This is a genomic window from Halopseudomonas xiamenensis (assembly GCF_014219065.1).
Classification (GTDB): Bacteria; Pseudomonadota; Gammaproteobacteria; order Pseudomonadales; family Pseudomonadaceae; genus Halopseudomonas; species Halopseudomonas xiamenensis.
Genome location: NZ_JACLGO010000007.1, coordinates 57,672 through 115,342, shown reverse-complemented (window position 1 = coordinate 115,342; position 57,671 = coordinate 57,672). Strand labels below are relative to the sequence as shown.

Below are 57,671 nucleotides of genomic sequence, written 5' to 3'. Positions count from 1 at the left end.
CTGCATTTCACTATCTCCTGATAATTGAATCCGGTGTACACACCGGGATCGGGTTTACAGACACCCCGGCTCCTGCCAGACGCATGGCGTGTGGCAGGGATACCGAAGTACATGGGACTGGAGTCCATGTCAGTTGCCGAATCACAGGACACGTTTCATTTCCGTGTACTGGCCTCGGGTACGAATGATCACGGTCACGTCAGCACTGTCTCGGTTGCGCCAGAACCAGCCGTGGTTACCGTCAAACGCGGCTTCGAGTACACCGTCATCGGCGGGCACTGCACGCCCTTTCTCGTAGCTGATCGACTGCCCGCCGCCATCGCCATGAGTGTCGAAATTCACCACGCCGCCTTCGGCAACCCAACTGAACTGCGCCTGCTCGCCGGTCTTCATGCTGAGTTTCACCTCGGCACCTTGGCCGGGCTGGAGTACGACGCGCATCTCATCGCGCCAGGTGGCATCCTCCACGGGCTGGGCGGGTGATGTGACAGCGACGGTAGCCGGCGCTGTGGCAAATGCCGACTGCTCCGCGGCCAGGGCCGCATCCCTGGCGGCGTCGGCAGCGGCTTCTTCGGCGAGCTGTCCCTTGATCTCTCCCATCTCGGTCAGTCCCAGTACGCGCCCAACACCGGTTGGGTCGATCGCATATTCGGCCGGCAGGACGACCGTTATCAGCAGGACAGTTGCTGCGATCAGTGCGATGATCGTGGAGCGCAGCAATTGGCGGGAACTCGGAAGATCGGCACGGGTAGGCATGGAGTTGTGCATGTGTAAAAACCTCTCTAAGAAAAATCAGGAAACGAAGTAACCAGTCAACTGCATGCCGACCAGAATGAAGCCTGCGGACATCATCACGGCATTCGCCGTGTAGGCATGTCGCCAGAAACTGCTCGTGCGGCGCCAATAGCTCATCGCGATCAGGATCGCGCCCAGAGCAAGGAGCTGGCCGATTTCCACACCGACATTGAAGGCCAACAGGTTAGGTATCAGGCCGTCTGGAGAAATTTCGTATTCGATGATCTTGGTGGACAGGCCAAAACCGTGGAAAAGACCGAAGATAAAGGTGGCTGCCTTGGTGTTTGGCTGGTATCCGAACCAGCGCTGGAAAGCCCCCATGTTGTCGAGTGCCTTGTAGACCACGGACAGGCCAATGACTGCATCAATGAGAAAGCTGTTGATGCCGATGTTGTAGTAGACGCCCAACAACATCGTCGTCGAATGACCGATCGCGAACAGCGTGACGTAGACGGCGATGTGCTTCATCCGATAAAGGAAGAAGATAACGCCCAGCAGGAACAGGATGTGGTCGTAACCCGTCGCCATGTGCTTGGCGCCGAGGTAAGCGAAGGAGATGAGGTGGACACCTGTGATCTCCTGGATATAACCCTTGTCACCCTCGGCAACAGCATGCGCCAACGCCTCGTTGGCGCTCGCAAACAGAAGCAACACCACGGCCGCAAGAAACAGGGCCACGCGGTACCAGGCGGATGGATACCAGCCCGGCACCCTTTCAAAAAGTCTTTCGTGCATGAATGTCATACCTCAATGTTGATTTCCAGATGTTCTCGTGTGTCTCGCATGGCGAACGGGCTCCGGCGGTCGTTCGGGCTGACCGGGCCGGAGCCGGACGCCATCGGCGTCCAGGTCACGCCGGCTTCGCCTCCTCGCGCTCAGCGTTTCGGTGTGTGAGGCGATACAGCGCCGGCAACACCAGCAGCGTCAGCAGTGTCGAGGAGATGATGCCGCCGATGACCACCGTGGCGAGCGGTCGCTGTACTTCCGCGCCTGTTCCGACGTTGATGGCCATGGGTATGAAACCAAGGCTCGCAACCAGGGCGGTCATCAGTACCGGGCGCAGGCGCGTCATGGCCCCGTTGACGATGGCGTCCTGCAACGGCAGCCCGTCGTCGAGCAGCTTGCGGATGAAGCTCACCATCACCAAGCCGTTGAGCACCGCCACGCCCGAGAGGGCGATAAAGCCAACACCCGCCGAGATCGAGAACGGAATATCACGCAGCCACAAGGCGGCCACGCCACCCGTCAGCGCCAGGGGCACGCCGCTGAAGATGATCACCGCATCCCGGCCCGAGCCGAAGGCCATGAACAGCAGACCGAAGATCAGGACCAGCACCACGGGCACCACCACCGACAGGCGTTGACCGGCCGAGATGAGTTGCTCGAAGGTGCCGCCATAATCAACCCAATAGCCCTCCGGCAGCTCGATCTGGCGGTTCACCTGTTCGCGTACGTCCTCCACGAACGAACCCAGATCGCTCCCGCGCACGTTGCTGGTGACGACCACCCGGCGCTTGCCGTTCTCCCGGCTGATCTGGTTGGGGCCGGGTGCCACATCGATCGACGCGAGCTGGCCGAGTGGCACGTAGGCGGCCTGGCCCAAACCCGCAGCGATACCGGCCGGCACCGGAATCGGCAGGGAAGCCAGCGCCTTCGGGTCTTGACGTTGCGCTTCCGGCAGCCGCACTACGATGTCGAAGCGGCGATCACCCTCGAACACCTGGCCGGCGACGGCCCCGCCCAACGCGATCGCCACGGTCTGTTGCACGTCGTCGATCGCCAGGCCGTAGCGGGCGAGCGCCTCCAGGTTCGGCGTGACCGTCATCAGCGGCAGGCCCGTCACCTGTTCGACCGCCACGTCCGCCGCTCCGGGAATGCTCTCGACCAAGGCCTCGATCTGCGCGCCGAGCGCGGCCAGTTGCTCCATGTCGTCGCCGAACACCTTGATCGCCACCTCGGCACGTACGCCGGCGAGCAACTCGTTCATGCGCATCTGCACGGGTTGCAGGAACTCATAGTTACTGCCGGGGATCGCGCTGACCGCTTCTTCCAGTTCAGCGAGCAGTTCCTCTTTCGGCTTGCGCGGATTGGGCCAGTCGCTGCGATCCTTGAGCATGATGAAGGTATCGGCTACCGATGGCGGCATGGGATCGGTGGCAACCTCGGCGGTACCGATTTTGGAGACCACTTCCGCCACCTCGGGAAACATCTTGAGCCGGTCCTCCAGTTGACGTTGCATACCAATCGCCTGGGTCAGGCTGGTGCCGGGGATGCGCAGGGCGTGCAGGGCGATGTCGCCCTCGTCCAGGTTCGGGATGAACTCGGTGCCCATGCGTGTTGCAAGTAATGCCGACAGCACCACCAGCACTGCCGCCGCCGCGACCACTACGACACGCAGCTTGATCACCTGCTTGAGCAATGGCGCGTAGAAGCGGCTGATGCCGCGCATCACTCGGGTTTCCTTCTCGGATACCTTGCCGGTGACGATCATGGCGATGGCCGCCGGCACGAAGGTCAGTGACAGCGCCATCGCGGCGGTCAGCGCCATTACCACGGTCAGGGCCATCGGATGGAACATCTTCCCTTCCACACCGGACAGCGCAAAGATCGGCAGGTAAACGATGGTGATGATGAACATGCCGAACAGGGCGGGCTTGATGACTTCGGCACCGGCCTTGGCCGCCAGATCGAAGCGTTCGTCGCGGGTCAACAGGCGACCGAGCTGATGTTGCCGCTCACCGAAGCGGCGCAGACAGTTCTCCACGATGATCACCGCGCCATCGACGATCAGGCCGAAGTCCAGCGCCCCCAGGCTCATCAGGTTGGCCGAGACCCGGTTCTGCACCATGCCCGTGATCGTCATCAGCATGGCGAGCGGGATCACTGCGGCGGTAATCAGCGCGGCCCGGATGTTGCCCAGCAGCAGGAACAGCACCGCGATCACCAGCAGCGCCCCCTCCATAAGGTTTTTCTGCACAGTGGCAATGGCGCGATCGACCAGATTGGTCCTGTCATAGACCGCGTGCGCACGCACACCTTCCGGCAATGTGGCGTCGATCTCCGCCAGTCGCTCCGCAGCGCGTTGGGCAACGGCACGGCTGTTCTCGCCGATCAGCATGAAAACGGTGCCCAGCACGATTTCTTCGCCGTCCTTGGTCGCCGCGCCGGTCCGCAGGTCGCTGCCCTCGATCACGTCGGCAACATCGCCAATGCGCAACGGCAGGCCGTCGCGCGTCGCCACCACGATCTGGCGCAGCCCCTGGATGTCGGCCACCTGGCCGGGGACGCGGATCAGGTATTGCTCGCCGAAGCGCTCGATGTAGCCGGCGCCGACATTGGCGTTGTTGCGCGCGACTGCATCCAGCAGGTCGCCCATGGTCAGCCCATAAGCCAACAGCCTGACCGGATCGGGTGTGATGTGAAACTGGCGTTCATAACCGCCGATGGTGTTGATCTCGGTGACACCCCGCAGATTCCGGAGCTGCGGGCGCACCACCCAGTCTTGCAGCGTGCGTAATTCGGTCGGCGTCCATGTTTCCTCGTAGCCCGGTTCCGGCTCCAGGGTGTACATGAATATCTCGCCTAGCCCGGTTGCCACCGGACCCAGCGTGGGGTTCAGGCCAACCGGGATCTGTGAGGACGCCTGCTGCAAGCGTTCGGCGACCTGCTGCCGCGCGAAATAGATGTCGGTGCCGTCCTCGAAGACCACGGTCACCTGCGACAGCCCATAGCGGGAAATCGAGCGGGTGTAGTCCAGTCGGGCGAGGCCCGCGAGCGCGGTCTCGATAGGGAAGGTAACGCGCTGCTCGGCCTCCATGGGCGAGTAGCCCGGCGCCTCGGTATTGATCTGCACCTGGACGTTGGTGATGTCCGGTACCGCGTCGATCGGCAGGCGGTTGTAGTTCCAGATGCCCAGCGCTGACAGGGCCAGCACCAGGAGAAGGACGAGCCAGCGATGCGCGATGGACGCGCGAATGATGCGTTCAAGCATATCTGCGTCCTCAGTGGTCGTGGCTGGCGCCGGACTTTTCGATGTCCTGGCGGATCAGAAAACTCTGCTCGGTCACGTAGGGCGTACCGGGTTTGAGCCCACCCAACACTTCGGCGTATTCGCCGTCACGGTCGCCGAGTTCGAGCATGCGAACCTCGTAGGTCTCGCCGACCTGCGCGAACACCACGGTGAAATCGCGGAAACGCTGCAAGCCCGACTCTTTCACCGCCAGCGGCACCTCGCGCGAACCCGCCGTGACCTCGGCCGCCACGGTCATGCCGGGACGCCACCGGCCTTCCGGGTTGGGAATGCTGACGCGGGCAATGACACTCTGGCCGGTGCCGGCCACTGGCAGCAGGCTTCCGATCGTGGCCTCGGTTGTGGCGCCGCCCGTCGCCGAGCGAATGCGCACCGGTTGCCCCGGTTCCAGAAGGTCGGCATCGGTGCCGATGGCACGCAGGTCGATCCACACCTGCGACAAGTCGGCCAGCTCGAACAGCGCGCCGGCTTCGGCCACGTCGCCGACGTTGGTGTTGCGCGCCAGTACCACGCCATCGAAGGGTGCGGTGATGGAATAGGTGCGCAGGCTCTCATTGCCTTCGACGACCGCCAGTGTCTGACCGCGCTGGACACGTTCACCCTGCTGCACGCTCACGGAGCGCACGATGCCGGGGAAGCGCGCCCTGACCACCGCGTGCCGGTTGGCATCCAGCTCAATGGTGCCCATCAGTCGCACGACATCGCGGATGGCGGTCGGCCCGGCCGGCTCGACCCTGATGCCGGCATCCTCGGCAATGGCGGCCGGGATGGTCACGCGCCCCTCGTAGGAATCGTAGGACCAGGTGGAGGTCTTGCCACCCTGCTCGGCAGTCACGGCGACATCGAACGAATGCGGTTCGGTTACTTCGCCGCTACCCGCCAGGTAGTCGTTCTCCGGTGTGAAGGTGAATCGGTTGACCTCACCGTCCAGTCGGGAGAGTTCAACGATCGCGGTGACCTCGTTGGGTGCGACCGGCCTGCCACCCCGATAGGCGTAGAGCCGATAGTGTGGCGGCGCATTGGTCTCGTAGATGGTGACCTCCAGCGCGAAATCGCCGTCACGCAACAGCCGGCCATTGTTCGGCCCGCGCTCATAGTCTTCGTTCGCGGCTATACCCACCGCATCCTGGGCGTGGTCGCCATTGGGGCTGCAAGCGGCCAATAACAGCGGGCAGAGAAGAAACAAGGCAAGCAGACGGTTCATAGGGTCATGTCCTCAACGGTGGCGGTGAGGCGTTCGACCTCGACCAGCAATAGGTGATAACGACTGGACGCTTCGACGGCACGTGCGCGCAGATCGAATAGGGTCTTCTGCGCTTGCGCCAGTGAGATAAAGGAGAAGCGGCCGGCCTCGAAACCGCGGCGGGTGGTCGCCAGCGCGTTTTCAGCCTTGGGGATCATGTTCGTGCGCAACGATTCCAGTTCGTGACGCGCATGCACCAGTTCCTGGTAACGCTCGAACAACGCTTGATGACGCTCGAAGCGCTCGGCGTCGCGACGGGCCTCCAGCGCGGCGAGTTCCGCATTGGCTTGAGCCACCGAGTACCCGGAGCGCGTGCGACTGCCCAGCGGCACCGACACCGACATCACCAGACCATGATCATTGAAAGCCTCCATGCGGCGCACACCCAGGCTGACGTCGATATCGGGCTTGGCACTGGCCTCGGCAATCCGGCTTCGGGCAGCGATAGTGTCGGCCTGCAAGCGTGCAGCCCGCAGTTCGGGCGTCATTGACAGACGGGCTGCCAACGCCTCGAACGGCTCCACTGTTGGCAAGAATTGGAGGTCGCCGACGACCTCACCAAAGTCGGGCATCAGCGCGCCCCAACTTGCTGCCAGCGTCATCTTGGCACTGGCGAGTTCGTGCTCCGCACTCTCGCGATCCAGCTCCGCTTCGGCAAGGGCAATCTCGGCGGCCTGGAGATCCGACTCGGGGTTGCGAGCGGCCGTGACCCAAGCGGCGACTTCGCGGCGGGTATGCTCAGCCTGCTGGATACGTTCTTCGGCGTACTCCAACCGCTGCTGCTTGGCGAGCACTTCGATGAAGCGCGTGGCGGTCAGGCTGGCCAAGTCGATTCGCACCGTATCGGCCCGGTGCTCCTGCTCCCTGACCTCGGCCCGGCCGAGCGTCTGGCGGGCCTCACGCTTGCCGCCGAGTTCGATGACCCGGCCAATGCGCAGTGTGGTTTCGGCCGAATCGACACCGCGCAAACTGCCCGTACCGGCGACGTTTTCAACCTCGCCACCAATGATGTAGGGCGGCGGCAATCCCTCGCGATCCGCACGAGCCTGCACGGCCTGGAGTTGAGCCCTTTCGGCGACGATGGATGGATGGGAGGCCAGCGCGCGCGCGACCGCCTCTTCCAGTCGCAAGGGGTCGGCAGCTTGGGCCACGGATGTGCCGCATATGCCGACGAGCCCCCACACCACTAAACGAAGCACCTTCATGAAAACCCTCGCGACAGTAGCAATAAGTGAACAAATGAATCCGCCTGACGGTGATGCCGTCTTGCTTGCGCAGAAACACCTAAAAACCGATCACCAATCGGTTTTTTGAGCAAAAAAACACCACAAGCAACCATGTGCGCCTACCTTGTCAGCACGGAAATGAGTGATTCGGTCAAGGAGTGCAGCCAGCCTGTCGACAGGCTGCAAAACGCCAGCACACAAAAACCGAGGAACGCCCCCAGGTACGACGCCGATTTGCGCTCAGGCGCCAGCAATGCCTCGACGCGCTCGGGAACGAAATCGGAGAAGAATGCCATCGTCAGCGGCCTGTGCTCCCTGGCATGGTTCCTGAATATCTTCTCCACCGCGACAATGGTTTCCGCCACCACCAGCGGACAGCCCACTGCATTTGCAGCGGCAAAGTCACAACGCTGCTCCAGAGCAAGCTCCAGATTACGCAGCAACCGGCGGCGAGTGCCGGGCAACTGGATGCTCGACAGCACGATGGCAATCAAGCGGTACAGGACATCGCGATGCGCGATGTGCGCCTGCTCGTGCGCCAGCACGACGCGCAACTGCATTGGATCAAGCCGCTGCATCAAGGAGGTCGAAACCAGAATATGACCACGCCCGATACCGCAGGCCAACGCCATGGGTTGATCGGCCTCAAGTACATGCAGTTTGTCCGGGTGTCCAGGGCGCCAGCTCAAGCGCAACATCACGGTCAAGGTCCGTCGAGCACGCCAAAGACTCAGCGCCGCCCGTGTCGCCAGCCAGACTGCATACGCCGCCAACAACGCCAGCGCTCCCCATAACAAGAGGCTTTGCCCACTGTCGCTCGGGTGCCATATGCACAAATGCAAGAGCGAGCCCGAGTGCTGGTAACAAGCCTCGGCCAGTCGATCCGAACCATGGAACACCGATGGCATGGCGACGGTCATGGCCGCATAAGCAATACCCGCCAGCGCAGGGGTCACCAGCATCCACCAGGCTATCCGCGCCCGTTGAGCGGGTGTCTTGCCGGACAGCAACCGGCGCAATGGACGCTCACAAACAGCGATCAGCAGGCTGAGCGTGATCGCCAGGACGAATCCGGCCAGCAGCGCAAATTGAAGTAGCTGCCCATGGCTCATCAATCAATTCTCATCCAGTTCGGCGCGACGCCGCGCAATCATTTCCTCCAGTCGCTTGAGCTGGTCGTCGTCCGCTCGCGCGGCGAGATCGGCGAAGGCTGACAGCACTGCATCCGGCTGAGGGCCTGCGACGCGACGCACCGTGGACTCCACCAATTTATGGATCAACTCCGGGCGAGACAGTTTGGCCGAGTATTCGTAGGCATGACTGATCTTCTCGCGTTGCAGGATGTGTTTGCGAAACAGGCGCTCCAACGCGGACTGCACGGTGTTCAACGCAATCGAGCGCGATCGCCCCACGCGCTCATAGACCGTCTTGGCGTCGGATGCACCGAAGCGCCAGATGTCTTCAAGCACAGCAATTTCCAAGTCGCCCAGTGGCGGCACATCGGGATTAGTCAACTTGTTGAACCCAAACTCTTAACTGGAGCATGAAGTATCTCGCACAAAAAACCGACCGTCAATCGGTTTCTTCGCAACCTAGCCCCCGTGGTGTCGAAGATGGCACCTCAGCCAGGCATCTGCGGTACGCGGTCAAGTGATGGAAGCCCCTCGCTGACGCCCGATTTGCCATGACGCGGCACCGCCTTGCAGGACTGCGGAAACCTGCCGCCCCAACTGCCGCTCGATCACTGGCCGCCACGGCACCAACGAGAAGCCCATGCCATCATCAAGCATCGCGTAGCGCCCGCTGGCGAGCATGACGGAGCGCCGATAGATGCCAGTCACGCGCTGACCGTCGGCCACGGGCCGGTGTTTCAGGCCGGTTTCGGTGGCGATGTCCTTGGCAGCCTGCGTCAGTTCCCGGTTGCGCAGTGTCCTCAGCAGATTGCGCGCCAGAATCACGCGCTGCCCCCGGCGCTCGGCCAGTCCCTGTTCGGCGAGGAAGTCAGCGCGTTGCTGGAGCGCCTGCCGCACGTCGCTGCCAAAGCCCAACTCGCCCAGGCCCTCGCCGCCGCCAATCAACTGCTGGTCCAGCCAGGTGGCGCCGATCACGCGGGCCTGGCGCTCGATGGACAGGTGCGATTTCATCTCCACGGCCACTCCGCCGCCCAGGCGTTGGGTGTCGTGCCGTCGGCCCTGCTCGGGCAGGTCGGTCGGGATTTGCCAGACACCTTCGCCCAGGCGTTCCACGATGCCGGCGCGGCGCAGGGCTTCCAGCCGGCGGACGTGGGCGGCCACCACCTCGGCGGGGTCGCGGCCGGGCACGGCCTGCGCCTTGGCGTGGGCCAGGTGCTGGTCGGTGTGGTACAGGCCATCGACGGCCAGCGCGGCGATGGTCTTGTCCGCCGCTCGCACGCCGGCCGCGCCTTTGACTTCCACCACCGCGCCCCTGGGGTACTGCTCCAGCTCCGTGCGGGGCGGCAGCGCGACGTAGTGCGCCTTGCCGTCGGTGCCATCGACGATCAGGTAGCCCTTGTCGTACAGCTCGTCGGCCAGGCCCTTGGCGGCGACGCGGCCGATAACCGGGCGCGCGCCTTCGTCCGGCTCGAACACCGCCAGCTCGCGCTGCCCGCCGCCCATTGCGCGCTGCATGGTGCGAATGATGTCGCCGCGCTCGCCCATCGCCCGCAGGGTGTCTTCGGCGTTGGGGTGAATGGCCCATACGCCGGGCTCGGGTTCGCGCACCAGCCCCATGCGCTGCAAGTGTTGCAGGCGGCCGATCAGCAGCAGGCGCTGGCGGCGCAGACGGGGCAGCGCTTCCAGTCGCTCGATGCGTATCCGGCCATTCACCGCTTCGCGCTGTAGGGTGCGATCCAGCCCGGTCCAGCGTTCCTGCTCCACCTCGCGGGCCATGCTCTGCTGGATCTCCAGTTCGGTGCGCGGGCCGAGCCATTCAGTGGCCAGCTCGGCGGCGCGGTGGCGCATTCCTTCGGCGATGTAGTCGCGGGCGATGATGAGGTCTTTGCCGGTATCGTCCTTGCCGCGCAGCACGATGTGGGTGTGCGGGTTGTCGGTGTTCCAGTGATCGACGGCGACCCAATCGAGTTGCGTGCCCAGGTCGGCTTCCATGCGCTGCATCAGGTGGCGGCTGTAGGTGCGCAGGTCGTCGAGCTGTTCGGCGTCTTCCGGCGAGACAATGATGCGGAACTGGTGCCGATCTTCGCGGCCGCGCTCCTCGAAAGTCGCCAGGTCGGCGTCGTCGGTCATCGGCCCGTAGGCGCGGCCCCGCCCACCCTGGCGGTCTACGCCTTCGCGTTCGATGTAGCGCAGATGGGTGGTGGTCGAGCGCGGCCCGGCCTTGGCGAGATTCACCAGCCGGGTCTTGATGGTGACGCGCCGCGCATTGGCGCCCAGCGACTGCCCGGCGAAGCGCGCGGCAACGTGCCCGCGCCCCAGCCGGGCACCGGGACGGTGGCCTGCCTTGCCGACCTTGGCGCCGGCCTTGCTGGCCTGCTTGAGCACGCGGTTGACGAACGACTGCGTGCGATCCTTGGACGCGCCGGGGCGGATGCGGAAGCGGTCGGCGTCGTCGCCGCTGCGCCGGCTCATGGGGTGGCCCCGGCGCAGTCCAGCGCGCCAGAGGGCGCGATGCACCCGGTTTCGCCAGTGCCTATACGGCCTTGGCGCTGTTCGCGGCACGGTGCCGCTCCCCGGCGCGTGCCGCGCCCCCCCCCTGTGCAGACTGGCTTTTCGCGCAACGCAGTGCCGCGACCTTTTATCTTGCCTTCCGCCTTTGCCCCTCGCTGTCGCTCCGGGCAGCGGCGGCCCGGCGGCGCTGCTGCACAAGCAGCCAGCGCGCCGGCGAACGCGGCAACGGCCGCAGGCCGGGCACGTTCGAGGCAAGACACCTGCACATGGGGAGACAGCGCGAAGTGCGGCGCTCGATACGCAGGATCGGCGCCCGCACTGCACGCGCAACGACGCGGTGACGGCCAGCAGGACGACACGCCGGATGGCACGCTGAAGCGCAGCGAATCGGCGGCCATCATGGGCGTGTCTCCAGCCGGACAGGATGTGCGACGCCGATCACGGCAGACGCGCTGATTGGGCCGAAATAACGGCTGTCGAAGGACGCGGGATTGGTCGCACTGAGCAGGAACAGTTCGCCAGAACGAAGTTGTCGGCATTGCTGCCAGGATGACAGCGGCCGGCCCCAGCGGTCAGCGGGCAGCACGGCGGCTGAAGGCACGCCGTCGATGCGGACGATGCCGCCAGCGATGCACACCTTCTGCGGCGCAACGGCGCCCACGCGCTTGAGCAGTGGCACGCGCACCGGCAGGTAGCCGCGCTGTGCAGCCAGCGCGGCAACATCTGGCGGCAGCGTGGTCAGCACGATGCTGCCCACGGACAACGGACGTGGCAGCAGGTCAGCGCGGTGGTCAAGGGGTTCCACGCGATACCACCCAACTGCCACGCTGTCGGACGGGTTGTAGATCAGGCGCGGCTGCGGCTGCGCGAGGAATGTCCAGGCCAGCGCAGCGAGGCCGCAGGCGGTCAGCCCCGCCAGCACGAGGTGAGCGCGGCGGCGCGAGCGAGGACGCGACGGGATACCGGCCGCGCCGCTCATGGCGGATGGGTGCGTCATGGCAGCGCCCTCCCGGCCAGCCAGGCGGCGTGCCGCTCGGCGGTGTATTCAGGCAGCGGCAAACGTGCCGCCAGACGGTTGCCCAGCGTGCGCCAGTACGCGGGCGACACGTCGATGGCGGCGATGCCCAGCGCCTCGATGGCGTCGATGCGTTCCAGTACGGCGCGCACTTGGTTTTCGCCTTCAGCGTGCAGCAGCAGGCGCGCGCCCGGCTGCACGCCGGGAATGCGCTGCATGGCGTCCAGTGGCGTGCAGGCTTGCATTACCATGAGCTGCCAGCGGATCGTGCCGTAGTCGTTGGCCTGCCAGCGGATGCGGCAGAACAGGGACGCCGGCAGGAACACCGCGCAGCGCCGCCAGCGGTCGAGCCGGAGCGTACGCGCCGGTTCGCCGAAGCGCAGGTAGAGCTTGAAGCGATGTTCGATGTAGGCCAGTGAAACGTGGGTCAGCGGCACGTTGCCGACCTGGCCAGCCAGCACCGAAAGCGAAGGCGGCGGCGAAGGCGGCGGCGCAGCCGCAGCCGCAGCCGCGTTCTCGGCGGGCGAAGCAGATGCGTTCATGGCAGGTTCTCCGGGAACTCCCGTTCCAGCAGGCCGCGCAGCAGTTCGGCCACCGTCACGCCTTGCGTGAAGGCCGACACCTTGATGCGCGCCCGCATCGCGGGCGTGATGTCGAGGGTCAGGCGCGCGGTGTAGAGGTCGCCCTTGTTGAGCGCGTCGGCATCGCCCTGGCGAATCCACGCCTCGGCGTGCGGATTCGCAGGCGGACGCACCCCAATGCCGACACGCTTGCTGCGAACCTTGCTCATGTCGGCCACCGCAGCAGTTCATCGACCAGTGCGGCGATCTCGCGCGCGGCGGCGCTGTCCGGCGCCGTCTCGCGTGCGAGTCGGCCAGCGGCCACGCTGTCGGCGAACACGATGCGTTGGCGCACCTCGGCGCGCAGTGCCGGCAACGGCTGTTCAGCAAGTGCCTGCCGGGCTTCACGCCCTATGATCGTGGTGCTGACGCGCCGATTGATGACGAAGGCCGCGCGCAGCGCAGGCCGGAAGACGTGCGCTTCGCGGATCAGCGCGACCATTTCGGCGCTGGCCCACAGGTCGTAGGGGCTGGGTTGTATCGGAATCAGCACGCGCTCGGCCGCCAGCAGCGCGGAGCGCGCCAGGGCGGCGATGCGCGGCGGGCCGTCGATGATGACGTGATCGGCCCGTCTGGCGAGTTCCGGCGCTTCCTGGTGCAGCGTTTCGCGGGCGAGCCCCACGGCGCTGAACAGCCGGGGCAAGCCTTGCTGGCTTCTGCGCTGCGTCCAGTCCAGCGATGAACCCTGCGGGTCGGCATCCAGCAGGATGATGTGCTGACCGCGCATCGCCAGTTCGCCGGCGATGTGGGTGGCGAGCGTGGTCTTGCCCACGCCGCCTTTCTGGTTGAGCAAGGCGACGATCATGACGCAGCCCTCCGTGGTGGAAAGCAACGCGATGAACGGCTTGAAAAACGCTTGTGCTGTCGGTGGTCGGTGGTTATCCACCGGCCCAATAACAAGGTTTTATCTTTCGTTAGTAAGGTATTTAAGTTAGATATAAAGTTAAGGGCCGAAAAAAAGCTTGTGGCCATTGAAGTTAGGGGCGATTTGCGCGCCTGATAGCACGATACGGGTGCGCCTGATAGCACGAGTCTTCGCGCGCCCGATAGCACGAGCCCATTCACAGCTTGTCCCGTTTCCATCCCCAGGCTTATCCCCGTGCCGTTTGCGGCACGGGCCGGAACGCGAGGATTTCCGGTGCGCCGGGCCATCGCTCGATGGACAGCTCGTAACCGGGCAGCGACTGCCGCGCCACCAGGACGCGCAGGTCGCGGGCAAAATCGCGCGGCTGCGCCAGGCTGCCGGACTTGCGATACAGGTAGGGAACGTCGAACTGCCAGCCGCCTTCCTGCTTCCCGCCGTGCTTGCGCACCAGCCGGTACAGCCAGCGTTCGATGCCACCGGTCAGGCGGAAATACGCCGGGTCGATGGTCAGTACCAGCGCCGCATCGAGCACACCCGCATAGAACCAGTCCGGCAGGATCAGTTCGATGCCCAGCGGTTTGCCGCTGGCATCGGCCAGTTCCTTCCACTCGTTGATCCAGGAAAAGCGATGCAACCGCCGCCCGGTGGTCTCGCGGATGGAGGTGGCCACGGTGGTCGATTGCAGCCGGTCGAACGCGGCTTTGAGGCGTTGGTAGTCGCGCAGCGACGTACCGCGCCCGATGAAGCGCAGGATCTCGTAAGGCGTAGCCTGCATCCTGCGCGAAGGCTGGATGCCCGCGTCGCGGGCTTCCACGATCTGGCTGGCGGCCCAGATCAGGATATCGGCGTCCCAAATGGTGGCGATGCCGTGTTCCTGGGTACCCTCCACGCGAATGCTGATGTTGCCGCTGCGGAAGTCGATCGGCGCCGTGCGCCGCGATTTCGCCAGCGAGAAGAATGGATAGGCCATCAGGTCCTGGGCGTCGCGCGGCGCCATGTCCTCGCCCGGCAGTGCGCGGAACAGATCGAGCTGCTCCCGCTGCTGCGCTGTCCGCTGCCGGAGCGGCAGCGATGGGCTGGACATGACGATGGCCACCGGCGCGCCGACGATCAGCGGCCATCACGGTAGTCGCCCGCGTGGCGTTCGGCGTACTCGGGATCGGACGTGGCCTCGTAACTGCGCGCATCGGCCCAGGCATCGAGGTCGGCCACCGCGTACATCACGCGGCGGCCGAACTTGCGGAACTTCGGGCCACCGCCGATCACGCGCTGTTTCTCCAGCGTGCGCGGCGACAGGCGCAGGTACTCGGCGGCCTCGTCGTTGGTCAGGTAGCGTTGGGGCTGCGCGGGCGTGGCAGCAGCAGCGGCGGCAGGCCGCAAGGGAGCGGGTCGCATAGGATGAGCCTCCATCGGTTGAAAACGTCCGGTCACACAACGCGACCGGATGGAGGCAGTCTCAAGAAACGCAGGGGGCTTGCTCAGGGACGTTTTGCTGCCAGAGCAGAACGTCCCTGTTCAGCGGGTGGAAGCTGTGCCAGGCGGCGATAGCCGTCACGCATCAGTGCATCACCCCGGCGCACCAGCCGCCGCACGCGGGCGCGCAGGGCGCTGTCGGCGTGCCAGTCATCGGCGACGGCATCGACACCAAACAGCCCTTCAGCCACTTCACGCAAGGACGCGCCCGCCAGGGTCGCGTCGAGCGCCTGCAAAGTGTGCAGTTCCAGCAAGGCCGTCAGGGGTGGTCGTGGCCGTACCGTGGCCGAAGGTGGTTCATCGCCAGCAGCGGTCAGCTTGTCCAATTCGGCCGTCAGCGCCTGATAACGCTCGCAGAGCGTGGTGCAAGCCCGGATGGCATAGGCGTAGGCCAGGCCATCCTTCAGACCGGGAGCGATCACCAGCCGCAAGCAGCAGCCTGGCCACCGTGTAATCAGAACCAAGCGCCTGCCATCGTGGATCAGATGCTTGCGGCCAGGAAGGCGCCAGAACTCGAAGGCGTCGGCATCTGGCGGTGGATCAGCGTCCGGATAGAGCTGAAGTACGGCGTCGTGGTCGGGAAACCAGGCCGGATGCGCCTCGCGCGCATCCAAGGCTGGATCTTCCAGCAAGCGCAGTCCCCAGCGCCCAGCCGCCTCTGGTCGGCGACGCCGGCGCAGCCAGTCGTGGCGGTAATCGGGGTGACGGCGCAGGTATTCCCACGCCAGCGCCGGACCATCCAGGTGTAGGACGTAGAGATAAGCAGCCGTCGGGTACCAGGACTCGGCGCTGCGATCAGTCATGACGCAACCTCCTTTAGCTTGAGGTACGTCGCCACGGCGAAAAATGCGTGCTAAGAAGCCATCATCGCAACATCATGGGTGAGGCAATAGACTGTCATATCAAGACCGATTAGCTCTGATGCGTTGCGAGTTTCGTCCGAATGCGACGGCGGTATGCCCCAAAATGGCGTGCCGCATTGGGCAGCCTGTCAAAAGCTGTGTCGGGCATCATGACTGTTTCGATCAGGCACGCACTGCTTCAGTGCAAGACTGCCGATTGAGACCCGTAGCGTCTTGAATCTGACTGAAAAAGACACAATGCGCAGCCGATGACTATGGTTGTTCAGTCGGTGATCGAACCGTTGTCCTCGGCCAGCCGCAGGTACTCCGACAGTAGCCGCGTCGGCTGGAAGTAGCGATCACGCATCACGGGCTGCCGATGCGGCCCGACGATGGACGCCAGATCGGAGAGTTTCACCGTTCCCAAGGTGGGCATCCCGATCCCCAGGTCGATCAGGCCGTGGGCCGTGTCACCGTCCGCTGGATCGAGCGAGGCCAGCAGCCAGGTGGCGTGTGCGTCCGGGGTGAATAGGCGCACGACGGGCAGCAGATCGGTGGCGTGGCCGGCAGCACGCGCCTCGCCGTTGGCGAGTAGCCGCGCGCGTTGCTCGTCAGTGATGAGCGGGTTCATGGTCACGCTTTCCCTCCGATGCACGGAACCACCGAATCGCATCTGCGCGTCTGAGTACAAGCTCAAAAACGCAAACTCATACATCCGCAGTCACGTAAAGATACGAAGGCGTATTGACGTAAGCCAGCAAAGACACGGATGCGGTTCTGTGGATTTGATACCCGTCGTAGATACGGATTTCCGTAAAGGCACTATTCCAGAGAGCATCGCCAAATGAACACTATAGATTGTAGCTCTATAGGGCGCAATGGGATGTCATCTTGGGTTTTGGGGAAACCACTGGATGACAGCGAAAAACTCATTTGCGGCAGCGTTGAAGACGGTCAGGAAAGCGCGTGGCTTGAGCCAGGAAGCGTTCTCCGACGTGTCGAGCCGCACCTACATGAGTTCGCTGGAGCGCAGCCTGAAAAGCCCGACCTTGAACAAGGTGGCCGAGCTGTGCGAGGTCATGGAGGTTCATCCGCTCACGCTGCTGACGTTGGCGTATGCCGGCGACAGCGAGCGCAAGGCTGACCAGCTACTGGAACAGGTAAAGCGGGAGCTGGAAGAAATTTCTACGGGGGGGGTAGCGTATGAGTGTTTCGCTCCGGGTAGTGGACAAGAAAAAGCTGAATTTAACACCTAGATACTCCCGCCAAATATCCAAGGTACGCCAGTGTCCATGATCTCCTGGCATTGATGTGGCGATCCGTTATCTCGAAGAATCGAGGTAGTCATTTTCAGAACAAATAACTGAGCCTTATCGCCATGCCACGCCTAAATGCCCTTGTTATTGGTAATGCTCTCTACGACTCCGGCGGCAATTTAAAGAACCCAACCAACGACGCCGAAGATATTGCCAAAGTTCTTACCGATGGCGGCTTTAATGTCTTAAAGCTGATTAATGCGACCTTCAAGGAGATGAAAAAGGCGATCAAATCCTTCGAGAAATCTGCCAATGATGGTGGGGCCGTTTCAGTTTTCTTCTTCGCTGGCCACGGAGTCGAGGTAGATGGCGTTAATTATCTGATCGCCAAGGATACCGAAGCCGAAGACAAAACGGATATCGAAACTGGGGCGCTGTCCTTAGATGAAGTAATAAAGCGTATGGAGCCGAAAGATGGCGCCACACGTACCAACATTATCATTCTTGACGCTTGCCGGGATAATCCGTTTGAGCGTAAATGGCGCGGAAAACCTCGCAGCTTGGCGCCGGTCTATGCCCCTCGTGGAACACTCATAGCTTTCGCTACGTCTCCGGGCCAGTTTGCCAGTGATGGCGCTCGCCGTAACGGTCTTTACACAGAGGCACTTCTGAAGCACATTGAGGAGCCAGACCTCCCAGTAGAGGCAATGTTTAAACGTGTGCGGAATACACTGGGAGCCGCTACGAAACAAAAGCAGATTTCCTGGGAACATACATCACTAGCAGGCGAATTCTACTTTCACCTTAGCGCAGCAGCCAGCATAGAAAACTACAGTGTGGCTGCAATCAAAGACAAAACCTTTGTCATTGATGAGAGCAAGCTGTCACACCGAACAATCCAGGCCCTGAAAAGTCATAACTGGTATACCCAAAATCCTGCGTTGGATGCACTAACATCGGAAAAACTTAATGGAGCCAGTGCAGATAGCCTTTTCGTGCTTGGACGCAACATTTTGCAGGCGGCGAATGGCTCCGCAAATTCCGCTATAGACTGGATTCAGAAATTCCACAAGCACACCAATGGCATGAGGCCGGAGAAGCGGAAAGCTATTCTTGATGGAATTCTTTTTGAGATTTTCTTCGACTCAAAAGGTGAGTTTCGTAAACAGCCTAAGATCAACTTCTTTAATGAAGTCTTCGAGCTGGAGCAGTATCCAGATTTCAAAGATAGCTTCGACTTTATTGCTGGAGCGCTAGCCAACCAATCAAACCGTATGTTTGCTATCCCAGGAAAAGGGCAAGCCGTGACCGCAGACGTACAGATTGGGGATAACAAAATAATTGAAGGCGTTTGCATCAGCGGCAAAAACTATCTTGATGACGAAGATGACCCATTTGATGATGGTGATGACAAGAAGGTTCGCTATCAAACTCTTGAGCGCGAGCAATTTGAGGATGAGCTTTCTCAGCAAATGTTAGTGCCGAAACGACTGCTGAAGGTGGTTTACAACACACCAATCAAGTCTGGAGGCAAGGTCAAGCTGCCATATGGAGCTGAAGTATCTCGGCCAAGCTGAAAGTGGGAAGCGCCCCGCCGCGACTGGCGGGGCGCTGTGGGCGGCGTCAAGCCGCTTGTGGCTTGCTGCGCGACCAGATCAGGTCGTGCGTGCCGTCCTCGTTCTCGATCAGCCGGGCATAGACCGTTGCCGGGAACGAAGGATCGTCGAGGGTCACGGACAGGTAGTCCCGCCCGGCCTCGCTGGTCTTCTTCCACGCCGCGCCGATGTCGTGGCCGGCCGCCTGGAGGCGGAAGTCGGGGGCGTTCTCGCTGCTGCCCTTGTCGTTGGGAAGCAGCTTGACCTTGACGTTGAGCGTCAGGGTGCGAAGCGAGCCGGTGAAGCCGTCTTTCTCTGCGGTGAAGGTGCCGATGTTGGCCATGATGTTTGCTCCTTTCGGTTGAACAAGGTTCGCGCCCATCGCGTCCTTGTTGTGATCCGGCCGGCGGGGGACGGGCTGGCTGCACCGCCTGCGGTCGAAACGCAGTGGAGAACCGGGAGGCGAAAAGAATTTGCTGCGCGAGGAAGCCGCGCAGCGGCGGGGAAATTGTTTTCGCTGGACGGTTGCAGCCATAAGCCCGAGGCGCAGCCGCGCCACCGCCAGGATTCACAACAAACCAAGGACGCCTTGGGCCGAACCGCTCCGAAAGGCGCTATGGCCGGCTCGGCATCCCCGCACGAAGGCTGCTCCGGCTCGCCCCCTGACACGGGCCAGGTCAACCACCCGACGACTGGCGGGAACGCCCCAGCCGTACCTTGCGGTGCAGGTCTTGAGGCGTGGTGTGGAAGCTCCATAGCGATGCCGGGCGAGTTGTCCGTGAACCGTCCTTCGTGACGTGATGGGCAAGAACCGCCAGCGTTGAGGACGGCACGCTTCTGCACAACCTGCCGCAGCAAACCGGGGCGTAGCTCCGCGTCCCGCCCTGGTGGTGGGGCGTCGGTTGGGCCGATCCGGCGTAGCCGGTTCGGCTGCATCGAGGGGCACCAAGCATCGCGCGGCGTGGATAGCCCGAGGGCTTTCCCCTGGAGGCAAGCGGAGCGCGCAGCGCCGCAGGCGCGAAGGCGTGAGGGATTGAAGCCGAATGGCCGTGACAGCGAAGTCGGCACGGGGCGCAGCCCGAAAGCCCGGCGGCGCTATGTGCCGACACGCCTTGTTTTGGAAATGCGCCCCTGCCGCAACAGGTCACTACATGAAGAAACTGCCCTGATCCGAATAACCATTCGGCTCAATCGTCAGATCTGCCAGCCGTGACTGCATGACACGCTTGCAGCGGAAGTTCTCGCCACCGTCCTGAATCCACGCACCCAAGCGCCGCTCCAACCAGCAGTGCGCTACCGCGTCCCCATCAGTCAAGCCGCAATACCACTCTGGTTGAACATCAACTTTTCGGGGATTGAGAATGACGCTGATGGAAAGCTCGTCGCCACTGATAGCGTCCACACTGGCAATCGCAGCCATCTCACCATCGACCATGAAGCGGTAGGAGCTGCGTTCGCACTCATGGCTTTCCGGCGCACCGCCAGGCCACCAGTTCTCACCTGGCGAAAGCCCAAACAGGCGCTGTTCAAGACCTGCATTGATCGCAGCCACGAGCAGATTGCGCCATGCGTGCCAACGCACACTGCGCCCTTTCCTGAGCGGAAAGTTCCTGAAAGGGGAATAGGAGTGCTCAAACTCTGGCAGCACCCGCAGATCATCAGGCACCGGGGCATAACCTAGCTGGCGCAGGCGCTGCACCAACTTAGCATTGCTGGGCTTTTGAGCTTCGGCGGTTGCACGTCCCTCAAGCGCAGCTCGCAGCGCCGCATGGGTCTTGAAGCCCAAAGCTGCCGCAACACCTTCACTCAGATGGGAAGAAGAAACACCGCGAACATGCCGTTGGGCACTCTGTTTGAGGGTGCGTACAGCGGACTTGGAAACAAAAAACGTAGATGCAGACATGCCAGATTCCTCTATGCAAGGTCGATGTCTGCCGATTACGCATCAACCGGGAATAGGCACGGTCAACGAAGAAAGCTAGGAGGAAACGTCGTTTAACCCGGCAGCAGGTTCAGCGTGACGCGGCTGTCTGCTCATGATAAGGCATACCTACTGTCACACAAAGAAGATAAATCGGGCAAGCCCTTGGGCTGACAGTCCTGTGGGCAGTCGCTGAGTTCTGAGCCGTTCCCGCACAAGGCCACTTGTGCGTCGCCACGCCGCCGCCTGACCGAAGGCGGCGGCGTGGCGGTTTTGCTTTTGGCCGTTGAAACCGGGCGCGGCGGGCACCGCCGTGCCCGGTTTTTGCCACCACGGCAAAAGGCCCCGGCGCGGTCTGCGCCGGAGCCATGCTTCGCGTGGCTACCTCATGCCGCCAGCGTTTCCGCTTCCTCCGCTTCGGCCTCTGCGTCGGTTTCCTGCTCGCTCGCCTGCACGGCCTCGTTCTCGGCCTTGAACACGGCGGGCATCCAGCCGGTGCCATCGGCCAGCCGCTCGGCCTCGCTGGCAATGTCGGCCTTCTTGAGCTTGGCCAGCCGGGTGACGTGCGACGGCGCGAACTGCTGCACGGCGTCCAGAATCGCGGCCTTGGGGATGTGGTTGAAGTAGCCTTCGGCGCTCGGCTGCCACCATGCGGCCATGTCCAGCCCGACCGCTCGCGCCAGTTCCGCGCCGGGCTGGTGCGGCGTGGCGCGGGGCGTTACCACGTCCACGCTGGCGGCCACGCACGAGGCCAGCAGCCGCACAAGCTCGCCTTGCTCCATCGCCAGCAGCGCGGCGAACAGTTCGGCGCTGTCCTGCGGCAGCCGTTCGCCCCATGCCTGTTGCAGTTCGCGCAGGGCAACGGCAGCGGACGACTCCGGCCAGTCCGGGGCCATGCCTTCCAGCCGGTCTTGCACTTTCAGGCTCACGCCCAGCGGCAGGTCGTGGCCGTAGCGGCTGTCCTGCAAGACGCTCTGCACCATGCCATGCACCAGCGCGGCCAGCGCCACCTGCGGATGCCGGGCGACTTCGATTTGCAGCGCGGCGGTGCGGTGCGCGCTCAGGCGTTGCGCCAGCCGGTCGGACAGGTTGGCGGTTTGGGGCGGCTCGGCGTCCTCGCCTTCGTCGTCGTGTGCGCCTTCCGCGCCGGTGAAGCCTTGGCGCAGCTTTTCCAGCGTGCGCAGTGCCTTGGCCTCGGCCTCGCGCAGCAGGCCGCGATGAATCACGGCCTCGCCGTCGCGGTCGATGGTGACGATGGCACCGGCTACCGCGAGCACGTCCGGGGCGTAGCGCAGCAAGCCGGCCTGCACGGTGTCCAGTTCGTCCGCCAGCCGTTCGCGCTGTTCGTGCAGGGCTTCGGCCTTGTCCTCGTCCTCGGCCTCGTAGGCGTCTTCCAGCGCGGCGTCGGCCTTGTCGATGCGTGCTTGCAGCGAGGCGATGCGCTTGGCCTCGCGGGCGTTCGGTTCGCGCCGCTGGCGCGGGGCGTTCTGGAACACCTGCCGGTCGGCGTGGCTCAGGTGCGGCACGGCCTCCACCCATGCCCAGCCTTCGGCGCGCACGTCTCCGGCCTGCGCGTCCAGCTTGTCGCGCACCAGCCGTTCCAGTAGCGCGGCGTCGTTCAGGTAAATGCCGCTGTCGTCCTCGGCGAACAGGTCACGGCGGGTGCTGCCGCCTGCCGCCGTGTAGGCGTCCAGCCCGACGAAGCAGGCCAGCGGGTGCTGTGCGTCGATTTCGCGTTCGGTCAGGTGCTCGCGCAGCGCGGACGGGCTGCGCTGCCACTGCGGCGCGCCGTAGAACGCGGCTTCCTGCGCGGCGTGGTCGTCGGTGATGGCAAGGGCCATCAACTGTTCCAGCGTGACGGCACCGGCGCGGTAGTCGGTCATCAGGCGCGGCGAGACGTTGGCGAGTTTCAGGCGGCGCTGCACCACCAGCGGGGTGACGCTGAAATCGGCGGCAATGTCCTCGATGGGGCGGCCTTCGGCGACCAGCGCGGCGAACGCCTCGAACTGGTCGGCGGGGTGCATGGCCTCGCGCTGCACGTTCTCGGTGAGGCTCGCGGTGCGGGCGCTGCCGTCCGCCACCAACAGGCACGGCACGTTCCAATCCTTGGCGATGCGCTTCTTCTTCGCCAGCAGCTTCAAGGCGGCCAGCCTGCGACCTCCGGCGACGACTTCGTAATGCTCGCCATCGGCGGCGAGGATGACGACGAGGTTTTGCAGCAGGCCGACGCGCGCGACGCTGGCGGCCAGTTCCGGGATGGACATGCGCGGGGCCTTGCGCGCGTTGCGCTTGGACTGGCGCGGCAGCAACTGCGACAGCGGGACCAGAATCAGGTTCTTGGCCGGCTCGGCCACTTCCAGCGCGCTGGCGGTGTGGATGGCAAGGGTTTCGGGTTGGGTAATCGCGTTCATGGTGTTACTCCTGACAAAAGGGTTTGCTGTTGAAACCGCACACCGGATTCCTAGATTCGGAGCCCGCCTTTCGGCTTTCCGGTGGGGTCGGCGCGGAGACCTGGGCCGGCCTCGTTGCCACCGTCTTTCCTGAGTTCATCGCCCGCGACGACAGGGAGTCCGTGAACGGGGGCGGTCAAGGAAACGAGCGCCGGGTTGGTGCGGCCCGCAGCGCAGCGAGGACACGGCCCGGCGCGCCTTGACGGCACACGGGCGCGGGCTACAGTCGCGGACAAGGTGATGAGCGAGGGAAGACGGCGGTGGTTGGCAACGGCCGCAGATGGCGCCGCCCCCACGCAAGCGAAGCGCGCAGCGCCGCAGGCGCGAAGGCCGATCAGGTGCAACCTGTTCGGCGGCTGTCAGGGGCGCCAAGCAACGCGCGGCGGGGATCGGCTGCAAGCCGTTCCCCTGGAGTGCAAGCGCAGCGCGCAGGCCCGCAGGGCCGAAGGACTCAACACCAGGCGCAGCAGAAAAAAGTGCGCCGCCCCGCAGGGCGACGCACCGGATGTTGGCCGTGCGATCAGCTCACCGCCGGCGACACCATCGCCTGCAACTGTTCGATCACGCCGGGTTCGACGAACACGCACGGCTGCTCGGCCGCAATCGGCACGTTGAACAGCTCGGCGAACACCTTGCGCTTCAGATGCGCCAGCCGGCCCGTCCGGTAAGCCTGCTCCGGCTTCACGCGACCGCCGCCCGCCGGCGAGCCGCTGCGCTCGGGGTCGCATTCGACCAGGGCGACAAAGCCGTCATCGGACAGCTTCTGGTGTTCGGCGCACAGGCCCCAGCCCGTCGTCGTGTAGCGCTCCATGCTCGCGCGCAGGCGCTTGTCGAGCAGGATGCTGCCGGTGTCGTAAGCGGTGCCGCAGACCAGGCAGACGTGGCGTTCCAGCGAAACATGCGATTTGTCGTTCATGATGACGATCTCCGGTTACTCGGGCGGAATTGCCCGGAACCGTCGCCAGCACGGCGCAGCGCAAGCAGTCAGGGGTCCCAGACGGCCGCCAGGACACCAGCGCGCAAGGCGCGCGCAGCCCTTGACGGCGAGAACGCCGTGATACGGTGAAGGGAACAGCAAGACCGCCTCCCCACCTCCAACGAAGGCACGGACGCAAGCGCAGCGCGCAGGCCCGCAGGGCCGGAGAGTTCGACACAAGGCGCAGCAAAAAGGGGGCCGAGGCCCCCCCTTGGTTAAAGCAGCCCCCGTTCGGCGAAGGACTCTGTGGACTCACCGCCGACGACGATGTGATCCAACGTGCGCACGTCCACCAGCGCAAGCGCATCTCTGAGCCGCTGGGTTATCTGCCTGTCAGCCTGGCTCGGCTCGGGATTCCCGCTGGGGTGGTTATGCGAGAAGATCACCGCCGCCGCGTTGAGTCGCAGCGCTTCCTTGACCACCTCGCGCGGATACACCGACGCACTGTCGATGGTGCCCCGGAACATCTCGATGTATTCGATCAGGCAGTGCTGCGAATCGAGGAACAGCACCGCGAAGACTTCGTGCTCGAAGCCAGCCAGCTTGGTGCGCAGATACTCCTTGACGATGGTTGGTGAGGTGAAGGACATGCCCCGCTGCATTTTCTGGTCGATGGCATGGCGCGCGGCATCAAGAATCTGATCCACCGACGCCGGCAGGTAGCGCCCCTGCGCGTCACGCACCAGCAGAGAGGAATCGAACGAGGAAAAGGACAGTTGCGTCATGATCGTGCTCCGGTTGCTCGGGCGGAATTGCCCGGAACCGGCGCCAGCACGGCGCAGCGCAAGCCGTCACAGGGTCGAAGACGGCCACGGCCGCCAGCGTGCAAGGCACGCGCAGCCCTTGACGGCGAGAACGCCGTGATACGGTGAAGGGAACAGCAAGACCGCCCACACCCCGCCCACTGCACACACCCGCCTGTCGGCAAGCGGAGCGCGCAGGCCCTCAAGGGCCGGAGGCGCCAGGGATCAAAGCCGGATGGCCGCGATTCGGCACGAAGCGCGGGGCACAGCCCGCGAGCCCGACGGCGGAACGCCGGGATGCACGGATGCTACGGTTAGGATTTCTCGTCAGGCTGTCGCTGCTCAATCTGCAACTTCGCCCGCTGGGTCGCCTGCTGCAACGTTCCACCAGCACCACACGCGGCGGCAAGGTGGTCAGGCACTCGGCAACGTGGATGCCCGACGATGACGCTTCTTCCGGCTCACGCTCTAGTTATTGAGCCAGCGCAACTCAGAGATACATGACGGCCACGCTAGATTCCCAGCTTCTGGAAAAAAATCTGGCTGCGCATCTTCGCGTCTTTCAGCACTTTGTCCCAGCTTATGACCTCAACATAGAGATTGATGTTGCCCATCCACTGGAACCAGCCGAGCCGGTCGGGCATGGGCGTAAAGTTTTTTTCGCGTTCAAGCCAGGTTTCTACTTTAGCCGTCAGATCGCACACAACGTAGCCGTAGAACGGCGTGTTCTCGGCAACAAGAATCTTTCGGCCTTCGGGTGTCTTGTACTTGCCGTCCCGGATATCGTTCACGTAGCGCACTATCTGCTGGATCGGGTCCTCTCGGGAAGACGGATTCACGAAGTCGTCACGCTGCGGCTTCTTGAACTCGAAGATCGTAATCGGGTTGCTCGCTTCGTTATCACCTCGGAACAGAACCCGCTTGTTGTAGACCAACAGGTCCGGGCGATCAGTATTCCCACCGTTGAGTGGAAGGTCGGAGGAAACGTAGGTAGTGAAATTCAGGCGTTCGTCTACGATCCAGAGATTGTGATCGTGAAAGGACGTGATATCGGTATCGCCCTTGCGTGGAAAGATGATGTCGTGAACAACTCCTTCGGAGGAATACGTTCCAGATTCATCTATTTCAAGACTCTTGCCGAAGATGTCTAGGATTTTTCGGCGTAATGCGATGTAGTGAATCAGATCATTCTTGCTGGTGCCGGAGATTTTATTGACGATCTCGATCACGCTATCCTGCACATCCTCGAAATTCGTCTCAGCCATTAGCTTCGCCACATCGCGCTTGATGGCAATCTCTTGTGCAAATTTCTCCTTTTGCAACCGTGTTTCGATCTCTTCATTGCTTGGGTTATAGGGCATCCCGTTCAGGTCGATCCTTTCCAGAATGGCCTTGTGCCACGGAGCTTCTTCATCGACATAGGACTGCACACGCTCTTTCTTCTTTTCCTGCCGGAACGTAATATCTGCGCCCATCGCCTCACGGGCGATAGAGGCAGCGTCCTGCTCGATCTGGGTTTGCCCAATCCCGAGAATCAGGTCGCTCTCCATTTGAAACTCGAACCCACCACGCTCCAGCGAAACATTGCGGTCCAGATAAGGCCCGAAAACGTAAGCTTTGATGATGTAATTACGTGCGCTGTCAATCTCTCCGTCTCGGTCTTTCTCGAAGAATTCGTCCACAAACTCTGGGATATATTTGTGGATCGCGGCCCCTGAGACTTCCCGCTTGTGCGCGACAAGGCTGATTCGGCTTTTCTGGTTGCGAGGGGAGTAGAGTTTGAACACACGAACCAGAAATTCCTCCTCCGTATCGGAAGCCTTGATCGTGAAGGTTTTGCGATCAACGCCGATCTCCCGGATAACGGCAGACAATTCGTTGCTCACAAAGTCATTCAAGCGGATCGCACCGCTTCCGTCCTGCTCTGAAAGAACAATGTCCGGGCAAACGTAATCTTGCGTGATGAAATACGGCAGCAGCCGCTCCGCGAGGCTGCGGGCGATGGTCGAAAGCTTCTTGTCGAAGGAGCGCCCCGCCTTCAGAGGCGCCAGAGTGACCACTGTGCCAGTGTCCTGCTTGTCGCTTGGTGCGACCTTCTCGTGCACGATAATCTCGTGCTCCTTGCCCATTGAAAAGCTGCGGGCTTTGAAGGCAATGCCATCGTGGTAGTCACTCTTGACATGCAGGTCTTCGAAATACTTGAGTCCAGTGAATCGGCCGAATCCTTTGCCGCCTTCGGCGATCTTGAGGTCGGTGTAGAGCGTGTCGAAGGAGTTACGGTTCGCGTCAGTAAAGCCGATGCCGTTATCCTCAATATCGAAGCCCGTAACCTCGGGCAAGCTTCCATCCTGTTCGATCTGGGCACTCCGCTGCGCGCGGACCTGAACTTTCCCGTCTTTGCGGCCAGCTTCGTCAATCGCCTGAATCGCATTAACGATCATCTCGACGACGGGCGTATAAACGGTCGTGTTCGCCCGAATATTCTCGACGGCACGTTTGATGTTGACATTGCTCATGCGGATGCCACCTCCGCGGGTTTCTTGCGGCGTTTGCGTACTGCCGTCACCCAGTTTTCTAGTGCTTCGATGTCGGCCTTGAGTTCCGCCGTACCGGGTATCGGCGCACGGGCCGCCGCAGCTTGATCATGGCCAGGCAGCCATTTCGAGCATTTTGTCATGGCCGTCTCAACAGTTTTGCAGTCTTCGGGAGTGATGTCGGCGATCTGGGCAACTTGTTGTGTCTGAACACTCGGTCTGTAGCGCTCGACCACTCCGCCCAAAAGTACCTCTTCGAGGGCGCGCTCCCACGCTTCCCGCAGCAAACCGTAAAGATACTTGGCGTCTTTCTCGTAGGCGTCCTGATGACCTTCGCGAGAAAGTTTGTCGGCTATTTGCCAGCCGTTTTTCAGGTAGCCGATTTTTTTCTTCACCGGCAGCGCAACCCAGGGAAGCTCCTCGGTGCATACACCTGCACCCTTGGACAGGAACCGGACGTGCTGGTCAAACTGATCGACACCCAACTCCTCGGCGAATTGCTTGAGGAGAAGCAGGAAGACGACATCGTGGGTAAAGACGATAACCTGTCGGGTGTTGGCCTCCAACACCAAGCGCCGCGCCACACCTTGGCGCCACTGGTAGTCAAGCGAAGAAACGGGATCATCGAACACGATGCCTGAGGGGTCATCGGCGGTGCTGAGTTCCGCAAAGAACGCAGCAATGGAGAGACAGCGCTGCTCGCCCTCGCTTACAACTTTGGGCAAATCAACGCCAGGCGCACGCGTAAGAGCAAGCTTGTGATAGAAGACGCCGTCCGCACCGCCAAGTTCTTTTAACTCGACCTCGACGTGACCGAAAGACAGATTGACCAGTTCGTCTTTGAAACTCCGCTTGAGCTTCTGGGATACGACGGTTTTCGTGACGGCAGTGCTCTTCTGCGTAATCGTCTGTGTCTTGGTTTCGTCGATGCACAGTCCGTAAGCGGCGTATTTCTTCCGACGCTCGATATCATCAAGAACAGTCTGCTGATGTGTCGCCAGAATCTTACGAGCGCGCAGTTCCTGCACCTCGGCTGTCATGCGCTTGCGGGTTTCATCGGTGGGGCTGGTGCGCAGCGTCTTGATCCGAGCCTCGATTTCCTGAGCCAACATCTCGGCGTCACGAGAGGCCGACACGAGGGCGGGACACTCGGGGGAGAGGTCCTTGTCTTCGCCGAGGGCTGCGGCGACAGTCTTGCGGCGATTCTCGTTGACTGAAAGCGCTGCGGCTATGGTGTCCGCAACAGCCTCATGCTCGATGCGGATTTCCTTGAGCGCCTCGTCAACAGCTTCGGTTGTTGTCCTGAGATCGGTGAAGCCCTTTCGCAAACGCGCGAATTTCTCCCTAATCTGCCGGAGTTCACGTTCGGTCGTCGAAGCCACGAACGCTTCAAACTGCTTGAGCCTATGGGACGCTGCGTGATCGAGGTCCTGCTGGCACAGGACGCAATGAGCGCGGTCTTCTACGACCGGATATGCCTTGCCTGGATAGGCCAACTCCTGCGAGAACTGACGCGCCGCTTCCCAAAGCGCGATCCAGGGATCAGTGCCGGTTCCAGGCAGCATCCTTTCGGGAAACGTTGCCTCCCGCAGCCGTTTTGCTTCCTCGCTCTTGCGGCGGCCTTCTGTCCGTGCATCGAACACGGCAGCCACGGCCTCCACCGAAAGCGCCGCTTCCACCTCCTTGAGGTGCCGGGCCAGTGTCTGAACCCGACCCGCGCGTAGGGTCAGTTGCCGGATCAGCTTCTCGGGATCATTGGCCTGCAAGTCGAGCAGCGACTTCTCCAGAAGCGCAAGCCGAGTCTCGTCCTCCGGGGAGAGACGCGCGAGTGCCTCTACGGCATCCGGCTTGGTAAGGGAGCTGATGTTCGTTAGAAACTTCGCAACTGCTGTACCTTCGGGAACCTGCGCCTGAACAGCGACGAGAGCGTTTGACGCAAGCGCGCGCTGTTCGCTTTCGAGTTCTGCGCGAACGGCCTTACACGCCTTCACGAGCTTGTCGAACAGGTCCAAGCCGAAGGGCCGGAAGGCAACATCGGTTTTTTCGGTCAGGTAGACGGCAGCGCATTGCGTGTCGAATACGCTCACGCGCGAAACAAACTCATCCTCGCCGGCCCCGGTCCATTCCCGTGGTTCAGGTTCGGTCCCGATCTTGTACTTAATCGCAACCACCGGGGCGAGTGGTGCTGTGCCGGAGACGACATTGCCCAGGATTTGCTCCTGCCCGCGCGCCCGGCAAGCGCCCTTGAGGATTCGGATATAGCCCGTCTTGCCTGCGCCGTTATCACCATAAACCACGGTGAGACCAGGTGCGAAGTTGAGCGTCTGGTTCTCGGCCAGCGCATTCACGCCGCGATGATGGAAGATTGATACCAGAGAAACAGGGGCAGCACCTGCTGTTGTGTCGGGTACATGTTCCGTGTCGAGGGGAGCGGTTTCCTGCTGATCAGCGAGGCCATGCGCGCTTTTGCAAACTTCGGTGAGTGCGCGGATGTCATCGTCGGAGAGTTCGCCATTGAGTACGAGCCGACGTAGCGCGTCGCGTTGCCACGCTGGGCGGCCTTGAGACCATTCAAGTATTTCTTGCAGGACCGTCATACTCCCCCCCGCTGCACCGCATCCTTTATATCGGCATAGCCAATTTCATTGTTCGCTTCACTGTGTGTCGTCCTCAATGCGCCGAAGAACCGTACCCTCGGGCTGATCCAGAAAGCGCCGGATGGCCAAGCGCACAACGTACTGGAGCGGCAACGGCGGACGTTGCGCCTCAGCCAGCTTGCGCAAAGCCTCGTAGTCCTCGACATCAAGGGAGACTGTGAAGCGCTTGATCGGTTGCAATTGAGGCATAAACGGCGGATCAACCAATATGGAACTCGATCACCAGCTTACACCGAAATGCACCAAAACGCACCGAAGTGTAAGGGCGCACGCATTGGTGGCACACGGGTGCGGGCGACAATTGCAGACAAGATGATGAGCTAGGGATGGCAGCGGTTGTGGCCTCGATAGATGGCTCCGCTCCCACGCAAGCAAAGCGCGTAAGCCCTCAAGGGCCGGAGGCATCAGGGATCGGGATCAAAGCCGGATGGCCGCGGATTCGGCACGAAGCGCGAGGCGCAGCCCGCGAGCCCGACGGCGGTACGCCGGGATGCGCCCGCTATCATTGACCGGTCTCAGGATGAATCCCGCTGCGAGACTCCAGTATGAGCCGCGTGCGCTCAAGCTCTTGTTGCAGCAATTCGGCATCCGGCAGCACGGTTCGATAGTTGGCCGCCATGACCTTGGTAGGCAACCCCTCCAAGGCGTACCGCGCCAACGCGTGGCCCTTGTCGGCGCAGAGGATGAGGCCCACGGGCGGATTCTCGTCGGAATACGCCCAGTGCTCCTTGGCATAGTTGCAGTACATGTGCATCTGGCCCACGTCCGCGTGGGTCAGGCTGCCCAGCTTCAAGTCGATGATGACCAGGCAGCGCAGCTTGCGATGGAAGAACAGCAGGTCCACCCGATACCATGTCTGGTCGATGCGCAACCGGCGCTGCCGTCCCACGAAGGTGAACCCTTCGCCCAGCTCCAGCAGAAAGTATTCCAGTCGCCGGATCAAGGCTTGCTCAAGATCGGACTCCGAATACTCGTCCTTGAGGTCCAAAAACTCCAGCACATAGGGGTCTTTGATCGCGTCGTCGGGCGTGACGGCATCCGCCGGCTTGGGCACCGCACCTTTCGCCAGCATCGCTGCCTTGTCCTTGGACAGCGCCGTGCGCTCGTAGAACTGGCTGCCGATCTGCCGGTCAAGCTGGCGCACGCTCCAGCCCCCGCGTAGGGCTTCGGCCTCATAGAACTGACGGGCATGGTCGTCCTTGACCGACAGCAGCCGGACGTAAGCCGACCACGGCAGCGGGAACACCTGCGCCAGTTCGGAGAGAGCTAATTTCCGAGACACTGCCTCGGATTTCACCGCAGCCAGCTCGTTGCCAGATTTCCGAGACAGTGTCTCGGAAATTGCAGACCAGGGGTACGCGAGGAAGAACCGACGCATGTTCTCCAGATTGTCCGCACTGAACCCACGCCCGAAGCGCGTGGTCAGGTCAGCGGACAGCCGGGCAATCAACTGTTCGCCGTAGCCCGCGCGCCGCTTGCCCTGCTGTTCGGCCTCCACGATGCGGCGGCCGATTTCCCAGTAGCTGGCCGTCATCAGCGCATTGACGCTGCGGACCGCCGACTGGCGCGCAGCATCGAGCAATTCGACGATGCCGCCGTGGATGCCGGCATAGCCGGCCGGCAAGGCGGCGGGGCTTTTCCCCGCCGCCGGAGGCGTCTTCTTGCTCATGCCGCTGCCTCCTCGGCACGCCGCGCCCCGGTGATGGTCTTTCGACGGTTCGCCACCAGTTCGGCCGCCTGGCGCACCGGATCATCCTCGGTGTGGACGTAGCGCATGAACATCGCCACGGTCTTGTGCGCAGTGAGCGCCATGCCGACCTTGACCGGAATGCCGGAGTTGGCAATGTCAGTGGCCGAGCGATGGCGAATGCCGTGCGTCCCCACATGCGTCGCACCTGCCGCCTTGAGGACGCGGCTCCAGCCGTTGTAATACTCGCCCGTGGTCAGGTGCTGCCCTGGACGGCTCGGCGATGGCAGGACGTGCGGGCAGTCTTCCAGCCGTGGGGCCGTCGAGAGAAGTCGGTAGGCTTCCTCGCTGATGGGCTTCGACATGCAGCCGGTCTTGCTGTCGGGCCAGACCACCCGCCGGCTCTCCAGATCGACCCAATCCCATTGCAGGCCGACGATTTCGGAGCGGCGGCCGGCAAACTCGAACTGCAAGCGGATCGCTAGGGGAATGACGTAGTTCTCCAGCCCCTCCGCCTCCAGCTTGTCGAGTTGGCGGAAGATTCGCCCCATGTCCTCGTCGCTGATGAGGTGGGTGGCTTTGCCGTTGGGATACATCGGGACATGGCGGCATGGATTCGTGCCGTCGGAACGGTAGCCCCACACTTCGGCCAGGTTGAACATCCGACGCATGACGCCGAACGTGCGGTTCGCGTCGGCTGGCTTGTGCGCCATCTTCTTCATCATCCCGGCGATGTCCGGGCGCTTCACGTCCCGGACTTTCAGGCGGCCGATCATCGGGATGATGTTGCGGTCGATGACGCTCTGGTAGCCTTTCTGTGTGCTGGGCTTGTTGCGCTGTTTGGAGTAGTCCTCCATGAACTGCACGCACAGTTCCTTGACCGTCGGCGCCTTGCGCGCTTCGGCCTTGTCCGCTGCCGGATCGCCGCCCCGGCGCACCTGGGCCAGCCATTCCTGCGCCAGCGAACGGGCCTGTTCGACGGTCAGTTCGCCGTACTGGCCCAGCGCGGGCTTGCGACGCTCGCCGGCGTTCGTCCGGTACTGGAGCATGAACACCTTGCGGCCGGCCGGCGTGATCTTGCACAGGAAGCCGGGAACGAGGGTGTCGCGCAGCTCGATGGGCTGCGCCTGAGGTTGTGCCGCATCGACTGCGGACTTGGTGAGTTTGATCTTGGCCATAGCTGACTCCTTGGAAAGACCCGTTTCCAGGAGCCTCTTGGGAGCCAAGCGGTCGGAAGCCGGGTCAAGTTTCGGAAAGCACCGGCATAGGATGAACTCACGTAAGTTATTGATAAACCTGCCACAACGAGCTACGGCGTAGTCCAGCAAAGTTCGGTGCTGGAGTCATGGTGAAATAAAAAACCCCGCCAGAGCGTACGCCAAGGCGGGGGTTTTGCAGAATAACGTCCTGATCATCCTTAATGCTGGCACTTCCTGTAGCGTGTTCCCTGCTCCCTGTTGGTGTTGCCTCGCTTCCTGCGGTGCATCCCTGCAAGACCAATAATACGCAGGCGCAGCGGGTTGCCCCATAGGCTATTACCACCACACTCTGTAAGCCTTTTCCTACGCCTGCATGATCTGTCTCAGAACTGCGCCGCATCCAGCTCGAACAACACCTCACTGCCGGCACGCACCGACGCGCTCAGCGCGTGGATACGCGGCAGCAGACGCTTGAAGTAGAAGCGCGCGGTAGACAGCTTGGCCTGGTAGAAACCATCGCTGTCATTGTCCACTGCCGCCAGCGCTGCCTTGGCCATCCGCGCCCACATGTAGGCGTAGGCGGTGTAGCCGAAGGTGTGCAGGTATTCCACCGAGGCAGCACCCACTTCATTGGGGTTGGCTCGGCTGCGCTCGATCACTTCCGCCGTCAGTTGCTCCAGGTTATCCAGCGCGGCCTGCAGCGGCTGCACGAACTCGGCCATCGGCTGCGCACCGTTATCGGCAATAAACTGCCGAATCTCGTCCGCGAACACCTTGAAGAAGGCGCCGCCATTGGCCACGGTCTTGCGGCCCATCAGGTCCAGCGCCTGGATGCCATTGGTGCCTTCATAGATCTGCGCGATGCGCACGTCGCGCACCAACTGCTCCTGGCCCCATTCACGGATGTAGCCATGACCACCGAACACCTGCTGGCCATGCACGCAGCTGTCGAAGCCGACATCGGTGAAGAAGGCCTTGGCCACCGGCGTCAGCAGCGCGACCAGATCCTCGCCCTTCTTGCGGATCTGCTCGTCCTCAGCAAACTTGCTGGTATCCAGTTGCATGCCGACGTAGGTCGAGAAGGCCCGGCTACCCTCGGTCATGGCCTTCATGGTCAGCAGCATGCGGCGCACATCGGGATGCACTATGATCGGGTCGGCCGCCTTGTCCGGTTGCACCGCGCCGGTCGGAGCGCGACTCTGGATGCGCTCGCGGGCATAGGCCACCGCGCTCTGGTAGGACGCCTCTGCACAACCGATACCCTGGATGCCGATCGACAGGCGCTCATAGTTCATCATGGTGAACATGGCATTCAGGCCCTTGTTCAGTTCCCCGATCAGGTAGCCCCTGGCACCGTCGAAGTTCATCACGCAGGTGGCCGAGCCCTTGATCCCCATCTTGTGCTCGATCGAGCCACAGCTGACCGCATTGCGTTCACCCAGGCTGCCATCCTCGTTGACCAGGAACTTGGGCACCAGGAACAGCGAGATACCCTTGGGCCCGGCCGGCGCGTCGGGCAGCTTGGCCAGCACCAGATGGATGATGTTCTCGGTCAGGTCGTGCTCGCCGCCGGTGATGAAGATCTTGGTGCCGGTCACCGAGTAGCTGCCGTCGTCCTGCGGGACCGCCCTGGTGCGGATGATGCCCAGATCGGTACCGGCATGCGGCTCGGTCAGGCACATGGTCCCGGCCCAGGTGCCGGCATACATGTTCGGCAGGTAGGTTTGCTTGAGTTCTTCGCTACCATGGGCATCCAGCGCCAAGGTGCTGCCGGCGGTCAGGGCGATATACAGGGCGAAGCTGCTGTTGGCACCGTAGACCATTTCCTCGACCTGTACGCCGAGGGCCTTGGGCATGCCCAGTCCGCCGTACTCGGGGTTGCCCGCCAGCCCCACCCAGCCGCCTTCGGCATAGGTAGCGTAGGCTTGCTTGAAGCCGGCCGGAGTGGTTACCACGCCGTCATTCCACTGGGCACCCTCTTCGTCACCGTTACGGTTGAGCGGCGCGATGATCTGCGAGGTGATCTTGCCGGCCTCTTCCAGCATAGCGTCGGCTGTCTCGGCGTCGATCGCACCGTTCAGGCCTGGCAGGCTCTGCCACAGCTGATCGGCCGCAAATGTCTCATTCAGAACGAAACGGATATCACGCAGGGGGGCTTGGTACTCGGCCATGGAAACTCCTCAGCAGCAATCAGTAAACCGGCTCTGCCGGATCAGTGGGCCTGATTGTAGACCTAGAACATTTCAAACAAAAGCGTCTTGTTATGACTTTAAATAATAGCCAGGTCATATTATGGCGACAAATACAGCATCATCCATGTCAGAGACGACACGCCCAGCTCCCCGCGCGTGCCGTCACCTCGACTTCCTCTTCAAAGGCCCCGCTCTTTGCCAAGACCTGCAAACACGTCCTCAAGCGACAGAACATCGCCATACTTACTGTCGATGTCGAACAGGTTCGCCTCGTGCGGTCCGTCATGGCGGTCACCCACACATTCCCTTGCGACCACCACATGAAAACCATGCTGAACAGCATCCACCGCCGTAGCCCGAACGCAACCACTGGTCGAGCAACCTGCAAGAACCAGAGTATCAATCCCTTGGGCATACAGATGCGGGCCGAGGCTGGTGCCAAAGAACGCACTGGCGTACTGCTTGGTAATCACCAACTCCCCAGGCTCAGGCATAACGGCAGCACAGAACTCGGCAAGCGGATTGCCTTGCACCATGCCCTTCATCACCGGGGCTTTCCTGACCCAGACTCCCCCATCGGCACAATCATCCGCAAAGTAGCGGATATTGGTGTGCACAATAGGCACCTCATTCATCCGCGACCAGGCAAGCAGCTCCTGCGCCCTGCCCACGGCACTCACTACACCCTCAGCAAAAAGCGGAGCACCGGGCTGAGTGTAGGCCTGCATGAAATCGATAAACAGAACCGCAGTCCGTCGCCCAAACCCGATACGGTTGCCCCACACTCCCTGATAGTTTTCTACAGCACTGATGGACATGGGTAGTACCCTCCGGTGATCAGTATGCCCCCGAGAGCAACGCGCCGGCACCCGGAACGATGGGCTCGAGATCCATTGTCTTAAGCATGGCGTAGGTGGTGGCGATCGCCGCCGTGATAACCGGCTTGCCGGTCATTGCCTCAACCGTGGCGACAGCAGGCAACGAGGGCATCTGCACGCAGGCAGAGAGCACAATCACGTCCACATCGGTCAGATCCATTTCACTGACGATCCCTGGCAGGCGGGCCGGGTCATGCCGACCGACTTCCAGATTGTCCGAGATTTCAAGCGCTTTCCATGTCACGACTTCAAAGCCTTCGTGCCTGATATAGTCCACTACCAGTTCGGTAAGCGGCTTCATATAAGGTGCCACTACCGCAATACGCTTGGCTCCCAACACCTTCAGTCCTTCAACCAGCGCGCCGGCGCTGGTAATGACTGGTGCATCTGACTGGTTGGATGCAGTCAACTGGCGCAGATTGCGTTCCGACTCGCGGTGATAGCCGAGCCCGGTTGCCATGATCGCCACTAGGCAGGCGTACCCCAGCACGTCCACACGCGCATCCGATAACTCCAGAGCGCAACGCCCTGATTCTGCATCCATTGCGGCCAACTCTTCCTTGCGCACGTGCTTCATCCGCATACGGCTGGAATGAAAAGTGAAGCGCTCCGGCCGAATCAGCTGTCTGGCCAAGAGCATGGCCGGAATCTCCGTTTCCATGGTGGTATTTGAACTAGGCACAATCTGGCCAACGCGAAAGCTCTTAGTCATTGCAACTGTCCTCAGTGAAATCGAAATCAATGTCGTAGAACGAGCCAACCACCTTCAGGAATCCCGGTAGATCATCCCAGGGGATCATGTGACCTGCGGATGCGACCTTCATCACCTCAATCAGCGGGGCGAGGGCACGGATCTCATCAATGTCAGCCTGTTCGATAACGCCGCCCAACCCCGCGACGATCAACAATGCGCGCGTTCTGATCGAGGCGAAGCTGGGATGGATATCGATCTCATGGAAGTCATTGAATGCCTGCACCACAGCCTGCTCATCACAGGTATGCAGCCATTCGGCGCGCAGGGCGAGTTGCTCCGGGGTCCAAGTGGGGCAATAGGCGCGCATGGCCTCGGCATCCATGCCTTCCCGCGCCTGCCTGATCGAATCGACATACCAGGGAAGCTGGCTGGGGTAGCGCCTCCGTCCCGGCCCCGACACGGGCGGATCTATCAGGCAGAGACTGCTCAGCTTGTCAGCCAGGCCGAGCTCATTGGCCCGCAACGCAAAACGCGCGCCCATTGAATGCCCCATGAGGTGGAACCGGGACAGTCCCAGAGCGTCCGCCAGAGCGATAACGTCTTCGGCGCAACGGTCCGCAGAGTAATCCATGCCGGACTCACAGGAAGACAGGCCGCGACCTCGGATATCCACCACATAAGTATCAAAGTGCTGCCCCAGGTATTGCGCAACAAAGCCCCAGGTGATCGCCGGGCTGGTAATCCCGGGAAGCAGGATCAGCGGCTCGCCCTTGCCGCCATAGCGCAGATAATGCTGACGACAGCCCGGGGTGGGCGCATGCGCGCCGTAGAGAAAGGTCTCCATCAGCCTCTACCCTCTGTCAGCGGCACATTCAGGATGTCGTACCCAAACAGCCAGGCAGGGTCTTCTTGAGTGCGTAGCCAGGTATTGGCATTGGAAATAGCCTGCACCCTGGATGCCCGCTCCTTGCGATTCTGCTCATATAGGGCAAACGCGGTAGCATATTCACTGATACCGGTTTCACCCAGGCAACGGGTCAGCATGACAGCGTCTTCGATTGCCATGCAGGCACCCTGCGCCATGTGCGGCTTCATCGGGTGACAGGCATCACCCAGCAGCACCATCCGGCCACTGCTCCACAGAGGCAAAGGAGTACGATTGCGGAAAGGCCATTTGGTAATGGTCTCGGCACTTTCTATCAGGGCCTGGACTGTCTCGTGGTAGCCCTCGAAAGCCGCAAACAGTTCTTCCTTACTGCTATCGATAAAGGCACCTTCGAAATCCGGTTCAGGATGCGGCACACCAGTCACGAAGTAGTATTCGTCCTGTTTGGCGCTGGTGTAATACACCATCATGTGGCGGTCTTCCGACCACCACTTCACACATTTTTCAAAGTCCAGATTGTATCTACGTAGCTGGTCGCCTCGAATCAGCGCCCTGTGCCCCACCCAACCACTGTACTGTGGCGGCTCGACACCCAGCAGAGCCTCACGAATACGCGAGTTGATGCCATCGGCACCAATGACAATCGAGGCGGTCTCCTGACTGCCGTCGGTGAAGGTCAGAAGCACATCGTCCCCCCGGTCCTCAACATGCTCGAGGCATTTGTTGAAACGTACCGTACCGGGTGTAAGCAGTTTCAACTGCAGCTCATGCAGATCTCCCCGGTGCACGGTGATGTACGGGGCGCCGTATTCCTTTACCGCAAACTCACCCAGCTTGATACGGGAGAGATAATCGCCGGTAAAGCCGTCCCGGCTGAACCAGTAATCCGGATGCGAGGCGAAGTCGGCCAACTGTTGCTCCATGCCCAGATGTCGAAAGATACGCATCACGTTGGGTCCAATGTGGATTCCCGCTCCCAGACGCGTAAATGCCGGGGCCTGCTCATAGACCACACAGTCATGACCTGCCTTCTGCAGCAACCCAGCCATCGCTGCCCCGCCCAACCCTCCACCGATAATCGCAATTCTGTCTTTCATGAATACTGTCTCCTTGGGACTCATTTTTACCCAATTTGAGTGTATGCACTTTTTATTCCAGAACATGACTCTTAGTGAAAGAAGACGTTAAAAACATAAATTATACGCAAAAATCACACAAAAAATACTATTAAAAGAAAAATGGCAAGGCAATTGCTTATATAAAAACTCAATCGAAATCACCGCAAATTTAAAGTCTATACGCTTTAATTTTGCACACAACCAAGTGCCTTTGCACCAAGCTGGAGCATTAGGAGGTCGTAATGCCGATCAATGAATATGAATTCACTGCCAAATTCGAACAGGTTCTCAGCCTGTCCCGAGTGGATGCCACGCAAAGCGTAGCCATCCTGAAAAGCCATTACTCAAACCCGCTCACGGTGAAGGCGGCGACCAATGCGGCGCTGCGACTTGGTGCCCGGGTGTACATGGTGGAGCTACCCTCGTTCAACCATCCCATGGCCATGGGTAACGATATGACCGCCTACTGCGGGGATACCGCGTTGACAGGGAATCACGCTGCGCAGAGGGCCCTCGAAGCTGCCGACCTGATCATCGATACCATGATGTTGCTGCATTCCCCGGAACAGGAACAGATTCTCAAGACCGGCACTCGTATCCTTCTCGCTGTAGAGCCACCCGAGGTGCTCGTGCGCATCCTGCCAACAGAGCATGATAAAAATCGGGTAATGGCTGCCGCAGATCGCCTATCCCACGCCAGTTCCATTCAGGTAACCTCCCAGGCCGGCAGCAACTTCCGGGCTGCGCTGGGCCAGTACCCGGTTGTTTCGGAATACGGATTTGCGGATGAACCCGGGCGCTGGGATCACTGGCCCAGCGGCTTCGTCTTCAGTTGGCCGGACGAGCGCTCTGCCGAGGGAACGCTGGTATTGGACATCGGCGACATCCTCCTGCCGTTCAAGAACTATTGCAGAGAGCGGGTAACGCTGGAGATTGAAGAAGGATTCATCACCGGCATCTTCGGTGGATTCGAGGCCGAATACCTGAAAGATTATATGCGTTATTTCAACGATCCCGAGGTGTATGGTATATCCCATATCGGATGGGGCCTGCAGCCTCGCGCCCAGTGGACCGCCATGGGCCTGTATGACAAGAGTGATGGCATGTGCATGGACGCCAGAGCATTCGAAGGCAACTTCCTGTTTTCAACCGGCCCCAATACGGAAGTAGGCGGATCCCGCAAGACCCCCTGCCACATGGACATTCCGCTGCGCCACTGCGATGTCATTCTGGATGGTGAAACCGTGGTACAAAAAGGCAAGGTATTGGACAGCTAGGCACCAGGCCGGCGTTACCCGGGCGCTCCGGGGAACGCCATCGTCCAGCCCATCAAGGATCAGAAAACATGTTGTCAGCCCAGGAGAAACCAGTGAACTCTCACCCCCCGGATAAGGATTCGCCTACTTGCGAATACGACTTTACCCAGCAGGTAGGCTACCTCCTGCGCCGCGCCTATCAGCGGCACACCGAGATCTTTTTGCAGAACTCGGCCGACCCCCAACTGACCAGTACCCAATTCGTCACACTTTGCGCACTCTGTGACCACGGCCCCAGCTCCCAGGCCGAGCTGATCAAGGCAACCGCTATTGATCAGGGAACCATTCGCGGCCTGATCGAACGCCTGGGCAAGCGCGGACTGATCGAAGTGCGGGCAGCGGAAGATGACAAGCGCAAGGTGATAGTCCACATCACCGGCCAGGGCCGCGAACTGCATCAACGCATGGTCTCTGCCGCCCTCCGGATAACCGAACTGACCTCCCGCAACCTGAATCAGGCCGAGCGCCTGGCCTTGTCCTTCCTGCTGGAGAAGATGTTGAAAGGTGATGAATAAAAGCTACTTCCCTGCAGCCAGCATGATGCCCGAAAGGGCCAGACCACCCCCAAGCAAGTGGTACCAGTACAGCTCTTCACCCAGCATCAGAATACCGAACACGGCTGTGAATACCGGGATCAGATAGGTGAACATGGATGCGGTGGCGGGGCCGACAACCTTGATTCCATGTGTCCATGCAAGGTGCGCCATCAACGATGAGGCCACCGCGGTATAGCTCACCGCACCTACGACCTCCCACCCTATTTCAACCCATCCAGAAGACGCCACCTCCCACAGATAGACAGGCAACAGCAACGGCACGCCACACACCACCAGGGCAGCCAGCTGGACATACCCCGGTCCCGGTAGAGGCCACTTCTGGAGCAGGACCGAGTATCCACCCCACGACATCACCGCCAACAGCACCAGCAGATCACCCCGATTGAACCCTACCGTCAACAATTGCTGCACAGAGCCACCGGTCAGGATGACGATCAACCCCAGAAATGACAGCGCCGCACCGTACATCATCCGGCGCCCAGGCCATCGGCGCAAAAACACCACCATGGCAATGAACACAGCCACCGGCAACCCGGTATTGATCAGACTGATATTGATGGCAGTTGTATTTCTAGCAGCCAGGTACAACAGGGTATTGAAGGCGGTGATGCCCAGCGCGGACAGTACCAGCAGTTGCCAGCGACATTGCCATAGCGCCTGGCGATGGCGCCACAGACCACTGGCCGCAAACGGTAGCAGCAGAACCAGGACCAGGACCCAGCGCCAGAATGCGAGACTGACAGGCGGCATCATGCCCACCACACCTCGGGCTACCAGGGTGTTGCCACTCCAGGCCAGTGCGCAGAACAGCAAACCTGCCATTGCCAGATATCTCGACGAGAAACTCACATTCCACCCGCTGACGGTGCCGACGACCCCGTCCCAGGCAGGTCCACATGATCATCGGGTAGCCTCATTCAGCTGCTCCAGCCAACTGCGGTCGCTTGAGCCGACGCCAGAGTCCCGACAGCACTGGTAACAGGAGTACCACAAGGGTCAGCACAAGGATTGCAAGGGAAATGGGCCGATCGAGAAACACGCTCCATGCCCCCCTACTGAGCAGCAAGGCACGACCCAGGTTTTCTTCCAGAATCGGGCCGAGAATCAGGCCGAATGCCAATGGCGCGGCTGGCAGGCGCAGCAGATGCAACAGATACCCCACGCACCCGAAGAAGATCATCACGTAAATATCCGAGATACTGTTACGGATCGCAAAGGCACCCACCACGCAGAGGACGGCGATGGCAACGAGCAGAATGCGCGGCGGGATCCCCATGATCCGCACCACAGCCCGCACCAACAGCAGCCCCACCACCAGCGTGGCCATGACACCGATGAACAGAGCCGCGTAGACGCTGGCAAAAAACTCCGGATTGTTGACGTACAACAGTGGGCCAGGTCGGAGACCATGCATCAGCAGCGCCCCCATCAGCACCGCCGTGATGGTATCGCCCGGTATCCCCAAGGTCATCATCGGCACCAGGGAACCACCGATACTGGAACTGTTGGCTGCCTCCGGCGCGACCACGCCTCTGGGCTCACCTGAACCAAAAGCAGACTTATCCCTGGCCAGGCGCACTTCCTGCGCATAGGCAACCGATACAGCGATAGCCGAGCCAACCGCCGGCACACAGCCAATAATTGCACCGATGACAGAGCCTCTCAGCATGCTGCCCCAACGCTTGAATATCGAAGCCAGGCTCAATACCGCATTCCCGATTACCGGGCGCTGAAAATCAGGATTGGACGCACCGGACAGGTTCTTCATGACTTCAGCCAGACCGAAGATACCCAACATCATGGCGACAACGTCCACTCCTCCCTGCAGGGCAGGCACGCTGTAGTCGAAACGCGGGATATCGGTCATGGTATCGAACCCCACCATGCCGCACAGGATGCCAATAAGTCCGACCATGACGCCACGAACCGGGGATGTGCTTGAGGCAAAGGCAAGCATGACCAGACCAAGAATCGCAATAGCCGCAAACTCGGCACTCTGCATCATATTGGCTGCAGCAGCCATGAGCGGCGACACGCCTATCAGCAGCAGGATGCCAAACAGGCCACCCACTGTAGACGCGTACAGAGCCAGCTTGAGTGCCTGCCCGCCCTGTCCGCGCTGGGCCATGGGATACCCATCCAACTGGGTGACCATGGCGGCTGGCGTACCCGGGATATTGATCAGAATGGCACTGATTGAGCCTCCGTACACACTGGCAATAAACACTCCCAGAAGGAAGAGTATTGCCATCTCCATCTCCATTCCGAAGGTGATAGGCAGAAGCACCGCAATTGCCATGGTTGTACTGATACCCGGCACCGCACCCAGGATTATCCCCAGGGCGACAGCAATCAGTACCAGCATTACCGCTTGAGGCGACCCCAGAATTGCGAGTAATGCTGTCAGGAATTCATTTATGACCATGATTTTACCCCTCTAGGGCAGCGGAACATTAACCAACTCAACAAAAACGAGATACAGCAGGCCGGCGATCAACAGGGAGCTGCCTACCGCCGTCAGCGTGACCCGATAGGCTTCGCGCACCACGCCACGACTGAGAGTCAGAGTCCACACTAAGCAGAACACCAGAGCAGAGATGAAGAACCCAGTCACCTGCATACTGCCCACCAAAGCGACAAGACTCGCCAGCATGGCCACCGCATAGCCGTGCTGCTTCCAGTCTATTGATCCCTGCTCTGCAGCCCGACGCAGCACACTCCATCCGCCCTTGAGCATCATCACCAGGCCACCCATACTCAAGATCACCAGCCCCCAGAAGGGCAATAACCCCGGACCAACGACGAACCAGCTACGCTGTGTCTGCAGTAATTGGTCATTACTTAACAGGCCGATCCAACCGAGAGCCGCCCACGCAAGGAAAAAGCCCCCTGCGCCAACGTCAATCCATCCCTCGCAGCCTCCGCCCTTCTCATCATTGACAGCCATTTGTTCTCTCATGGATATGTACAGGGGGACAGCCCCCTGCTCCTCCGTCCGTTACTTGACCAACGATTCATGAACCATCCCTTCCGCCAACAGGACCGGGTAGATCAACGCATCCTGCTCCTTCAGAACGGTCGCAGCGCGCTCCTGCCCACCTGGCTGGACTTCAATACCGATCACTGCAGCGCGCTCACGCAACTCAGGAGCATCCATCGCCTTGAGAAAAGCATCTTCGAGTTTCGCGCGGACTTCCGCCGGCACACCCTTGGGCGTAAAGAAGATGAAGTAGTCACCGCTGACCAGGTCATATCCCTGCTCGCGAAAAGTCGGGACATCCGGGAGCATGTAATTGCGCTCCTCGCTCATGACCCCCAGAACCTTCACCGTACCGGACTGGTAATGCTGAACGATCTGCGGGATTGGCATTGCCGCAGAGGTGATTTCTCCCGACACCAGAGCCCCAGTATTCGGCGCATGACCGGCATAGGGGACCCGGGTGAGTTCAACGTCGAAATATTTCTCCAGCAATGTCGTATAGACGAAGGTGTTGCCGCCCAGCGCATCATTACCATGCACGATCGATCCGGGGTCCCGACTCAACTGCTCTACGTACTCCTCAATCGAATCAATACCCGAATCTGCCCGCACCTGCAGCGAACCGGGCTCAAACGCCAGGAACGCCAGTGGGTCGAACTTGTCCAACGAGGGCGCGTTGGGATTCATATAGCTCTGCACCAGCGCGTGCATCCCCATCAGGCCCACCGTATATCCATCAGGATCAGCATTCGCGACGTGGCGCATGCCGTTGGAACCGGCAGCGCCGGTCACATTGTTGATCATGATCGGCTGGCCGAGATACTCCGCTGCATGTTCTGCCACCAATCGGGCCGCAATATCATGCCCGCCTCCCGCTGGCCATACGACCACCATCGAGACCGCCTTTTGTGGAAAGCTTTCGTCTGCCAAGGCTGCACCAGTCAATGCGAACAGCATGGACAACCCCAACACCAGTTTCTTGAATCCCATAACCACCTCCTGATCAGCTGCAGAATCAGCTCTGCACTACCAACCCACAGCAAAGCGCATGCCAGTTGCTGAGTCTGCCCTGTTTCCAGACAGGATCAGAAGAGAGGGAAAGCAAGCTCGCAAGCCCCAGTTCCCGCCAGTCAATATATAGAGTATCGACTTTAAGAGCCCAAGGATTCACAGCTACACGTCTGGAGCAACTCTTTACACACCCATACGCAGACGAACCGGTAAGTACCCGATAATCAGTAAAAAAACACATATAAAAGCATAAAAATCTGAATATAGATCCATAACCACCCCATCAATCCTGCGCCCAAGAGGAGCACACGACCAAGCCACTTGCACCAAACTGGAGCCAAACTAAAGAGTGTAAACTCAAAAATACAACAAATATCCTATTAAACCGGGCCTCCCCTTCAATATTGAAAGTTGGCATGTTTTCTGAATAAGTCCTGACAAGACACAACGGCTCGAAGCCAGATTCAAGAGGCAGATATCAATGGCGATTACTGAAACAGATGCGGTGATTATCGGCGCGGGACCCTGCGGTCTCTTCGCCGTGTTCGAGCTGGGCATGCTCAATGCCCAGTGTCACCTGATCGATATTCTGGACAAGCCAGGCGGCCAGTGCGCGGAGTTATATCCGGACAAACCCATTTACGACATACCAGCAATCCCCTCGCTGACCGGGAAGGAGCTCACCGACAACCTGCTTGAGCAGACAGCGCCCTTCAATCCTGTATTTCATCTGAATACTCGAGCAGATGCTCTTGAAGCCATGGATGACGGGCGCTGGAAGCTGACCACCAGTACAGGCGACGAATTCATCACCCGGGCCGTGGTCATTGCCGCAGGAGGGGGGTCGTTCAATCCACGCAAACTGCCGCTCGCCGAAGCCGGAAGGTACGTAGATGGCAAGGGATTGTCCTACGCCGTCCGTGACGCCCAGGCATTTTCAGGAAAGCGGGTCGTGATCGCCGGAGGAGGTGACTCCGCAGTGGACTGGGCTGTTGCACTCACTGGACGCGCCGCGCATGTCACTCTGGTTCACCGCCGCAGTGAATTTCGCGCCGCCCCCGCGACATTAGCCAAGCTGCAGTCGCTGATGGAAGCAGGACAGATCGACGTCCAGGTCGGAACCATCCTCGCCCTTCACGGCGAGGATCATCTGCAGAGTGTTGAGCTGAACACGCCTGCCGGAGCCATTCAGTTGCCATGCGATGAGCTGCTGGCCTTCTACGGACTGGTCGCCAGCCTGGAAGAGGTCAGCTCCTTCGGCCTGACCATGCGCAACGGTCGGGTCGCAGTCGATACATCCAACTTCGAAACCAGTCTGCCAGGCGTTTACGCCATAGGCGACATAACCGACTACCCCGGCAAGCTCAAACTCATCCTCTCAGGCTTCCACGAAGCAGCACTCATGGCGCACCACGCCATCCAGCGGATTCATCCGCAAGCACGCAATACCTTTCAACACAGCACCACAGCCATGCAACTGAGGCTTGGCAAGGAGAAGACAACATGCTGATAACAGTTGTTGACCAGCAAGGCCAGGCGCATCAGGTCGAAACGCAGGATGGCACCGCCAGCAACCTGATGGAGCTCATCGCAGACGCCAATATCAACATTCGTGCCGAATGCGCCGGCGGCTGTGTCTGCGCCACTTGCCACGTTTATATCGAAGAAAGCGCACTACCTCTGTTACCGCCGCCGGCGGAAGACGAGGAATGCACACTGGATCTGGCATATCACGTCCGTGCGAACTCACGGCTCGCCTGCCAGATCCCCGTAACCAACCTGCCGGCAGGCATAAATGTAGTTATTGCCCCCGATTGGCAATGAATGAAGGAGAACATGATGGCTGATTACGTTCGCAACACCTGGTACCCCCTGACATGGTCGCGCGATCTGGATAACCAGATCAGCAAGCACCGAGTCATTGAAGAAGACATTGTTGCCTACCGCGACAGCAAGGGGCAGGTCGTGGCCCTTGAAGATATGTGTCCGCACCGCATGGCACCTCTTTCCATTGGCACCTTGCAAGGTGATGCCATCCAGTGTGGCTACCACGGCCTGCAGTTCGACTGCACCGGCAAGTGCGTACATATTCCGGGACAGGACCGTATTCCAGCGAGCATTCGAGTCAAGGCTTACCCCATCGTCGAGAACATGGGGATGGTCTGGATCTGGATGGGCGAGGAAGACAAGGCGGACCCCTCCAGCGTCTACGATCTGTCCCAATACCATGATCCGAACTACAGCGTACTGGAAGGAGACGGTCTGCCCCTGCGAGCCAACTACCTCAACCTGGCAGACAATCTGTGCGATCCCTCCCACGTGGCCTTCGTCCACACCACAACCCTGTCAGCGCCCGGGCACGGCGATGTGCCGGTCCACCATGAAGTCAGCGGCAATCGGGTAACAACCTGGCGCTGGATCATGAATTCGCCACTGATCCCCATATTCGCAGGACTGAAGGACTACGAGGGCAATGTAGACCGCTGGCATTACTACCATTATTACGCCCCCTGTATCGCGGTGATCGACTTCGGTTCAGCGCCGGCCGGCACTGGTGCGGAGCTAGGCGACCGCTCCGACTGCATCCAGATGTGGGCCTGCCACTTCATTACCCCCGTGGACGAGCAGACCTGTATACAGCACTGGTTGCTGGTCAAGAACATCCCTGCGGATGCGGACACGGATGCTCGTCTCCTGGCCGGACTCAGGATTGCCTTCAATGAAGACAAGCAGGTGTTGGAAGCCATCCAGGCGAACGAAGACCGACACCCCGATTTCCGCAAGGTCCGGCTGGCCATCGACGCATCAACACTGAAGATGCGCCGCATCGTTGAGCAGATGACCGCAACGGAAAGCGCCGCCCGATACCGCGGCCGCAAGGCCGCCCCCACTGAACCCGAGCACACCAGGTGCCTGAAAAACACTTGGCTGAGCTCCCCTGCGTGCTGAAAAAGGTGATCAGATGAAACACCATTCACCCCTGCTGATTGGCTGTAATGGCCGCGGCGTTCAGGATTCCGGAATCGACAAACCGGTATCCCTAGAAGAACCACCCATCGAGGAGCAATTTCGTCTGGTAGGAAGTAGCGGCGAATTCGACTTCTTCGACCGCCTTCCGCTGGAAGGCCAGCAGCAACAGTTCCTGGCATGCATGGACAAATACAACCTCCCGGTGCACACCACCAGTTGGCTATACCAGTTGGGGAATAGCGACCATCAATTGGCAAGCAATCTGAGAATAAGCTCTGAGATTGGCGCCAGCCTGCACAACATGATGGTTTATGCCCAGCATGCCGACGGTCACATGCTGAGCGATCAGGAGGTAGTGGACGCCTACCTGTGGGCTTACGACCAAGGGATGACCTACGGGGTTGAACCCTGCTTCGAACTGCACGTGAACATGTGGTCAGAGGATCCCCGCCGGATAACGCCGGTCGCCGAGGCTGTCAGGCGTCGGGGGGTGCCGTTCAATCTGACGCTGGATTACAGCCATGTCATCTTCAAGATCGGTAACCCCGAGGAATTGAGCATCTCTGGCATCCAGCAGGATGTCGAGGCAAACCGACTGACCATCGATCCATTCGAATCCGGCAACCTGGTTGACGAATGGCTGGAGCAGAACCTGGTGCGCTGGTTCCAGGTACGTAGCGTCGCCCCCAACGGCCCGCGCAACATCTGGGCACGACATGAGCCTGGCCAGGCCGCCGCCGCGTTATCCCTGTACAACAGCATGCCCATGGCGGAGGGGGATCCGGGACGCGGGATTCTCTACCCCTTCACCCGGCCCGCCGAAGGAGAATGGCACTCACCATGGCACGCCTACCTGCTGGAACCGACCCGTGAAGTGGTACGCAAGATGTTGCGATTCCACCGGGACAACGCGGACTCCCGGCTGCAGTACATCACCACCGAAATGATCACCCTGCCTGACTATGCCCTCAATGCCCGCTTCTCGCTGCTTGGCCAGAACGAAGCGATTGCCCGGTTCATTCGCGACACCTGGGAGGAACTGAACCGTCAACCCTGACCGATCGACACTCTTTCAACCGATTGGCCCTTCTGCCCATAACCCAAGGACAAACCCATGAAAATCAGAGTAACTTCGCTTGCCAGTGCCGTTCTGGCCGCCAGCCTGTTCTCGACCACCACGTTCGCCTCTGATGCCGCCATTTCCTCCGAGCGCCTCGCGGAATTGCTGCAGCGTATCGAAGCACTTGAAAATCAGCTCAAGGCTCAGCAACACACCCCGGCTACAGCCACCGTAACTGCCGAGGCTCAACCGCCAAGCCGTCCTGCCCGGCATATTCTCTCCGCAGAAAATGGCGTCATTCAGGTCGCCCCAAGCACCACAGTCAAGTTTGGCGGCTATCTCCAGGCCGACCTGATGTACGACCTGCGCTTCAAGAACGGCGAGCACTTCAACGCCAGCAACACACCGGACAGTGCAGTGGATGACCAATCCCATACCTTCCTGCAGGCGCGTCAGAGCCGGATGAGCATGGCCACCAGCACCGATGTAGGCACCGATACTCCGCTGCAGACCTATCTGGAAGTCGACTTCATGGGTAGCCAAGGCAACGAAGTCATGGGCAACTCCCACAACCTGCGCCTGCGCAACGGTTATGTGCGCTACGGCCGCTTCATGGCGGGTCAGGACTGGAGTAACTTTCAGGACTACGTAGGCCTGCCGACGCTACTGGATGTTTCCAGTCCTGCAGGGCGCGTCTTCGTTCGCCAGGCACAGGTCAGGATGAACCTCGGGCAGTTCGCACTCGCACTGGAGAATCCGGAAACCCAGCCTGTTCTGGGCGCCACGAACCACGGAGAGAGCCTGGGTGGTATCGGTCGCGATCGATTGCCGGACCTTACCGCAGCCTGGCGTGGTGGTCCGGGCGGCGCAGCGGGCAGCTACCATGTCGCCGCTGTGTTGCGCGAGCTGAGCGTGGACGGTACCGTCAATGGGGTGGACTATGATGACAGCAAAACAGGCTGGGGTTTCAACGTAGCCGGCATGTGGGCACTGAACCCCAACACTAGCCTCAAGGCCAACGCAGTTTACGGCGACGGTATTGGCCGCTACATCAACAACGGCTGGGCGAACGACATGCGCCTGAATGCCGATGGCAGCGTGGAGACCATTACCAGTTGGGGCGCCTCGGTCGCACTCGAACAGCGTTGGACACCAACAACCGCGTCTACCTTCTCAATCGGCCACTTCAATAATGAAGACGACTTCGCGGCCTTCGGCACAGAGAAGGTCAACACCTATCGCATGAACTACCGGTGGTATCCGCTGCACAGCATCATGATCGGAGGAGAGCTCATGCATGCGACCCGGGACTTCGTCGATGGACGTGACGGCGATAACACCCGCCTGCAGCTGTCTGTGCGCAAAAGCTTCTGAACACCACGGCCCCTGCGAGCCGCGCTCTTCTGGCCGTAGGGTGCCTGCACCGGCCCGAGGCACAACCTGCCAGCAGCCCCATTATCCGGGGCTGCTGCATTTTCCGCAGAACACTCAGAACTGATCGGCACCCAGCTGCATCAGCGTATCAGCCCCCGCCTCAAGCGCTTCCACATGTGCCTGGGCACGCGGCAGCAGGCGCTTGAAGAAGAACTCCTGGGTCGCCAGCTTGGCCTGGTAGAAGCCGGCATCAACTGCGCCAGCCTCCAGTTTCTGCTGCGCCACCACCGCCATCTTCAGCCAGAAGAAGGCATGGATGACGTAACCGGAGAACATCAGGAAGTCCATCGATGCTGCCCCGACTTCCTCGCGGTTCTGCATAGACTTGACCATGACCTGCTTGGTCAACTCGCCCCACTGGGTGTTCAGTGCTGCCAACTTGCCGAAGTAGTCGGCCAACTGACCGTTGCCCGTATTGGCCTCACAGAATTGCTGTACCTCACGGGAGAAGGCCCCGAGCAGTTTGCCCTGGCTCATCAGCACCTTGCGGCCGAGCAGGTCCAGCGCCTGGATGCCGTTGGTACCTTCATAAATAGGCGCGATCCGGCAGTCACGCACCTGCTGCTCCTGACCCCATTCGCGGATGTAACCATGGCCGCCGAACACCTGCATGCCCAGCAGGGTTGCCTCCAGACCGGTCTCGGTCATGAATGCCTTGCAGATCGGCGTCAGGAATGCCAGTTGATCCTCGGCATTGGCGCGAACCGCCTCATCCTTGGAATAGTGCGCGTTATCCAGCAACTGCGCGGTGTAATAGGCCAGTGCCCGGTTGCCCTCGTTGAAGGCCTTCATGGTCAGCAGCATGCGGCGCACATCCGGGTGCACTATGATCGGGTCCGCCGCCTTGTCCGGCTCCGCGGCGCCAGACAGCGAACGCATCTGCAGGCGATCCTTGGCATAGGCCAGCGCGTTCTGGTAGGACGCCTCGCCATGACACAGCCCCTGCATACCGGTGCCCAGGCGGGCGCTGTTCATCATGGTGAACATGCAGGCCAGACCCTTGTTGACCTCGCCGATCAGGAAGCCAGTGGCGCCATCGAAGTTCATCACGCAGGTAGCCGAGGCCTTGATGCCCATCTTGTGCTCGATCGAACCACACTTGACCGCGTTGCGCTCGCCCTTCTCGCCATTGGCGTCAGGCAGGAACTTGGGCACGATAAACAGCGAGATACCCTTGGTGCCGGCCGGCGCGTCAGGCAGCTTGGCCAGCACCAGGTGCACGATGTTCTCGGCCATGTCGTGCTCACCGGAGGAAATGAAGATCTTGGTGCCGGTGACCGAATAGGTACCATCGGCCTGGGGCACCGCGCGGGTCTTGATCAGCCCCAGGTCGGTACCGCAATGCGGCTCGGTCAGGCACATGGTGCCGGTCCAGTGGCCGGGCACCAGCTTGTTCAGGTACAGCTCCTTCTGCTCCTGGCTGCCGTGGGCGCGGATCGCCGCAGCGCAACCATGGGTCAGCCCCGGGTACATGCTCCAGGCATAGTTGGCCGAGGCGATCATTTCGTTGACCACCAGCCCCAGCGAAGCCGGCAGGCCCTGGCCGCCGAACTCGACCGAACCGCTCATCGCCGCCCAGCCGTTGTCCACGTACTGCTGATAGGCTTCCTTGAAGCCCTTGGGCGTGGTCACCACGCCATCGTCGAAGTGGCAACCTTCCTCGTCACCGGTACGGTTCAGCGGTGCGAGTACTTCCCCTGCGAACTTGGCGCTTTCCTCCAGGATCGCATCCACCAGGTCAGGGCTCGCATCGGTCAGACCGTGGGTCTGGTAACCGGCGGCAAAATCGAACACTTCATCCATGACGAAACGCATATCGCGCAGCGGGGCTTTGTAGTCGGGCATTGGGGTCTCCAGAGGCAGCAGGATGATTCCGGCTGGATTTATTCATACAGTCGTTTGACACTAATGCGCCGCTGACCGGCCAGTCAACGAAAACGACAAGCCATTACATTGCTTGATACGCGGGCATAAGGCAGGCAGCATGAACCTTCCAATCACTGTCAACGGCGCCCCCATGACCTCCCTGGCTGACCTGCAATTCGACAATCGTTTCGCCCGCCTCGGTGACACCTTCTCAACCCGGGTGGTACCCGAGCCATTGAGTAATCCGCGGCTGGTGGTGAGCAGCGAGGATGCCATGGCCCTGCTGGACCTGGACCCGGCCGAGGCCCAGACCGAGATATTCACCGAGCTGTTTTCCGGCCGGCAGATCTGGAGCGCGGCCGAGCCGCGGGCGATGGTCTATTCCGGCCATCAGTTCGGTGTGTACAACCCGCAGTTGGGCGACGGACGCGGCCTGCTGCTGGGCGAGGTGGTCAACAGCCGGGGCGAGTATTGGGACCTGCACCTCAAGGGGGCCGGCAGCACACCTTATTCGCGGATGGGCGATGGCCGGGCGGTATTGCGCTCATCGATCCGCGAATTCCTCGCTTCCGAGGCGCTACCGGCGCTGGGCATCCCCAGCAGCCGCGCACTGTGCGTCACGGTGGGCGATGATCCGGTCTACCGCGAACGCCAGGAGCGTGGTGCCATGCTGCTGCGGCTGGCACGCTCGCATATCCGCTTCGGGCACTTCGAGTACTTCTACTACACCCGCCAGCATGACGCCCTGCGCCAGTTGATCGACTTCACCCTGCAGACCTGCTACCCGCACTGCCAGCAGGATGCCGAGCCGGTACTGGCGATGTTCCGCGAGGTGGCCCGCCGCACCATGCACATGATCGCCCGCTGGCAGGCCTATGGCTTCTGTCATGGCGTGATGAATACCGACAACATGTCGATCCTCGGCATCACCTTCGACTTCGGTCCCTATGCCTTCCTCGATGACTACGATGCCGGGCATATCTGCAACCACTCCGACCACGCCGGGCGCTACGCCTTCCATCGCCAACCGGCCATTGCCCACTGGAACCTGGCCTGCCTGGCCCAGGCGTTGACGCCCTTTGTCGAAGTGGACCAGTTGAAAGCCGAACTGGCGACGCTGATACCGCTCTACCAGGCGCAATACCTGCACCTGATGCGCACTCGACTGGGCTGGGCCAGTGCACAACCGGAGGATGAGCAGCTGTTGCAACAATTACTGCAGCAGATGCAGGACAGCGCCAGTGATTACCACATCACCCTGCGGCTGCTGGCCGAGGATGATCCGGCAGCCCGCGACCAGTTCATCGATCGTGCGGCCTTCGATGGCTGGCTGCGTCAGCATCAGGCGCGACAGGCGCTGGATACCAGCGCCCTGGCCGGTCGGCTGGCCTGCAACCCGGTGTATGTGCTGCGCAACTACCTGGCCCAACAGGCTATCGAGGCCGCCGAACAGAATGACTTCGCCGAGGTGCGGCACCTGCATCAATTGCTGCGCCAGCCGTTCACTCGCCAGCCAGGCCGGGAAGCCTACGCCGCGCCGCCGCCGGATTGGGGGCGGCGGCTGGAGATCAGCTGTTCGTCCTGATTCAGCAGTGCTGTCGTCGAGCAGGAGCCCGACAACCCGGGCGGGGCCTTCTTATACCCAAGAAGAATAACAAGATCATTTCCAGGTCTTGGACAGACTAAGCGCAGCCAGCTAGGGTAGGCCCCTGTCTGGTTCCAGTTGCGGAACCGATACCTCATACGAGATTCAGGTTGCCGATGAACTGGGATACCCTCGCCATGCTGGGCGTGGCCGCCCTGCTGTGCTGGGTGATGTACGCATTTGTCCGTGAAAAGCTCAGCCCCGATGTGGTGGTCGGCATTGCCGTGGCCCTGCTACTGGCCAGCACGCTGCTGACGCCGGCAGAGGTGCTCGGCGTGCTATCCAACAGCGCGCCGATCACCATTGCCTGCCTGTTCGTCCTGTCGGCGGCGCTCGAACGCACCGGCTGTGTCGACAAGCTCGGCAGTGTGCTGGCGCGCATCGGCGGCACCAGCCCGACGCGCATGCTGTTCGCCCTGCTGGTCACCGCCATGCTGCTGTCGACCTTCATCAACAACACGCCGGTGGTGGCAATCCTGACGCCGGTGGCGGTGACCCTCGCCGCCAAGGTTGGCAGCAAGGCGTCGAAGATGCTGATCCCGCTGTCCTACGCGACCATCCTCGGCGGCACCATGACCATGATCGGCACCTCGACCAATATCCTGGTCGACGGCGTGGCCCGCCAGCAGGGCATGGCGCCGTTCGGCATGTTCGAGATCACCCTGGCCGGGGCGATCTTTTCCGCCCTGGGCCTGGGCTTCATCATGTTGTTCGGCAACCGTCTGCTGCCCGATCGCGACAGCCTGTCCGAGCGTCTGCGCCCGCAGCGCAGTCGTACCTTCATGACCGAACTGCTGGTGCCGCAAAGCTCCCCGGTGATCGACCGCACCATCGCCGAGGCCCAACTCAACGGCGACAGCGGTATCCAGGTGCTGAAGATCTTCCGTGGCGACGACGAACTGTCCACGCCGCTGAACACTACCACTCTGCGCGCCGGCGACCGCCTGATACTGCATGCCGGCATGCGCGACTTCGTCGAGTTGCGCCATACCGGCGTGCTGGAGTTCAACCGCGACCAGAGTTTCGAGACCATCTCCACCCGCGATGTGGTGCTCGCTGAAGCCGTGGTGGCGCGCAGCTCGCGCTATATCAACCGGCCGATGCGCGATCTCAACCTGACCGCGCGCTACGGCATCCACGTGCTGGCCGTGCACCGCCAGGACGAGCATATCCAGGACAACCTGGACGATTTTGAGTTGCAGTTCGGCGATGTGATGCTGGTCGAGGGTTCACCGGCGCAGATCCGCAAATTCGCCGACAATGGTGACCTGATCAGCCTGAATACCGTGCAGGAGCGTGCCTACCGTCGCAACAAGGCGCCGATTGCCATCGCCGCCGTACTCGGCGTAATGGTTCTGGCTGCACTGGGTGTGATGCCGATCGAAGGCCTGGCGATCATCGCCGCTGCCGTAGTGGTCGCCACCGGCTGCCTGGAGGTCGATGACGCCTACAAGTCCATCGACTGGAAAATCCTGGCGCTGATCTTCGGCATGCTGGCGATCAGCATCGCCATGAACAAGGTCGGGCTGGTGGACAGCATCGTTGGCCAGGTGATGACCTTGTCACCGCTGCTCGGTCCGCTGTTCATGCTGTCGTTCATCTATCTGCTGACCTCGATTCTCACCGAGATCGTCAGTAACAATGCAGTCGGAGTGCTGCTGACACCGATCGCCATCGGCGTGGCCACACAACTGGGCGCCGATCCGCGTCCGTTCGTGGTGGCGGTGATGTTCGCCGCCAGCGCCAGCTTCGCCACGCCGATCGGCTACCAGACCAACACCTTCGTCTACAGCGCCGGCGGCTATCGCTTCATGGATTTCGTGAGGATAGGTATGCCGCTGAACCTGCTGATGTGGGCTGCAGCCACCCTGGTGATACCGCTGATCTGGCCGCTATTCCCGGTGTGAGAGTGAGCAGCCACCGCCCCTTTTCCCCTCTCCCCAGCCCTCTCCCACAAGGGGAGAGGGGGTCAGGCTGTGCAACCGGTCATCCGGGTTAACCGGCACCGTGGATTGCCACGTCGGCGGATGGCTTCCCCCCTTGCTCCTCGCAATGACGCTTACTTCGACGCTTCCAGCGCCTGCTCGATGTCGGCAAGGATATCGTCGATATGCTCGATACCGATCGACAACCTGATCAGGTCCCGCGGTACCCCGGCCTTTTCCAGTTCCTCGTCATCCAGCTGACGATGGGTGGTGGAGGCAGGATGGCAGGCCAGTGACTTGGCGTCACCGATATTCACCAGCCGCAGCACCAGTTGCAGTGCATCGATGAAACGCGCCCCAGCCTCCTGGCCGCCCTTGATACCGAAGGACAGGATAGCCGCCGGCGGCTTGCCGCCCATGTAGCGCTGGGCCAGCTGGTGCTCGGGGTTATCCTTGAGCCCGGCGTACTTGACCCAGGCCACCTGCGGATGCTGCTGCAGATACTCGGCGACCTTCTGCGCATTCTCGCAGTGCCGCTCCATGCGCAGGCTCAGAGTTTCCAATCCCTGCAGGATGAGGAAGGTGTTGAACGGCGACAGCGCGGCACCCATGTTGCGCAGCGGCACCACCCGGCAGCGACCGATAAAGGCCGCCGGGCCGAACGCTTCGGTGTAGACCACGCCGTGGTAGGACGGGTCGGGGGTGTTAAGCAGCGGGAAGCGATCCTTGTGCTCTGCCCAGGGAAACTTGCCGGAATCCACCACCATGCCGCCCAGGCTGTTGCCATGGCCGCCGATGTACTTGGTCAGCGCGTGTACCACGATATCCGCACCATGCTCGAAGGGCCGGCACAGCACCGGTGTCGCCACCGTGTTGTCGACGATCAGTGGCACGCCATGGCGATGCGCGGCATCGGCCAGTGCCTGCAGATCGACGATATTGCCCGCCGGGTTACCGATCGACTCGCAGAACACCGCCTTGGTGTTTTCGTCGATCAGCGCTTCCATGGCGGCGATATCATCATGCGGCGCGAAGCGCACTTCGATGCCCTGGCGCGGGAAGGTGTGGGCGAACAGGTTGTAGGTGCCGCCGTACAATTTGGCGGTGGATACGATATTGTCGCCCACCCCGGCGATGGTCTGGATCGCATAGGTGATCGCCGCCATGCCGGAGGCCACCGCCAGCGCGCCCACGCCCCCTTCCAGTGCGGCAACCCGCTGCTCCAGCACATCGTTGGTCGGGTTGGTGATGCGCGTGTAGATGTTGCCGGGCACCTTGAGATCGAACAGGTCAGCGCCGTGCTGGGTGCTGTCGAAGGCATAGGAGGTGGTCTGGTAGATCGGCACCGCCACCGCCTTGGTAGTCGGGTCGGGACTGTAGCCGGCGTGTACCGCCAGGGTTTCGAGCTTCATTGTTATTCTCCCGTATGACAGGTCAGTCGTCAGCCCTGGGCCACGACCGCATTCGGATCATGATAGATCGCCGACAGTTCGTGCACCGCCTCGATGAATACCCCGGCGTGGGCCGGGTCCACCTCGGGGGTGATGCCGTGGCCGAGGTTGAATACATGCCCGGTGCCCTTGCCGTAGCTGGCGAGGATGCGTGCCACTTCGTCACGGATCGCCTGCGGGTTGGCGTACAGCACGGTGGGGTCCATATTGCCCTGCAGCGCCACCTTGGAGCCGACCCGCGAGCGGGCCACGCCAATGTCCATGGTCCAGTCCAGGCCGACGCCATCGGCGCCGCACTCGGCAATGCTCTCCAGCCATAGGCCGCCGTTCTTGGTGAATACGATGACCGGCACGCGACGTCCCTCGTTCTCACGGATCAGCCCGGCAACGATCTTGCGCATGTAGGCCAGGGAGAACTTCTGGTAGGCATCGGCGGACAGGTTGCCACCCCAGGTATCGAAGATCTGCACCGCCTGGGCGCCGGACCTGATCTGCTCATTGAGGTAGCTGGTGACCGACTGCGCCAGCTTGTCCAGCAGCAGGTGCACCGCTTCCGGCTGGTCGTACATCATCGCCTTGATCTTGCGGAAATCCTTGGAAGAACCACCCTCGACCATATAGGTGGCCAGGGTCCAGGGGCTGCCGGAGAAACCGATCAGCGGTACCCGGCCATTGAGTTCACGGCGGATGGTGCTGACCGCGTCCATGACATAGCCCAGGTCCTGGCGCGGATCAGGGATCGGCAGGGCTTCGATATCGGCCAGGGAGTCGATGCGCTTGCGAAAGCGCGGGCCTTCGCCAGTCTCGAAGTGCAGACCCAGGCCCATGGCGTCGGGAATGGTGAGAATGTCGGAAAACAGGATGGCCGCATCCAGCGGATAGCGCTCCAGCGGCTGCAGGGTCACCTCGCAGGCCAT

The 57,671-nt window shown here is 61.2% G+C and carries 51 protein-coding genes (2 of these 51 cut by a window edge); 12 read left to right on the top strand and 39 right to left on the bottom strand.

The window, feature by feature from the left end:
• The 17 genes from H6X51_RS06680 to H6X51_RS06600 form a co-directional block, all read right to left on the bottom strand.
• Positions 1 to 6 carry the start of a hypothetical protein gene (locus tag H6X51_RS06680; protein ID WP_185266745.1) on the bottom strand. 249 nt of this gene lie to the left of the window's left edge, so only the first 6 of its 255 coding nucleotides appear in the window; it begins with the start codon at positions 4 to 6; the stop codon falls past the left edge of the window.
• Between the two features lie 135 nt (positions 7 to 141).
• Entirely contained in the window at positions 142 to 768 is a 627-nt protein-coding gene (locus H6X51_RS06675) for a transmembrane anchor protein (RefSeq protein ID WP_185266744.1), read from the bottom strand.
• Positions 769 to 792: 24 nt separating this feature from the next.
• Positions 793 to 1,530: a HupE/UreJ family protein gene (locus H6X51_RS06670; protein WP_235991256.1), complete on the bottom strand. Its 738-nt coding sequence runs from the start codon at positions 1,528 to 1,530 to the stop codon at positions 793 to 795.
• A gap of 115 nt (positions 1,531 to 1,645) precedes the next feature.
• Positions 1,646 to 4,786 (bottom strand): efflux RND transporter permease subunit, encoded by a 3,141-nt coding sequence (locus H6X51_RS06665; protein ID WP_185266742.1) that lies wholly within the window; start codon positions 4,784 to 4,786, stop codon positions 1,646 to 1,648.
• A gap of 10 nt (positions 4,787 to 4,796) precedes the next feature.
• On the bottom strand, positions 4,797 to 6,029 hold the full coding sequence (locus H6X51_RS06660) for an efflux RND transporter periplasmic adaptor subunit (protein ID WP_185266741.1): 1,233 nt from the start codon (positions 6,027 to 6,029) through the stop codon (positions 4,797 to 4,799).
• The gene (locus tag H6X51_RS06655; protein WP_185266740.1) at positions 6,026 to 7,273 is read right to left on the bottom strand and encodes a TolC family protein; all 1,248 of its coding nucleotides are present in this window, start codon (positions 7,271 to 7,273) and stop codon (positions 6,026 to 6,028) included. Before H6X51_RS06655 ends, H6X51_RS06660 begins: the two co-directional genes overlap by 4 nt.
• 140 nt (positions 7,274 to 7,413) lie before the next feature.
• The gene (locus H6X51_RS06650; protein WP_185266739.1) at positions 7,414 to 8,406 is read right to left on the bottom strand and encodes a M56 family metallopeptidase; all 993 of its coding nucleotides are present in this window, start codon (positions 8,404 to 8,406) and stop codon (positions 7,414 to 7,416) included.
• Between the two features lie 3 nt (positions 8,407 to 8,409).
• Positions 8,410 to 8,808 carry a BlaI/MecI/CopY family transcriptional regulator gene (locus H6X51_RS06645; RefSeq protein WP_185266738.1) on the bottom strand — a complete coding sequence of 133 codons (399 nt, stop codon included), beginning with the start codon at positions 8,806 to 8,808 and terminating at the stop codon, positions 8,410 to 8,412.
• 132 nt (positions 8,809 to 8,940) lie between these two features.
• Entirely contained in the window at positions 8,941 to 10,899 is a 1,959-nt protein-coding gene (locus H6X51_RS06640) for a relaxase/mobilization nuclease and DUF3363 domain-containing protein (RefSeq protein ID WP_185266737.1), read from the bottom strand.
• Between the two features lie 436 nt (positions 10,900 to 11,335).
• Positions 11,336 to 11,935, bottom strand: a complete 600-nt coding sequence (locus H6X51_RS06635; protein ID WP_185266736.1) for a S26 family signal peptidase — start codon at positions 11,933 to 11,935, stop codon at positions 11,336 to 11,338.
• Positions 11,932 to 12,495, bottom strand: a complete 564-nt coding sequence (locus tag H6X51_RS06630) for a DUF2840 domain-containing protein (RefSeq protein ID WP_185266735.1) — start codon at positions 12,493 to 12,495, stop codon at positions 11,932 to 11,934. Before H6X51_RS06630 ends, H6X51_RS06635 begins: the two co-directional genes overlap by 4 nt.
• Positions 12,492 to 12,743 carry a chromosome partitioning protein ParB gene (locus tag H6X51_RS06625; RefSeq protein WP_185266734.1) on the bottom strand — a complete coding sequence of 84 codons (252 nt, stop codon included), beginning with the start codon at positions 12,741 to 12,743 and terminating at the stop codon, positions 12,492 to 12,494. Before H6X51_RS06625 ends, H6X51_RS06630 begins: the two co-directional genes overlap by 4 nt.
• Entirely contained in the window at positions 12,740 to 13,378 is a 639-nt protein-coding gene (gene parA / locus H6X51_RS06620) for a ParA family partition ATPase (protein ID WP_185266733.1), read from the bottom strand. Before parA ends, H6X51_RS06625 begins: the two co-directional genes overlap by 4 nt.
• Positions 13,379 to 13,664: 286 nt before the next feature.
• Positions 13,665 to 14,522, bottom strand: coding sequence for a replication initiator protein A (locus tag H6X51_RS06615; protein WP_185266732.1), 858 nt, complete (start codon positions 14,520 to 14,522; stop codon positions 13,665 to 13,667).
• A gap of 26 nt (positions 14,523 to 14,548) precedes the next feature.
• The gene (locus H6X51_RS06610) at positions 14,549 to 14,818 is read right to left on the bottom strand and encodes a helix-turn-helix transcriptional regulator (protein WP_430308108.1); all 270 of its coding nucleotides are present in this window, start codon (positions 14,816 to 14,818) and stop codon (positions 14,549 to 14,551) included.
• A 98-nt stretch (positions 14,819 to 14,916) separates the two neighbouring features.
• A complete protein-coding gene (locus H6X51_RS06605; RefSeq protein ID WP_185266731.1) occupies positions 14,917 to 15,714 on the bottom strand; it encodes a DUF2285 domain-containing protein in 798 nt (265 codons plus the stop codon).
• Between the two features lie 322 nt (positions 15,715 to 16,036).
• Complete coding sequence (locus H6X51_RS06600; RefSeq protein ID WP_151180686.1) at positions 16,037 to 16,384, bottom strand: DUF2958 domain-containing protein; 348 nt, start codon at positions 16,382 to 16,384, stop codon at positions 16,037 to 16,039.
• 283 nt (positions 16,385 to 16,667) lie between these two features.
• Here H6X51_RS06600 and H6X51_RS06595 point away from each other — a divergent pair, with 283 nt between their 5' ends.
• Complete coding sequence (locus H6X51_RS06595; RefSeq protein WP_185266730.1) at positions 16,668 to 17,009, top strand: helix-turn-helix domain-containing protein; 342 nt, start codon at positions 16,668 to 16,670, stop codon at positions 17,007 to 17,009.
• Positions 17,010 to 17,131: 122 nt separating this feature from the next.
• Positions 17,132 to 18,586 (top strand): caspase family protein, encoded by a 1,455-nt coding sequence (locus H6X51_RS06590; protein ID WP_185266729.1) that lies wholly within the window; start codon positions 17,132 to 17,134, stop codon positions 18,584 to 18,586.
• 46 nt (positions 18,587 to 18,632) lie between these two features.
• Here H6X51_RS06590 and H6X51_RS06585 read toward each other — a convergent pair whose 3' ends face one another.
• The 5 genes from H6X51_RS06585 to radC form a co-directional block, all read right to left on the bottom strand.
• The gene (locus H6X51_RS06585; RefSeq protein WP_185266728.1) at positions 18,633 to 18,947 is read right to left on the bottom strand and encodes a DUF736 domain-containing protein; all 315 of its coding nucleotides are present in this window, start codon (positions 18,945 to 18,947) and stop codon (positions 18,633 to 18,635) included.
• Between the two features lie 804 nt (positions 18,948 to 19,751).
• Complete coding sequence (locus H6X51_RS06580) at positions 19,752 to 20,507, bottom strand: hypothetical protein (protein WP_185266727.1); 756 nt, start codon at positions 20,505 to 20,507, stop codon at positions 19,752 to 19,754.
• 404 nt (positions 20,508 to 20,911) lie between these two features.
• Complete coding sequence (locus H6X51_RS06575; RefSeq protein WP_185266726.1) at positions 20,912 to 22,936, bottom strand: ParB/RepB/Spo0J family partition protein; 2,025 nt, start codon at positions 22,934 to 22,936, stop codon at positions 20,912 to 20,914.
• Between the two features lie 559 nt (positions 22,937 to 23,495).
• The gene (locus H6X51_RS06570; protein ID WP_185266725.1) at positions 23,496 to 23,891 is read right to left on the bottom strand and encodes an ATPase; all 396 of its coding nucleotides are present in this window, start codon (positions 23,889 to 23,891) and stop codon (positions 23,496 to 23,498) included.
• A gap of 275 nt (positions 23,892 to 24,166) precedes the next feature.
• Entirely contained in the window at positions 24,167 to 24,676 is a 510-nt protein-coding gene (radC, locus tag H6X51_RS06565; RefSeq protein ID WP_185266724.1) for a RadC family protein, read from the bottom strand.
• A 323-nt stretch (positions 24,677 to 24,999) separates the two neighbouring features.
• Between radC and H6X51_RS20475 the strand changes: the two genes are divergently transcribed.
• Positions 25,000 to 25,173 carry a hypothetical protein gene (locus tag H6X51_RS20475; protein ID WP_185266723.1) on the top strand — a complete coding sequence of 58 codons (174 nt, stop codon included), beginning with the start codon at positions 25,000 to 25,002 and terminating at the stop codon, positions 25,171 to 25,173.
• Between the two features lie 33 nt (positions 25,174 to 25,206).
• Here H6X51_RS20475 and H6X51_RS06555 read toward each other — a convergent pair whose 3' ends face one another.
• The 10 genes from H6X51_RS06555 to H6X51_RS06510 all read right to left on the bottom strand — a co-directional run bounded on the left by H6X51_RS06555 (position 25,207) and on the right by H6X51_RS06510 (position 38,518).
• Complete coding sequence (locus H6X51_RS06555) at positions 25,207 to 27,210, bottom strand: ATP-binding protein (protein WP_185266722.1); 2,004 nt, start codon at positions 27,208 to 27,210, stop codon at positions 25,207 to 25,209.
• On the bottom strand, positions 27,207 to 29,825 hold the full coding sequence (locus tag H6X51_RS06550) for an AAA family ATPase (RefSeq protein ID WP_185266721.1): 2,619 nt from the start codon (positions 29,823 to 29,825) through the stop codon (positions 27,207 to 27,209). Before H6X51_RS06550 ends, H6X51_RS06555 begins: the two co-directional genes overlap by 4 nt.
• 57 nt (positions 29,826 to 29,882) lie before the next feature.
• Entirely contained in the window at positions 29,883 to 30,092 is a 210-nt protein-coding gene (locus H6X51_RS06545; RefSeq protein ID WP_221627255.1) for a ribbon-helix-helix domain-containing protein, read from the bottom strand.
• A 295-nt stretch (positions 30,093 to 30,387) separates the two neighbouring features.
• Complete coding sequence (locus H6X51_RS06540; protein WP_185266719.1) at positions 30,388 to 31,554, bottom strand: PDDEXK nuclease domain-containing protein; 1,167 nt, start codon at positions 31,552 to 31,554, stop codon at positions 30,388 to 30,390.
• On the bottom strand, positions 31,551 to 32,750 hold the full coding sequence (locus tag H6X51_RS06535) for a tyrosine-type recombinase/integrase (protein WP_185266718.1): 1,200 nt from the start codon (positions 32,748 to 32,750) through the stop codon (positions 31,551 to 31,553). The genes H6X51_RS06540 and H6X51_RS06535 overlap by 4 nt, the downstream gene beginning before the upstream one ends.
• Before the next feature lie 404 nt (positions 32,751 to 33,154).
• A complete protein-coding gene (locus tag H6X51_RS06530; RefSeq protein ID WP_185266717.1) occupies positions 33,155 to 34,942 on the bottom strand; it encodes an acyl-CoA dehydrogenase C-terminal domain-containing protein in 1,788 nt (595 codons plus the stop codon).
• Between the two features lie 200 nt (positions 34,943 to 35,142).
• Positions 35,143 to 35,781 carry an N-carbamoylsarcosine amidohydrolase gene (locus tag H6X51_RS06525; protein WP_185266716.1) on the bottom strand — a complete coding sequence of 213 codons (639 nt, stop codon included), beginning with the start codon at positions 35,779 to 35,781 and terminating at the stop codon, positions 35,143 to 35,145.
• A 19-nt stretch (positions 35,782 to 35,800) separates the two neighbouring features.
• Positions 35,801 to 36,553 (bottom strand): maleate cis-trans isomerase family protein, encoded by a 753-nt coding sequence (locus H6X51_RS06520; protein ID WP_221627254.1) that lies wholly within the window; start codon positions 36,551 to 36,553, stop codon positions 35,801 to 35,803.
• On the bottom strand, positions 36,546 to 37,379 hold the full coding sequence (locus H6X51_RS06515) for an alpha/beta fold hydrolase (protein ID WP_185266715.1): 834 nt from the start codon (positions 37,377 to 37,379) through the stop codon (positions 36,546 to 36,548). The genes H6X51_RS06520 and H6X51_RS06515 overlap by 8 nt, the downstream gene beginning before the upstream one ends.
• A complete protein-coding gene (locus H6X51_RS06510; protein ID WP_328795630.1) occupies positions 37,379 to 38,518 on the bottom strand; it encodes an FAD-dependent monooxygenase in 1,140 nt (379 codons plus the stop codon). The genes H6X51_RS06515 and H6X51_RS06510 overlap by 1 nt, the downstream gene beginning before the upstream one ends.
• A gap of 263 nt (positions 38,519 to 38,781) precedes the next feature.
• On the opposite strand from H6X51_RS06510, the gene H6X51_RS06505 reads away from it, so the two are divergent.
• Together H6X51_RS06505 and H6X51_RS06500 are read left to right on the top strand one after the other, a co-directional pair.
• Positions 38,782 to 39,816, top strand: a complete 1,035-nt coding sequence (locus H6X51_RS06505; RefSeq protein ID WP_185266714.1) for a M29 family metallopeptidase — start codon at positions 38,782 to 38,784, stop codon at positions 39,814 to 39,816.
• Between the two features lie 68 nt (positions 39,817 to 39,884).
• Complete coding sequence (locus H6X51_RS06500) at positions 39,885 to 40,370, top strand: MarR family winged helix-turn-helix transcriptional regulator (RefSeq protein WP_185266713.1); 486 nt, start codon at positions 39,885 to 39,887, stop codon at positions 40,368 to 40,370.
• Between the two features lie 3 nt (positions 40,371 to 40,373).
• Here the strand turns inward: H6X51_RS06500 and H6X51_RS06495 are convergent, their stop codons facing one another.
• The 4 genes from H6X51_RS06495 to H6X51_RS06480 all read right to left on the bottom strand — a co-directional run bounded on the left by H6X51_RS06495 (position 40,374) and on the right by H6X51_RS06480 (position 44,382).
• Entirely contained in the window at positions 40,374 to 41,234 is an 861-nt protein-coding gene (locus tag H6X51_RS06495) for a DMT family transporter (protein ID WP_185266712.1), read from the bottom strand.
• Between the two features lie 91 nt (positions 41,235 to 41,325).
• Positions 41,326 to 42,837 carry a tripartite tricarboxylate transporter permease gene (locus H6X51_RS06490; RefSeq protein ID WP_185266711.1) on the bottom strand — a complete coding sequence of 504 codons (1,512 nt, stop codon included), beginning with the start codon at positions 42,835 to 42,837 and terminating at the stop codon, positions 41,326 to 41,328.
• Between the two features lie 12 nt (positions 42,838 to 42,849).
• On the bottom strand, positions 42,850 to 43,359 hold the full coding sequence (locus H6X51_RS06485; protein WP_185266710.1) for a tripartite tricarboxylate transporter TctB family protein: 510 nt from the start codon (positions 43,357 to 43,359) through the stop codon (positions 42,850 to 42,852).
• 51 nt (positions 43,360 to 43,410) lie between these two features.
• On the bottom strand, positions 43,411 to 44,382 hold the full coding sequence (locus H6X51_RS06480) for a Bug family tripartite tricarboxylate transporter substrate binding protein (RefSeq protein ID WP_185266709.1): 972 nt from the start codon (positions 44,380 to 44,382) through the stop codon (positions 43,411 to 43,413).
• Positions 44,383 to 44,884: 502 nt separating this feature from the next.
• Between H6X51_RS06480 and H6X51_RS06475 the strand changes: the two genes are divergently transcribed.
• Genes H6X51_RS06475 through H6X51_RS06455 form a run of 5 tightly spaced genes read left to right on the top strand, consistent with a single transcriptional unit; the run spans position 44,885 to position 49,807 of the window.
• Positions 44,885 to 45,913: an NAD(P)/FAD-dependent oxidoreductase gene (locus tag H6X51_RS06475; RefSeq protein ID WP_185266708.1), complete on the top strand. Its 1,029-nt coding sequence runs from the start codon at positions 44,885 to 44,887 to the stop codon at positions 45,911 to 45,913.
• The gene (locus tag H6X51_RS06470) at positions 45,907 to 46,227 is read left to right on the top strand and encodes a 2Fe-2S iron-sulfur cluster-binding protein (protein WP_185266707.1); all 321 of its coding nucleotides are present in this window, start codon (positions 45,907 to 45,909) and stop codon (positions 46,225 to 46,227) included. The genes H6X51_RS06475 and H6X51_RS06470 overlap by 7 nt, the downstream gene beginning before the upstream one ends.
• Before the next feature lie 15 nt (positions 46,228 to 46,242).
• Positions 46,243 to 47,352, top strand: a complete 1,110-nt coding sequence (locus H6X51_RS06465; RefSeq protein WP_185266706.1) for an aromatic ring-hydroxylating dioxygenase subunit alpha — start codon at positions 46,243 to 46,245, stop codon at positions 47,350 to 47,352.
• 13 nt (positions 47,353 to 47,365) lie between these two features.
• Entirely contained in the window at positions 47,366 to 48,430 is a 1,065-nt protein-coding gene (locus tag H6X51_RS06460; protein WP_185266705.1) for a xylose isomerase, read from the top strand.
• A gap of 57 nt (positions 48,431 to 48,487) precedes the next feature.
• Positions 48,488 to 49,807, top strand: a complete 1,320-nt coding sequence (locus H6X51_RS06455) for a DcaP family trimeric outer membrane transporter (protein ID WP_185266704.1) — start codon at positions 48,488 to 48,490, stop codon at positions 49,805 to 49,807.
• A 114-nt stretch (positions 49,808 to 49,921) separates the two neighbouring features.
• Here H6X51_RS06455 and H6X51_RS06450 read toward each other — a convergent pair whose 3' ends face one another.
• A complete protein-coding gene (locus tag H6X51_RS06450; protein ID WP_185266703.1) occupies positions 49,922 to 51,712 on the bottom strand; it encodes an acyl-CoA dehydrogenase C-terminal domain-containing protein in 1,791 nt (596 codons plus the stop codon).
• A 172-nt stretch (positions 51,713 to 51,884) separates the two neighbouring features.
• On the opposite strand from H6X51_RS06450, the gene selO reads away from it, so the two are divergent.
• Together selO and H6X51_RS06440 are read left to right on the top strand one after the other, a co-directional pair.
• Positions 51,885 to 53,318, top strand: coding sequence for a protein adenylyltransferase SelO (selO, locus tag H6X51_RS06445; protein WP_185266798.1), 1,434 nt, complete (start codon positions 51,885 to 51,887; stop codon positions 53,316 to 53,318).
• 176 nt (positions 53,319 to 53,494) lie between these two features.
• The gene (locus tag H6X51_RS06440; RefSeq protein WP_185266702.1) at positions 53,495 to 55,285 is read left to right on the top strand and encodes an SLC13 family permease; all 1,791 of its coding nucleotides are present in this window, start codon (positions 53,495 to 53,497) and stop codon (positions 55,283 to 55,285) included.
• A 152-nt stretch (positions 55,286 to 55,437) separates the two neighbouring features.
• Here the strand turns inward: H6X51_RS06440 and H6X51_RS06435 are convergent, their stop codons facing one another.
• Together H6X51_RS06435 and hemE are read right to left on the bottom strand one after the other, a co-directional pair.
• Positions 55,438 to 56,715: a bifunctional O-acetylhomoserine aminocarboxypropyltransferase/cysteine synthase gene (locus H6X51_RS06435; RefSeq protein WP_185266701.1), complete on the bottom strand. Its 1,278-nt coding sequence runs from the start codon at positions 56,713 to 56,715 to the stop codon at positions 55,438 to 55,440.
• 29 nt (positions 56,716 to 56,744) lie between these two features.
• Positions 56,745 to 57,671, bottom strand: partial view of a uroporphyrinogen decarboxylase gene (gene hemE, locus H6X51_RS06430; protein ID WP_185266700.1) — the 3' portion only. It continues 162 nt past the right edge of the window; 927 of the gene's 1,089 nt are visible here — the last part of the coding sequence; its start codon lies off the right edge, out of view — the gene reads right to left on this strand; the stop codon is at positions 56,745 to 56,747.

Coding starts and splice junctions, on each gene's coding strand:
- H6X51_RS06675 (WP_185266744.1), bottom strand. CDS start 768: ATGCACAACTCCATGCCTACCCGTGCCGATCTTCCGAGTTCCCGCCAA.
- H6X51_RS06670 (WP_235991256.1), bottom strand. CDS start 1,530: ATGCACGAAAGACTTTTTGAAAGGGTGCCGGGCTGGTATCCATCCGCC.
- H6X51_RS06665 (WP_185266742.1), bottom strand. CDS start 4,786: ATGCTTGAACGCATCATTCGCGCGTCCATCGCGCATCGCTGGCTCGTC.
- H6X51_RS06660 (WP_185266741.1), bottom strand. CDS start 6,029: ATGAACCGTCTGCTTGCCTTGTTTCTTCTCTGCCCGCTGTTATTGGCC.
- H6X51_RS06655 (WP_185266740.1), bottom strand. CDS start 7,273: ATGAAGGTGCTTCGTTTAGTGGTGTGGGGGCTCGTCGGCATATGCGGC.
- H6X51_RS06650 (WP_185266739.1), bottom strand. CDS start 8,406: ATGAGCCATGGGCAGCTACTTCAATTTGCGCTGCTGGCCGGATTCGTC.
- H6X51_RS06640 (WP_185266737.1), bottom strand. CDS start 10,899: ATGAGCCGGCGCAGCGGCGACGACGCCGACCGCTTCCGCATCCGCCCC.
- H6X51_RS06635 (WP_185266736.1), bottom strand. CDS start 11,935: ATGACGCACCCATCCGCCATGAGCGGCGCGGCCGGTATCCCGTCGCGT.
- H6X51_RS06630 (WP_185266735.1), bottom strand. CDS start 12,495: ATGAACGCATCTGCTTCGCCCGCCGAGAACGCGGCTGCGGCTGCGGCT.
- H6X51_RS06625 (WP_185266734.1), bottom strand. CDS start 12,743: ATGAGCAAGGTTCGCAGCAAGCGTGTCGGCATTGGGGTGCGTCCGCCT.
- parA (WP_185266733.1), bottom strand. CDS start 13,378: ATGATCGTCGCCTTGCTCAACCAGAAAGGCGGCGTGGGCAAGACCACG.
- H6X51_RS06615 (WP_185266732.1), bottom strand. CDS start 14,522: ATGTCCAGCCCATCGCTGCCGCTCCGGCAGCGGACAGCGCAGCAGCGG.
- H6X51_RS06605 (WP_185266731.1), bottom strand. CDS start 15,714: ATGACTGATCGCAGCGCCGAGTCCTGGTACCCGACGGCTGCTTATCTC.
- H6X51_RS06600 (WP_151180686.1), bottom strand. CDS start 16,384: ATGAACCCGCTCATCACTGACGAGCAACGCGCGCGGCTACTCGCCAAC.
- H6X51_RS06595 (WP_185266730.1), top strand. CDS start 16,668: ATGACAGCGAAAAACTCATTTGCGGCAGCGTTGAAGACGGTCAGGAAA.
- H6X51_RS06590 (WP_185266729.1), top strand. CDS start 17,132: ATGCCACGCCTAAATGCCCTTGTTATTGGTAATGCTCTCTACGACTCC.
- H6X51_RS06585 (WP_185266728.1), bottom strand. CDS start 18,947: ATGGCCAACATCGGCACCTTCACCGCAGAGAAAGACGGCTTCACCGGC.
- H6X51_RS06580 (WP_185266727.1), bottom strand. CDS start 20,507: ATGTCTGCATCTACGTTTTTTGTTTCCAAGTCCGCTGTACGCACCCTC.
- H6X51_RS06575 (WP_185266726.1), bottom strand. CDS start 22,936: ATGAACGCGATTACCCAACCCGAAACCCTTGCCATCCACACCGCCAGC.
- H6X51_RS06570 (WP_185266725.1), bottom strand. CDS start 23,891: ATGAACGACAAATCGCATGTTTCGCTGGAACGCCACGTCTGCCTGGTC.
- radC (WP_185266724.1), bottom strand. CDS start 24,676: ATGACGCAACTGTCCTTTTCCTCGTTCGATTCCTCTCTGCTGGTGCGT.
- H6X51_RS20475 (WP_185266723.1), top strand. CDS start 25,000: ATGCTACGGTTAGGATTTCTCGTCAGGCTGTCGCTGCTCAATCTGCAA.
- H6X51_RS06555 (WP_185266722.1), bottom strand. CDS start 27,210: ATGAGCAATGTCAACATCAAACGTGCCGTCGAGAATATTCGGGCGAAC.
- H6X51_RS06550 (WP_185266721.1), bottom strand. CDS start 29,825: ATGACGGTCCTGCAAGAAATACTTGAATGGTCTCAAGGCCGCCCAGCG.
- H6X51_RS06540 (WP_185266719.1), bottom strand. CDS start 31,554: ATGAGCAAGAAGACGCCTCCGGCGGCGGGGAAAAGCCCCGCCGCCTTG.
- H6X51_RS06535 (WP_185266718.1), bottom strand. CDS start 32,750: ATGGCCAAGATCAAACTCACCAAGTCCGCAGTCGATGCGGCACAACCT.
- H6X51_RS06530 (WP_185266717.1), bottom strand. CDS start 34,942: ATGGCCGAGTACCAAGCCCCCCTGCGTGATATCCGTTTCGTTCTGAAT.
- H6X51_RS06525 (WP_185266716.1), bottom strand. CDS start 35,781: ATGTCCATCAGTGCTGTAGAAAACTATCAGGGAGTGTGGGGCAACCGT.
- H6X51_RS06520 (WP_221627254.1), bottom strand. CDS start 36,553: ATGACTAAGAGCTTTCGCGTTGGCCAGATTGTGCCTAGTTCAAATACC.
- H6X51_RS06515 (WP_185266715.1), bottom strand. CDS start 37,379: ATGGAGACCTTTCTCTACGGCGCGCATGCGCCCACCCCGGGCTGTCGT.
- H6X51_RS06510 (WP_328795630.1), bottom strand. CDS start 38,518: ATGAAAGACAGAATTGCGATTATCGGTGGAGGGTTGGGCGGGGCAGCG.
- H6X51_RS06505 (WP_185266714.1), top strand. CDS start 38,782: ATGCCGATCAATGAATATGAATTCACTGCCAAATTCGAACAGGTTCTC.
- H6X51_RS06500 (WP_185266713.1), top strand. CDS start 39,885: ATGTTGTCAGCCCAGGAGAAACCAGTGAACTCTCACCCCCCGGATAAG.
- H6X51_RS06495 (WP_185266712.1), bottom strand. CDS start 41,234: ATGGCAGGTTTGCTGTTCTGCGCACTGGCCTGGAGTGGCAACACCCTG.
- H6X51_RS06490 (WP_185266711.1), bottom strand. CDS start 42,837: ATGGTCATAAATGAATTCCTGACAGCATTACTCGCAATTCTGGGGTCG.
- H6X51_RS06485 (WP_185266710.1), bottom strand. CDS start 43,359: ATGGCTGTCAATGATGAGAAGGGCGGAGGCTGCGAGGGATGGATTGAC.
- H6X51_RS06480 (WP_185266709.1), bottom strand. CDS start 44,382: ATGGGATTCAAGAAACTGGTGTTGGGGTTGTCCATGCTGTTCGCATTG.
- H6X51_RS06475 (WP_185266708.1), top strand. CDS start 44,885: ATGGCGATTACTGAAACAGATGCGGTGATTATCGGCGCGGGACCCTGC.
- H6X51_RS06470 (WP_185266707.1), top strand. CDS start 45,907: ATGCTGATAACAGTTGTTGACCAGCAAGGCCAGGCGCATCAGGTCGAA.
- H6X51_RS06465 (WP_185266706.1), top strand. CDS start 46,243: ATGGCTGATTACGTTCGCAACACCTGGTACCCCCTGACATGGTCGCGC.
- H6X51_RS06460 (WP_185266705.1), top strand. CDS start 47,366: ATGAAACACCATTCACCCCTGCTGATTGGCTGTAATGGCCGCGGCGTT.
- H6X51_RS06455 (WP_185266704.1), top strand. CDS start 48,488: ATGAAAATCAGAGTAACTTCGCTTGCCAGTGCCGTTCTGGCCGCCAGC.
- H6X51_RS06450 (WP_185266703.1), bottom strand. CDS start 51,712: ATGCCCGACTACAAAGCCCCGCTGCGCGATATGCGTTTCGTCATGGAT.
- selO (WP_185266798.1), top strand. CDS start 51,885: ATGACCTCCCTGGCTGACCTGCAATTCGACAATCGTTTCGCCCGCCTC.
- H6X51_RS06440 (WP_185266702.1), top strand. CDS start 53,495: ATGAACTGGGATACCCTCGCCATGCTGGGCGTGGCCGCCCTGCTGTGC.
- H6X51_RS06435 (WP_185266701.1), bottom strand. CDS start 56,715: ATGAAGCTCGAAACCCTGGCGGTACACGCCGGCTACAGTCCCGACCCG.